Here is a 42,290-nt window from a genome sequence, read left to right as displayed (position 1 = left end):
ACCCGGAAGCTAAGACCCACAGCGCCGATGGTACTGCACCCGGGAGGGTGTGGGAGAGTAGGACACCGCCGGACAACCATTAACGGTCCAGGCCCCGACACCACATGTCGGGGCCTGACCCATTTAACACCCCAACCCAAACAGACCCCCGCCCACCCATGACCCGGAAAACCCCAACCCCGGCTCACCTATCAACCGTTGCGGGCGGACGCCGGCTCACCTATGAACGGTTGCGGGCCAACGCCGGCTCACATATCAACGGTCGCGGGCCAACGCCGGCTCACCTATGAGCCGGGCCGGCCCCTGCCCCACCCGCCGTCAGCAGAAGTGAGCGGGCGTCCCGCCATGACCGCCCATACGTGAGCGGGCGTCCCGCCATGACCGCCCATACGTGAGCGGGCGTCCCGCCATGACCCGGTATATGTGAGCGGGCGTTGTTTGAGGCGTCAGACGATTTGGGAGCCCAAAGGGCCGACACTCCGCCCGTGGACTTGGATCTGCCGGCCAGGTGAAGGGCTCAGTCATGCCTGGGATTGTGATGATTCCCACGGGAAGCTGAATAGGCGGCCCTCGAATGCGTTCGCGGATGGCTGTTCACCTAGAATTACATAAGAGATACGAGCCGGATCCCGGCGGCGTGAGAACAAAATACGGATAAGAGCGGCTGCGCATGCGCCAGTGGTCAGCTCACAACAGGAGGAATCCATCATGGCTGAGCACAACGGCGGCAACCGCGGCAACTTCGGCGGTGGCCGTGGCGACCGCGGTCCGTTCCGCGCGAATAACAATTCCGGGGGCGAGCCGCGAGGATTCCGTTCGAGGGACAACCGTGACAGCGCTGCTGGCGGTGATCGGGATCGTAAGCCKTTTGGTGATCGGGATCGTAAGCCAGCTGGCGACGGTGAGCGCCGTAGTTTTGGTGATCGTCCTCGTCGTGATGGGGATGCGCGCCCGAGTTTTGGCGATCGTAAGCCTTTTGGTGATCGTCCGGGCCGTGAGGGTGATCGTGACCGTAAGCCGTTTGGTGATCGGGATCGTAAGCCAGCTGGCGACGGTGAGCGCCGTAGTTTTGGTGATCGTCCTCGTCGTGATGGGGATGCGCGCCCGAGTTTTGGTGATCGCGATCGTAAGCCGTTTGGTGATCGTCCGAGCCGTGAGGGTGATCGCGACCGCAAGCCCTTTGGCGACCGTGACCGCAAGCCCTTTGGTGACCGTGACCGCAAGCCGTTCGGCGACCGTCCGCGCCGCGAGGGCGACGGAGAGCGCCGTAGCTTCGGCGACCGCCCCGAGCGCGGTCCCCGCAAGTTTGATGGCCCACGCACCGAGGGACGTAGCTTCGGCGGCGGATCCTGGGAAGATCGTCCCGCGCGGGTTCCGAACGCGGCGGATCTGCGCAGCGCCAACCGCCCGGACCGCGAGCGTTCCCCGGAGATCGACGACGACGTTACGGGCCAGGAGCTCGACCGGGTCACGAAGCACCAGATCAAGACCCTTGAAGGGACCAATGCAGATTGGGTCGCCAAGCACCTGGTGATGGCGGGCCGCCTCATCGATATCGACCCTGAGCTGTCCTTCCAGCACGCCTTGGCTGCCAGCCGCCGTGGCGGACGTTTGGCAGCAGTCCGCGAAGCCGTGGGCTTGACCGCCTACGCTGCAGGCCACTATGGCGAGGCGCTTCGCGAATTCCGCACCTACCGCCGGATCAGCGGCTCCAACGTCCATTTGCCCCTCATGGCCGACTGCGAACGCGGTCTGGGCCGGCCGGACCGTGCACTTGACGTCGTCCGTTCTCCCGAAGCCCAGGACCTCGACGCGCCCGGCAAGGTTGAGCTGGCAATCGTGGCCTCGGGAGCGAGGACCGACCTTGGTCAGTTGGACGCCGCAGTGGCCGAGCTGGAGATCATCCAGCTCGACATCAACCGCGCCTTCTCCTACAGCCCGCGCCTGTTCCGTGCCTACGCAGACGCCCTGACGGCAGTGGGTCGCACGGAAGAAGCCGGCAAGTGGCAGCGCCAGGCAGTCGTGGCGGAAAATGCCCTTGGCGTTGGAGACTTCGAGGACCCGGACATCATCGACCTCGGCGAGGACGATGAAAACGAAGCTCGCAAGCCTCGATTCCGGAACATCGAGGAGAACGCGGAGCGGACCGAAGCGGAAATGTCACAAACTGCGCCCGCAAGCGCGGAGACGGTCATCGGCTCTGAAGCCACCGAACAGGACGACGTGGAACTTGACGACGTCGAGTCTGACTACTTTGAGTCCGACGACGCTGAGTCGGACCGCGATTCCGTCGAGGACACCGAAGAAGACGAGGAAGACGGAGAAGAGGCTTCCGAGGGCGGCGAAGAGACCAAGAATGACTGAGGCCTCGCTGGTTTCGCAATTCGACGCCGTTCTATCCGATCTGGACGGAGTCGTCTACGCAGGTCCGCACGCCATTCCCGGCGCTGTGGAGTCCCTGCAGCGGCTTGAATCGGTCGGGGTGCGGCTGGGCTATGTAACCAACAACGCCTCGCGTACCCCGGCACAGGTGGCGGCGCATCTTCGTGAACTGGGCGCGCCGGCTGAGGACAACCAAGTGGTCAGTTCTTCGCAGGCCGCAGGTGATCTTCTGGCCGGACTCCTGGCTCCGGGTTCGCGGGTAATGATTACCGGCAGTCCGGCGCTGGCCCACGAAATCGAACTCGTGGGCCTCACGCCTGTCCACAGCGCGAAAGAGAAACCTGTGGCTGTGGTCCAGGGCTTCAACCCGGAAATCGCGTGGAAGGATCTGGCCGAGGCGTCCTACGTTGTTGCCGCAGGTGCCCTCTGGGTGGCTACAAATACGGACATGTCCATTCCCCAGGCACGCGGGATTGCTCCCGGAAACGGCACCCTCGTGGCCGCCGTTGCGTCTGCCACAGGCAAACAGCCGCGGGTCGCTGGCAAGCCGGAGGCCCCGCTCTTCCACTCGGCGGCACGGAGGCTGAAATCAGAGCGCCCGATCGTTGTCGGAGACCGCCTGGACACCGACATCCTTGGCGGTAACCGTGCGGGCTTCGCGACGGCGGCCGTGCTCACCGGCGTCGACACGCCCGAGTCCATCCTTGCGGCGCGCAGCTCGGAACGCCCCGGCTACTTGCTGGCTGATCTCACGGAACTGTACGATCCGTACCCCGAGATCATCGAAGAGGACAGCACGTTCCGCTGCGGAAAGGCAACCGCCGAAGTCCAGGATGGCCTTATCACCGTCTCCGGGTCCGAGAAGGATCTGGACGCCTGGCGTGCTGCGTGCGCAGCCTGGTGGGCCGCCAATCCCGACGCGGCAGAGGCTACATCGCCGCGGCTCGAATGGCTGGAAAACTAGACTGGACCAATGAGCGAGTTGAACGATCACCCGGAGAGTGCCGTCTACCTGAACGGCGTCGAACCGCACGATGCCCCATGGCCGGACAACTCGGCCCCTACAGGTGACGCCGCCGTGGATTCCGCCTTGGAGCCACTGTCTGGCATCTCTTCCCTGCCGGTGGCCGAGCACAGCGGTATCTACGTCGAGATCCATGACTCCCTGATGGCGTCCCTCGACGACGAAGAACGCTGAGCATGGCAAGACTCGACCAGGAACTCGTCAGCCGTGGATTGGCGAGATCGCGGACCCATGCCGCGAAACTCATTGCGGACGGAAAAGTCAGTTCCCGGGGAAGCGTTCTCGCCAAGGCAGCGCAACAAGTCTCCGAAGAGACGGAAATTGATGTTCAAGCCCACGCTGAGGACGTTTACGCCAGCCGCGCCGGACACAAACTTGCCGGGGCGCTGGCGGCGTTCCCTTCCGTTGTCGTGGACGGGAAGCGGTGCCTCGACGCCGGAGCCTCCACCGGTGGCTTTACTGACGTGCTGCTCCGGCAAGGTGCCGCGCACGTGGTGGCGGTCGACGTCGGGCATGACCAGTTGGTGCCGTCCCTGCGGAACGATCCGCGCGTCGCAGTCCATGAGGGACTCAACGTCCGCTACATGACGCCCGAGCAAATCGGCGGGCCGGCCGCGCTCACTGTGGCAGACCTGTCCTTCATTTCCCTCACCTTGGTTCTGCTTCCGCTCGCGGCGTGCACCGAACCCGGGGGAGACCTGGTGCTCATGGTGAAGCCGCAGTTCGAGGTCGGCAAGGAACGGCTGAGCCGCACCGGCGTGGTCACCGCCGATCATGAACGGCGGCGCGCGGTGGCCCAAGTCGCCAAAGCGGCAGTGGATGCAGGGCTTGAACTCTGTGGCCTGGCACCCAGTCCCTTGCCGGGCCAGGACGGAAATGTGGAGTACTTCCTGTGGATAAAACGCAGGATGCAGTCGGACTTGCCTAAGATCGAAGAGCGGGACGAGGAAGTTGCTGCACTGATGGAACGAATCTGGACCACCCACTAGAAAGCAGAACACCATGAGCAGGCGCGTTTTGGTCCTTGCCCACACAGGGCGTGAGGACTCCCTTCGCGCGGCCTGGGATGCCTGCGGGCAGCTCCACTCCTCCGGCCTGATCCCCGTGATGCAGAAGTCTGAACTGGACGACATCGAACGGTTCTTTGGCGTGGTGGATAAGCCGATCGAGATACTGCATGAGGATGTGCGGTTGGAGGACGTCGAACTCGTCATGGTTCTTGGCGGGGATGGCACTATCCTGCGCGCGGCCGAGCTGGTCCGCAACGTCGATGTTCCCTTGCTGGGCGTCAACCTCGGGCATGTCGGTTTCCTTGCCGAGAGCGAGCGGGCCGATCTTGCCCAGACCGTTGAGTGGATTGCCAGCCGCGAATACACGGTGGAAGAGCGCATGACCATCGATGTCCAGGTGTGGGTCCGTGGGCAGAAGATCTGGCATACCTGGGCCCTCAACGAAGCCGCGATTGAAAAGGCTGACCGGGAGCGCATGATCGAAGTGGTGACGGAAGTGGATGAACGTCCGCTGACGTCGTTCGGCTGTGATGGAGTGGTGCTTGCTACCCCTACGGGCTCCACGGCCTATGCCTTCTCGTCCGGCGGGCCGGTGGTGTGGCCCGAGGTGGAGGCCCTGGTGATTGTCCCCATCAGCGCCCATGCCCTCTTCGCCAAACCACTCGTGGTTTCGCCGCGGTCCAGGCTCGCCGTGGAGATCCTCAGCCGGACCGACGCCCAAGGCGTGCTTTGGTGCGATGGCCGCCGTTCCGTGGACCTGCCGCCCGGCGCCCGGATCGAAGTAACCCGGTCCACCCGGCCTGTGCGGCTTGCCCGTACCCACCAGACGCCGTTTTCAGCGCGGCTCGTGCGGAAGTTTGAGCTCCCCATCCACGGCTGGCGGGGTCCGGCGCCCCGGTCGGCAGACATCCACACCGGTCCGACCCCCGTGATCAGGACCTTCAAGCCCAGCCCTTTGCCGACGCCCCAGGATGTGCGGACAGGCAGAGCGGCCGACCCCACAAAGGAGATGTAAACCATGATCGAGGAACTCCGGATCCGTGATCTCGGCGTCATCACCGACGCCACGTTGCCGTTGGGGCCCGGCCTGAGCGTCGTTACGGGCGAAACCGGTGCCGGCAAGACCATGGTGGTCACCGCCGTCGGCCTCCTTCTGGGAGCGCGGTCCGACGCCGGTGCGGTTCGCTCCGGCGCCAAGTCGGCCTCTGCTGAGGCTCGCCTCTTGCTTGATCCGGGGCACGCCGCCGTGGAACGGGCTGTGGAGGCCGGCGGCGACGCGGAAGAGTACGACGGCGGCACCCAGCTTCTGCTGGCCCGCACCGTGGGCGCAGACGGCCGCAGCCGTGCTTTCGTGGGCGGCCGGTCAGCGCCGGTGGGCGTGCTGGCAGAACTTGGCGAGGGCCTGGTGGTGGTGCATGGGCAGTCGGACCAGATACGGCTCAAAGGTGCTGTAGCGCAGCGGCACGCACTGGACCGCTTCGCCGGGGCCGGCCTCACCGCGACGCTCACGGAATACCAGGAACTTTACAGCCATTGGAAGTCCAGCCAGTCGGAGCTTGACACCCTCCGCGGAGAGGCCCGGGAAAGGCTGCGCGAGGCGGAATCGCTCGCAGTCGCGCTCAACGAAATCGACGACGTCGATCCGCAGCCGGGCGAGGATGAGTCCCTCAATGCCGAGGCAGTGAAGCTGGCGAACGTGGAAGAGCTCCGCATCGCCGCTGCGGCAGCCCATGAAGCCCTGATCTCGGAGGAATTCGGCGAAACAGCCGATGCCACGACGCTGATTGACTCGGCCAAACGGGCGCTGGACCAGGTTTCCGAACATGACGAAGCGTTGGCGGGAGCCGCCGCACGGCTCGCTGAAATCGGCTTCCTCATCAACGACATCGCGGGGGAGCTGTCCAGCTACCAAGCCTCCCTGGACTCCGAAGGACCCGAACGGCTTTCTGAGATCGAGGAGCGGCGCGCAGCACTGGCGAAACTCATCCGGAAGTACGCTCCGAGCATCGACGAGGTCTTGGAATGGGCAGCAGCGTCGAGGACCCGGCTGGACGAACTGCAGGATGACTCGAGCCGGATCGAAGCCCTTGACGCCGAGGTAACTGCCGCGGAATCAACATTGCGAAAGCAAGCTGCGCGCATCTCGAAGTCGCGATCGAAGGCGGCCAAAGAACTCTCCGCGCGCGTGAGTGCGGAACTCACCGCTCTCGCCATGGCCGATGCAACCCTGGTGATCGAGGTGGACAGCCAAGGGCAGCTGGGACCGCACGGCGTCGACGACATTTCTTTCCTCCTTCAACCGCACTCAGGTGCCCCCGCCCGCCCCCTCGGCAAGGGCGCGTCCGGTGGTGAGTTGTCCCGCGTCATGCTCGCCATCGAAGTGGTCCTCGCCGCCGTTGATCCTGTGCCCACCTTCGTCTTTGACGAAGTGGATGCCGGAGTGGGCGGGCGTGCCGCCGTCGAGATCGGACGCCGGCTTGCGATGCTGGCCCGCCACGTCCAGGTGCTGGTGGTAACCCATCTGCCGCAAGTGGCCGCCTTCGCCGACCAACATATCCGCGTGACCAAGACCTCGGTCAGGGGAAGCGACGGCAAGACCGCCACGGGCTTCACGTCCAGCGACGTCCAGCTCCTCGATGACGAGGAACGCGTGAAGGAGCTTGCCAGGATGCTCGCAGGACAGGAAGACTCGGAGTCTGCGCGGGCTCATGCCCAGGAGTTGCTGGACGACGCGAAGCTCCTGCCCCAGCAGGCGTAGCCACCCGGCTGCGGTTGGGACATCGGTCACATGCGCCCCTTCGCAAGGCCGGGAGGCTCCTTCTGCGGTACCTGGGGCCAATAAGGTGATTCCCGGTCGGTGGAGCTGTTTTCCCCGCTCGGGTGGACTTTACTCTTGATCCTTGCCCCACGGCAGGGGACTATTGAGCATTTGGGAAAACGGCTAGCGGATCCTTTGGAGGCGCAATTGATGATAGGCTCGAATTCCGTGGTGCAGCGATCAAATTCCCGTGTAAATTCCCGGTTCCCGGGCTCGTCCAAGACGACCAAACACATCTTTGTCACTGGCGGTGTGGCGTCCTCGCTCGGTAAGGGACTGACGGCTTCGAGCCTCGGGCACTTGCTGCGGGCACGCGGTTTGTCTGTAACTATGCAAAAGCTCGATCCCTATCTCAACGTGGATCCGGGCACGATGAACCCCTTCCAGCACGGCGAAGTCTTCGTCACTGACGACGGCGCCGAAACCGACCTCGACATCGGACACTACGAGCGCTTCCTCGATGAAAACCTTGAGGGTTCGGCCAACGTCACGACCGGCCAGATCTATTCGACAGTCATCGCCAAGGAACGGCGTGGTGAGTACCTCGGCGACACCGTCCAGGTCATCCCGCACATCACGGATGAGATCAAGCGCCGCATGCGCCTCCCCGCTGAGGGCAAGAACGCTCCTGATGTCATCATCACCGAAATCGGCGGCACCGTTGGCGACATCGAGTCGCAGCCTTTCCTCGAGTCCGCACGCCAGGTGCGCCAGGACATCGGCCGGAATAATGTCTTTTTCCTCCACGTCTCCTTGGTGCCGTACATCGGCCCCTCGCAGGAACTGAAGACCAAACCAACGCAGCACTCCGTTGCCGCCTTGCGCTCCCTCGGCATCCAGCCGGAAGCGATCGTGATCCGCTCGGACCGCGAAGTGCCCGACGCCATGCGTGAAAAGATCGGCCGCATGTGCGACGTCGATATTGACGCCGTGGTCAACGCCGCCGATGCCCCGAGCATCTACGACATCCCCAAGACGCTGCACTCCCAAGGCCTTGACTCCTACGTCGTCCGAGCCCTGGACCTCCCGTTCAAGGACGTCGACTGGACCAGCTGGGACAAGCTCCTCGAAGCAGTCCACAATCCCAAGCACCATGTTGAAGTTGCCTTGGTGGGCAAGTACATCGACCTCCCGGACGCTTACTTGTCCGTGACCGAGGCCTTGCGTGCCGGCGGTTTCGCGAACGAAACCAAGGTCAAGATCCGCTGGGTCCCGTCCGACGAATGCGAAACCCTCGAAGGCGCCACCAAGTCCTTGGCCGGCGTCGACGCCATTTGTGTTCCCGGCGGCTTCGGTATCCGTGGCCTGGAGGGCAAGCTCGGCGCGCTCAAGTTCGCCCGCGAGACGAAGCTTCCGGTGCTGGGCCTTTGCCTTGGCCTTCAGTGCATGGTCATCGAATACGCCCGCAATGTGGTCGGCCTCGAGGGTGCGTCCTCCAGCGAGTTCGAGCCCGACTCCAAGTACCCGGTCATCGCCACCATGGAAGAACAGCTCGACATCGTGGACGGCAAGGGCGATCTTGGCGGCACGATGCGCCTGGGCCTTTACGAAGCCAAGCTCGATGAAGGATCCGTGGTTGCCGAGACCTATGGCGCAACGACTGTTAGCGAGCGTCACCGCCATCGCTACGAGGTCAACAACAAGTACCGCGAGCAGATCGCAGCCGAGGGCCTGGTGTTCTCCGGAACGTCTCCTGATGGCAAGCTGGTTGAGTTCGTGGAACTTCCGCGCGAAGTACACCCCTACTACGTGGCAACACAGGCCCACCCCGAGCTAAGCTCCCGCCCCACGCGCCCCCACCCGCTGTTTGCAGGCCTAGTGAAGGCTGCGCTGGAGCGTCAGTCGGGCGTGGATTCGGCAGCAAAGTCGGCCCGCAAGGTAGCTGCGAAGTAATCGCTCACACAAACGAAGGACGGCGCGATGCCCGGTATTTCTGAAACCCCCAGCACTTTTCGGAAGGTTTCGGACATGCCGAGCCCGCGCCGTCTTTTGTCGTCCAGCAAGGTCTATGAGGGCCGCATTTGGGACGTCGTCAGTGACGCCTTCGAGCTGGGCGAAGACACCGGTACTTTGGTCCGCGATTACATCGACCATCCCGGCGCTGTTGCGGTGCTGCCGATGAATGTCGACGGCGAAATCCTGCTGCTCAAGCAATATCGCCACCCCGTGGGCATGGACCTGTGGGAGATTCCCGCCGGGCTTCTCGATGTGGCCGGCGAGGACTTCGTGGTCGGTGCAGCCCGGGAGCTCGCGGAAGAGGCCGATCTTACGGCGGCCACGTGGAATGTCCTCGCGGACTTCTTCAACTCACCTGGCTCCTCGAGCGAGGCGATTCGCATCTATCTGGCGCGCGGACTGGGAGACGTTCCCGAGGCGGAACGGCACGTTCGCACCGAGGAGGAATCCGAAATCGAGCTGGTGTGGGTACCTCTCGACGAAGCGGTTTCAGCGGTGCTCGAAGGCCGCCTGCACAACCCGTCCGCCGTTGTCGGAATCCTCGCGGCCGCCGCCGCACGCGCCGACGGCTTCCGGAACCTGCGCCCCGCCAACGCTCCCTGGCCCGCCCACCCGAGCCAGCGCTGACCGTGCCGCAGCTCGCGGAGACTAGGGTCCAGACCGCCATTGAGCGGGCCATCACGGACTACCTGCAACACCTCGGCGTGGAACGAGGCCTCGCAAGCAACACTTTGTCCGCTTACAGCCGGGATCTGTCCCGCTACTCGAACTTCCTGGCCGCGTCCGGTGTCGACAACCCGGGCAATATCTCCCGCCACGATGTCACCGCCTTTGTCCAGGCGCTGGCCGATGGCTCCGACGGCGGCGCCGCACTCGGCGTCCGCTCTGCGGCACGCACTGTGGTTGCCGTCCGGGGGCTCCACAAGTTTTGGGCCCTGGAGGGGACGACGACGGCGGACCCCGCGAGCGATGTCCACCCGCCAATGCCCGGCAAGCGTCTGCCGAAGGCCATTAGCGTCGGCGAAGTGACCCGGATCCTTGAAGCCGCCGGTGCCGATACCGCCACCGGATTGAGGGACCGGGCCCTCTTGGAGTTCCTCTACTCCACAGGTGCCCGCATCAGCGAAGCGGTGGGCCTCGACGTCGACGATGTCTCCCTCGAAGCGGAAGCCGATGGTCCCGCGATCGTGCGGCTCTTCGGAAAAGGTTCCAAGGAGCGCTTGGTGCCGCTGGGGTCCTACGGTGCCCGCGCCGTCGGGTCCTATGTGGTTCGTGGAAGGCCCGCATTGGCCGCCAAGGGAAAAGGCACGCCGGCACTGTTCCTGAATGCCCGCGGAGGCCGGATCAGCCGGCAGAGCGCCTGGACCATTCTCAAGACTGCGGCGGAGAAGGCCAACATCACGAAGGACGTCTCCCCGCACACCCTCCGGCATTCTTTCGCCACGCACCTTCTTGAAGGCGGAGCCGATGTCCGTGTGGTGCAGGAACTCCTGGGCCACGCCTCGGTGACCACCACACAGGTGTACACCTTGGTCACTGCCGACACCTTGCGCGAGGTGTATGCGGCTGCGCATCCGCGGGCGCTCGGCTGACACCCTGCACTGAACGCGGTCCGGTGCCGGTGCCGGCCGGTCACGCCAAGACCCTGAAGGTCAGCTCCACCGCGTTCAGGAACAGCGCCAGAATAGACATGCCGAGGCCGGCCACGAGCAGGAGGCCAGGGTGCGCCAGGCCGACAACGACCTGCCTCAGCTTCGGGCGGGAGCGCAGGAATTTCCTCGGCACCCGCGAGCTGGCGGGACTTTGGCTCCAGCCACGCAAACGGCGCAGGAACCAGGCGCAGCGGACGATGAATGCCATCCACAGCACCGAGATGACAAGCGGGACGGCTGCCACGAGCAAGTTGAAGCCCAAGGACGTGACTTCGCGCTCGGAATTTCCGACGGCGGCCTGGACGGTGGTGGAGATCGAGGCGCTCATGACGACTGAAATGCCCCACACGAGGAAAGCAGTCACCAAGGCAAGGAATCGCACGAAGAAGTGGCCCAGCACCGATTCGTTCTGTGGTTTCAAATGCCTGCGGGGAGTAGCGTTGAGCACCGCGAGAGTGGACAGAAGGGTCGGCAGCGCGGCCATGCCGACCAGCAGGTACCAGCTCCAGCCGGCCAGGTCCAGGAATTCATCGAGGACGATCAACAACGCCCAGAATCCGGTCCATACCCACCCGGCGTAGAGCGGATGCCGGACCAGCCAGCCAGGCAGCCAGGCCTCGGCTGCCGGGTCGGCCGCTTCTTCGCTCATGGCCACACCTTAGCAAGCGTCAGTTGCTGCCGATGCAGTTGGTGCCGCAGGCTGTAACCTTTGGGTTCGTGGCGGAAACTATATCGGTAGCCAGGTTTTGCTTTGGTGTTTCGGATTGAGAGTGGGGGATTGTGCTTTCCGAGGGGGAATCGGCGTTCGTTGCCTTGCATAGGGATACGTACCCGCGCATATTCCGTTTTGTGCGGCGACGAGTGGAGGATCCGCAGGTGGCTGAAGAGTTGGCCGCGGACGTGTTTCGGGTCGCTTGGCAGAAATGGGATGAAGCGTCATCGGTGGATGTGGCCTGGTTGTTCACGGTGGCGAGAAATCTTCTAGGAAACGCATATCGGAGTCATCGGCGCCAGGCAGCGCTGCATGAGCGCCTCCGTGAGTCCGTGGTTTCCGGCGACGGCGCCGGGAACGGATATTCGCTGGTGGATGAGGTCTTGGATTCCCTTCGGGAGAAAGATCGGGACATTCTGCAGTTGGCATATTGGGATCAATTGACGATGGTGGAGATCGCGGCGGTCCTGCAGTGCGGTGAGTCGGCTGCGAAGGTGCGGTTGCACCGGGCGCGGGAGGCATTCCGCAAATTGCTGCCAGCCGATAACGGTGCAATGGCACAGAAGTTGGGGGCATAGGGATGGATCCGATTAGAGAACTGATTGAGGGTGCTGATCCGTTACGCAGTGGTGTCGAGTCAGTGCCGGATGCAGAGGTGGCATTGGCACGGGTGTTGGCCACCGCGGGCAATGGTGTTGATAAGTTGCCGCCGAATGTCCGGTCGTTGGAGGCTGCACGGCGATTGCGGAGGGCGAGGATTGCGGGGTTGCTCACGATGGCAGCCGCCGCGGTGACCGCAGGCGTGCTCGTGGCGACGCACTTGGGTTCAATTAACACTGTCCCGGTTACCGCCGGCACGTCCACGATCATGCCTAGCGCGTCACTGATGGCCACATCCGCCGGCACAGCAAGTCCGACGGCATCCGCGACTGCAGGCCCTACGGAAACTCCCACGGCCCTTGCCGCCGTCGGCCACGGTGAATGCACGAAGGAGAACGTGGTGGGTACCGCGGTTTTCCTCTCCGAACTTTTGCCAAAGCTGGAGGTTGCCGGATGCTCAGGCGAGTGGATGGCGCTCAGCCAAACCGTTGCCGGGATGCCGGACTCGAGCTCATTTTTGATGGCGAGGCTACGGGGCGGCGAATTCATCGTGGACACCAGCCAGCCGTATGCCCAGGTCGCCGGGTGGGGGACGGCCAGTCAAAACAACGAGCGGCTGTCAGCCGTGCAGTATATGGACAAGGAGTTCACCACTAAGGGAATTCCTGTCGAACTCAGGAAAAGCCTGGTGGGTGAACCCGCGCCGGATAGCTTGGCGGCGCTCGGGATCAAGACGTACGAGGACCGCTCAACGGGCTACAAAGTGAGTTTTAACTACCCGGCTTCATGGCAAATAGGCGACCCGTCAGGCAGCCTTTCCTTGACTGGCGGTCCGGGAACTGCCCTCACGAACTCAAGCGGCCAGTCCATGGCACAGCTCGCTTTGGGAGAAACGAATGACTGGAGCACCAGCGGCTGCCTCAACAAGGCGCCCTACAAGATCCTCGACAGCCAGCCCATGCCTGGGCTGCCGGTCGACCCTTCATCGGCGGCACAAGGAACGCCCAGGTTCGTCTACGTCGCAATGACGTCAGCCGCGAATGATGGAGGGCCTGTTCAGGCGGGGATAGGAATCACCAACCGCATTGCTGGTCAGGACGGGATAGGTTGCGTTCTTGATCTCGCAGTGGCAGGACCCGGTGCTTTGAAGTTCTTCAGCTTCACCGATCGCCGTCCGTTGGGCGGACCCACCTGGGGCCTTTATAAATTCAACACAATGGAAGAGGCTGCGGCCTTCACCCAGACACAGGGCTATAAAGACCTCAAGACTGTGATCACTTCGCTCACGATCACCAAGGTGGACTAGCCAGGAGCCGTGACGCCGAGTGGGCCCACTCAGCTGACCGGCCCGGCGTCGTTCCTCAGGGGCGAGGCAGCCGTAGGCTTGATGCCATGACAGCCGCCCACGTGACCCTCTGTTTTCTCCTCCGCGAGGTCGATGCCGGTCGGGAGGTCCTTCTGGGACGCAAGCGCACCGGATTCGGCAAGGGCAAGATAGTGGGCGTCGGTGGCCACGTCGAGGCGGGGGAGACTGCAGTCGAAGCAGTCTGCCGGGAAGTCCGCGAAGAAGTCTACGTCGATGTTGATCCGGACGACCTGGTGGCGGCAGGAACTGTGGACTTTGTGTTTCCCGCCAGGCCCGAATGGAACATGTTTACTACCGTGTTCCTCGCGGAATCGTGGGTGGGGGAGCCTTCGGAGAGCGACGAGATCACGCCGAAATGGTACCCGGCGGAGGATCTGCCGGTCGCCCATATGTGGGCCGACGCCGAGCACTGGCTTCCGGCGATGATGAATGGCCGGCGCATGGATGTACGCGTGGTACTCGCCGACGACAACGAGAACGTGGCCGAAGTCTTCCATTCAGACTGGATCGACGGCAGAGCAGCCGCCGGCGTCGCCACGCAAAATTGGGTGCGTGGACTGTAACCTCTGTGCGTGTGCCGGAAACTTACACGATAGACGCCCGGTTCGGGGCGCTCACTAAGAAGGGGGAATGGTGGATTTCAACCGCCACGAGGGCCACGGATTGTCGACGCACGACGAAAGCATGGAACGTTCATATCGTTCGGAGATAGATGGCAACGTTGGGAGCGCGGACTCAAGCGACGCCGCACGCGACAAGAAAATGCGCCGGCTGAGAATCGTGGTCCTGGTGGCTCTTGCCGCCACGGTCGTTGCTGCGGGCGTCGTGATTGCCAGCAATCTTGGGTCTCACAACCAAGCGCAGACTGAAAGTTCGCCGGTGGTGCCGGCCGCCACGACGGCTCCCGTGACGCCATCACCCACGCCCACAGCATCGGCTACTGCGTCTGCTACAGCAGCGGCAACAGCAAGACCATCGACGCCGGACCTGGGCTGGACGAGCTTCGTCAGCACCATCGCCCACGCGCAGTTCGATCTCCCAGCAGGCTGGACGGCTACGGATGCTCCGATAGGCACGGCCAGCAATCCCCCCTACGGGATCCAAGTGACCGATGAGCACGGGATCGTGATGGCTAAGTTCTACCATTTGGCGGTAGGCGGGGTTGGCGGGGCCTGTGGACCCGGAATATACAAGCAAACGGAGCTCGACAGTGCCGCCACCTCACTGCAGGGGCAATGGGTCACCGACTCGCAGGTCCGGTTCTCCTACCGCGTGCTAGACCAAACGGCCCAAGGCAAGGGCATCAGTTACCAGATCGGCCTGGTGGACAAGTCCAGCGGCGAAGTGCAGGACAGCTGCCTGATGTACACGTTTGTGCAGGGTGCCCCCAAGGGCACGCTATCTTTCGCCACGAGTGACTCCCAGGTCCTTGGCCCCTTGACTTTCAGCACTATGGACGAAGCAAGACAGTATATGCAAACAGCGGAATACCAGAAGCTCAAGCGGATGATCACCAGCCTGCAGCTCACTCAATAGCTTGTCGAACGACGTCGGGCCTGTCCCCACGAGCCCCCTGACCTCGCAAGCTCGGCCAGGGAACCCTCCCCACGAGCCCCCTAACCTCGCAAGCTCGGCCAGGGAACCCTCCCCACGAGTGGGCCCACGCGAGGGCCCATAGGGGTGACAGGTCCGACGTCGTTCATCGTGAAATTACGGCAGGTGCCGTTCGTCCACGCCGTTGTATTCGCTGAGCGGTCGGATCAGGGAGTTTGATCCGAGCTGCTCCATGACGTGTGCGGTCCAGCCGGTGATGCGGCTGGCGACGAACAGCGGGGTGAAGGTGGGGGTGTCGAAGCCCATGAGGTGGTACGTGGGTCCGGCGGGGTAGTCGAGGTTGGGCTTGATGGCCTTGGCCTCGTCCATGGCCTGCTCCAGCCCGTTGTACAGGCCCAGGATTTCCGGCCGGCCGTAGTGGGCGATCATCTTGTCCAGTGCGGCCTTCATGGTGGGTACCCTGGAGTCGCCGTGCTTGTAGACGCGGTGACCGAATCCCATGACCTTTTTCTTCTGTGCCAGGGCCTGTTCCATCCAGGTCTTCGCCCGGCTGGCGGCCTCATCGAGGGACTCCTCGGTGCGGATGCCGATTTCCTCGAAGGTATGCATGACCGCCTCGTTCGCGCCGCCGTGCAGCGGGCCCTTGAGGGCCCCGATAGCTGCGGTGACCGCGGAATGCAGATCCGAAAGCGTGGAGGTGACAACACGGGCCGTGAAGGTGGACGCGTTGAAGGAATGCTCGGCGTAAAGGATCATCGAGACGTTGAACGCCTTCACGACCTCCTCCACCGGGTCCTCACCGAAGGTCATCCACAGGAAATTCGCGGAGTACCCCAGGTCCTCGCGGGGTTCCACGACTCCCTGGCCGCGACGGCGGCGCTGGTCGTAGGCGACCACCGCCGGCATGGCCGCGAACAAGTCAATTGCCTTGGCCATGTTGGCTTCCGTCGTGGAATCCTCGGCCAGCGGGTGCCGTGCTCCCAGCACCGAAGCGGCCGTCCGGCAGACATCCATGGGGTGGGCCGTCGTCGGCAGCGTATCGATGACCTGCTTCACTACGGGGTCAAGGGCGCGGCCCGCGCGCTCGCGGGCCGTGAACTCTGCCAGTTCCTCCGGCGTGGGCAATTCACCGTTCCACAGCAGGAAGGCGACTTCTTCGAAGCTGCACTTGGCGGCGAGTTCCTGCACGGGGTAGCCGCGGTACAGCAGCGAGTTGGTGTCCGGATTGACCTTTGAGATCGCGGTGTAGTCAACCACGACGCCGGCCAGGCCCTTCTTGATCTCAACAGCTACCATGCTGTCCTCCTTCGTTCATCGGCAAGCACTCCGGAATAGCCGGAGCGCCTGCATCCCTTGGTTGATCCAGTTACCGGCTGAGCCCAGGAATCTGGAAGTTGAAAACGCTCGTGTCGAAGTGGTTGTAAGCCTCGTAGTCCACGAGGTCATAGAGCCGCGCACGGGTGAGCATGTTCTCCACCTGCGCCTCCTGTGTTCCTGTGGCCTTGATCGTTTCCAGCGTACGCTCTGCAGCCCCCATGGCAATGCGGAGCAGGGTGACCGGGTAGATCACCATGTTCACGCCGACGCCCTGGAGCTGTCCCACGGTGAAGAGATCGCTCTTGCCGAACTCGGTCATGTTGGCCAGGATCGGCACGTCCACCGCATCACGGATGGCTTGGAACTCGCTGAGATCCTTCATGGCTTCCGGGAAGATCGCGTCGGCGCCGGCCTCGACGAGTGCCCGGGCACGTTCCTGCGCGGCCGCTATGCCGTCGACGGCGCGGATGTCGGTCCGGGCCATGATGAGGAAGTTCGGGTCGCGCCGGGCGTCGGCAGCGGCACGGATGCGCTTGGCTGCGGTGTCGACGTCGACCACGTTCTTGCCGTCCAGGTGCCCACAGCGCTTCGGGTTGAACTGGTCCTCGATGTGGCAACCGGCCAGCCCGGCGTTTTCCAATTCCTGGATTGTGCGGGCCACGTTCATCGGCTCGCCGAATCCGGTGTCCGCGTCCACCAGACAGGGCAGTTCGGTCATCCGGGCGATCTGCCCCGCCCGGGTGGCCACCTCGGTGAGCGTCGTGAGCCCGATGTCCGGCAGGCCGAGGTCGTTGGCGAGGACGGCCCCCGAAATGTAGACGCCGGGAAAGCCTTTCTCCTCGATCAGGCGTGCCGAGAGCGGGTTGAACGCGCCGGGGAACTGCTGGATGGTCCCGGAAGCGAGCATCTCGCGCAGGGTGAGGCGCTTCTGTTCAGGCGTGGTCTTGGAGTAGAGCATCTAGAACAGTCCCTTCGGTGCTGCGGCGAGGTCGATGACGCCCGGCGCGGCAGCGATGTTCAGCTGGTCCAGCTCACCCGGTCCCAGTTCCGGGAGGCGCTCGACGGCGGCGAGGAACCGTTCGATCTCGGCTTCCTCGACCAAACCGGCAGCAAGCGTGCGGAACTTGTTCACGTATTGTTCGCGGGCGAAGGGCCGGGCGCCGAGGGGGTGGGCGTCGGCGACGGCGATCTGATCCGTGATGACGGTGCCGTCGTTAAGTGTGATTTCCACGGTGCCGCCGAAGGCCTTTTCCGCGATGTTCAGGGAGTGGTAGCGGCGGGTCCATTCGGGGTCTTCGACGGTGGTGACCTTGTGCCAGAGGTCCACGGTGTCGGGGCGGCCGGCCCGTTCCGGGCTGTAGGAGTCGACGTGGTGCCAGGAGCCGTCCTGCAGGGCGACGGTGAAGATGTACGGGATGGAGTGGTCCAGGGTTTCCCGGGACGCGGTGGGCGAGTATTTTTGGGGGTCGTTGGCGCCGGAGCCGATCACGTAGTGGGTGTGGTGGCTGGTCTTGATGAGGACGGAGGCCACGTTGGCCGGGTCCGTGGCCTCGGGGTGTTCTTTGTGGAGTTTGCGGGCGAGGTCGATCCAGGCCTGGGCCTGGTATTCGGCGGAGTGTTCTTTGGTGTAGGTGTCCAGGATGGCCCGCTTGGCTTCCCCGGCTTCGGGCAGAGGCACCGTGTAGGACGCGTCCGGGCCGTCGAGCAGCCAGGCGATGACCCCGTCTTCGCCCTCATAAATCGGCACGGGAGAGGTCTGCCCCCGCATGGACCGGTCCGCCGCTTCGACGGCCATCTTCCCCGCAAAGGCCGGGGCGTGGGCCTTCCAGGTGGAGATCTCTCCTTTGCGGGACTGCCGCGTGGCGGTGGTGGTGTGCAGGGCCTGGCCCACGGACTGGAAGATCGTTTCGACGTCCAGGCCCAGGAGGGTGCCGATGCCGGCGGCGGCGGAGGGGCCGAGGTGGGCTACGTGGTCGATCTTGTGCTTGTGCAGGCAGATGGCCTTGACGAGGTTCACCTGGATTTCGTAGCCGGTGGCGATGCCGCGGATCAGGTCGCGGCCGCCGGCACCGACGTGCTGGGCCACGGCCAGGATCGGCGGAATGTTGTCCCCGGGGTGCGAATAGTCGGCCGCGAGGAAGGTGTCGTGATAATCGAGTTCGCGCACCGCCACGCCGTTGGCCCACGCAGCCCACTCAGGCGACACCCGTTCGCCGATGCCGAAGACCTTAGCGCCCTTGCCCCCGGTGCTCGGGCCATGCGTAAGGGCCTGGGCCCGGGCTGCGACGATCGGGGCCCGGTTCAGGGAGGCGATGGCGACGGAGGCGTTGTCGATGACGCGGTTGATGATCATGTCGGTGACCTCGGGGGTCACTTCGACGGGGTCGGCGGCGACCGTGGCGATCTTGTGCGCCAGCTGCTCCTCGCGGGGAAGGTTCTCTTCGCTCTTGTAGACGCGGACGTGGTTGTTCTTCACCATGGTGCTCCTTTAGTGAGGGGTGTGGGTGGCTTTGACGTGGGAAAGACTGCGGTGCAGATGAAGGGTGGTGGCGGCTTCGGCGAGCCTGGGGTTGCCTGCCGCAATGGCTTCGGCGATCGCGGCGTGCTCGGCCGCGGCGGCGTGGAGGCGTTCGGCGTCGTCGGCCGCGAGGCGACGGACCCGAACCAGGTGGACGCGCAGGCTGCGCATGGCCTGGGCGAGGTAGGAATTGGAGATGGCCTCGTCGATCGCCTCGTCGAGCCTTCCCACCAAGGCGTAATAGTCGTGCCGCGCGGGATCGCTGTCGTTGAGCATCTCAGGGGCCCGGAGGAGCTCTGCGTGGAGTTGCTCGAACACCGGGCGTTCACCGCGTTCCGCGGCGAGGGCGGCGGCTTTGCCTTCCAGGGTTTCGCGCAACTCGAACAGTTCGTCGATGTCCTCCAGCGAGATATCGGTGACGACGACGCCGCGGCCGCCTGCCGCCGTCGTCAGCCCTTCCGCGCTGAGCCTGCTCAGCGCCTCCCGGACGGGTGTGCGGGACACGCCCAAGCGTTCGGATTGTTCCACTTCCGCGAGGACCGTTCCGGGTGCCAGGCGCCACTCAATGATGTCTTCGCGCAGGGCCGCATAGGCTTTGTCGCTGGCACGCATGGACCCTCCTTCACTGGGTGGACGTCCTTAGTGTATACACAAACAGCGATCAAGCCTAGCTTTTGTGGGCAAAATTAGGACTGTGATCGAACTGTGTATACATCCGCGCGTGAATCGTGGGCTAACTCCGGTTCCAGCGGTACTCGTTCTCCGGCCGTCCAGGAGTGCCGTATCGCGGATTCCTCGTGACCATCCCGGCGTCGGCCAGGTACTCGAGATAGCGGCGCACGGTGACCCTGGACATCCCCAGGGCGACAGTTGCCTCGCTCGCGGACACGGCCCGGCCAAGGCTCGCCAGGAGGTCTTTGACGGACTCCAGGCTATGGGCGGAAAGGCCCTTGGGCAGCGGGACTTCGGTGGGTGCGCGGAGACTGGCAAACGCCTGGTCCACATCGCTTTGCGAGGCTCCACTCGCCCGCGCGCCCGACGCCGGGGCGGCGAGTTGCTCACGGAAGGTGCGGTAGCTGGCGAGTTTGTCCGCGAACGTTGCGAACGTGAACGGCTTGATGAGGTACTGCACGACGCCGATCGACACCGCGCTTCGGACAATGTTCACTTCCCTGACGGCGGTGATGGCGATGATGTCGGCGAGCAGTCCCGAAGCGCGCATTCGGCGGGCAACATCCAGCCCATGAAGATCCGGCAGGTTCATATCCAGCAGGACGAGGTCCACTGGCTGCCCGGCAACTGCGAATTCATTGAGTAGCCGCAGGGCCGACTGTCCGTCCGGGGCGGTTCCCGCAACAGTGAAGCCGTCGATTCGGCCGACGTAGACGCCATGGGCATCGGCGGCGATGGGTTCGTCCTCGACAACGAGAACGCGGATTTCGGTCATTCGGCTTCTTTCCTGGAGTCCGGCGCGGGGAGCGCCACGCGGAAGAACGCACCGCCCAAGGCGCTCGTGGATTCGCTGATGGACAGCGTACCGCCAAGCCGCTGCACCGCTTGCCGCACCAGGGCCAGGCCCACGCCGCGGGAAGGAGCCCCGGGTTGGCCGGCCTGTCCGATGCCGGCGGCCTTCGTGCTGAATCCGTATTGCCAGACGTCGTCCATGATGCCGGGATCGATTCCGTTGCCGGAATCTACAACCGTGAATGTCGTTCCTTCAGGTCCGGATTCGATGCCCAGTTCCACTTTCCGCGGCGAGGGAGCGGCAGCGGCGGCGTCGAGTGCATTGTCCAGCAGGTTTCCCAAAATGGTCACGAGGTCCTGGACGGCCAGGCCTTGGAGGCCGTCCCCGCCGGTCACTGTGACAGTCAGCTCCGCCCCGCGTTCGTGCGCCTCGGCGGACTTCCCCATGATGAGCGCACTCAGGACAGGCTCGTCCACCGACGCCACGAGATGGTCGGTCAACTGTTGGCTCAGTTCAAGGTCCTTGGTAGCAAAGTCCAAGGCGTCGGTGGTTCGCCCGAGCTCCATGAGGGACACGATGGTGTGCAGCCGGTTGGCGTGTTCGTGGGTCTGGGCCCGCAGGGCGTCGGACAGGGTCTTCATGGTTTCGAGTTCACTGCCCAGGGACTCGATTTCCGTCCTGTCGCGGAGCGTGGCAACGGTGCCGAACACGGCAGGTCGCTGCCGGCCCCTCATCCCGGGCGGGCCCACGGCGGGCGCCTGGTTCACCACCAGGATCCGGGATCCTGTGAGATGGATTTCGTCGTGTGCCGTCCGGCCGGACGAGAAGAGCCCGTGGAGGCTGGGCTCCAGGGGAAGGTCCGAAAGGCGCGGTGCGGCTCCTGCGGCGGGATCGACGTCGGACCGTTCCAGTCCCAGCAGATCCGCGGCCTGGTCGTTGTACATGACCACACGGCCGCCTGTGTCGATCAGGACCACGCCTTCGCGGACCGAGTGCAGGACCGACTCGTAGTACGCGAACAATTGCGCCAATTGCTCCGGTCCCCAGCCCCGGGTGACCGAACGCAGGTACCGGCCCAGCAACCATGAGGCCAGGGAGCCTCCGGCGAGCATGGCCAGGGAGAAGGCGATGATCGTCGTGAGCCGGGCTGATACCGCGACGTCCACCGTCCGCACCGTGACGCCTGCGGCCACCAGGGCCCGGACTTTACCGGATGAATCCTCCACGGGAACGATGGTGCGGACGGACGGGCCGAGCGTACCGGCGGTGACCTCAGTGAACGTCTGCCCGTGGAGGGCAGGGTCGATGGTGCCGATATAGGGTTTGCCGATTTCGTCGGGGCTCGGATGGGTCCAGCGCGTCCGGTCGGGCGCCATGATGGTGATGAAATCAGCGTGGGCATTGGCCGTCACCACCTGCGCATATGGCTGCAGGATGGCGGATGGATTCGACGTACCGGCTGCTTGAAGCACGAGGGGATTGGCTGCGATCGCGGCGGCCACCGCCTGCATGCGCTGGCCGGCGTCGTTGTAGGCCCGGTCCCTGGCGTCCACAAAGGCCACCGTTCCCACGATCGCGGTGAGCGCCAGGATGAACAGCAGATTTGCCACAAAGAGTCTCCGGGCAATGCTCCAGCGTCGGATCACGTGCTCCTTTCTGCGGGCAATCCTGTGACCAATATGAACGCAACAGTGATACATGTCACGCCGCGCCCAATGATGGATATCACAGCAGAGCGGCGCAGGGACATTTTGCAGGAACCACGGCGCTTTCCAGAGTATCTATAAGGAGCAAAGCCATGACCTCTCAAAGAGGAGAGATTGCACCCGCGAAGGCCGGGCGCAAGGGGCTGGACAAGTCGCATTACCTCTACATCGCCGTGATCGCCGCAGTTGTGCTGGGCGCCGTCGTCGGCCTGCTATTCCCCGAGGTGGGTAAATCCCTCAAGCCTTTGGGTGACGGCTTCATCAAGCTCATCAAGATGATGATCGCCCCGGTCATCTTCTGCACCATCGTCCTCGGCATCGGGTCGATCGCCAAAGCTGCCACCGTTGGCAAGGTCGGCGGGCTCGCTCTCGTCTACTTCCTGGTGATGTCCACCTTCGCGCTCGCCATCGGCTTGGTCGTCGGCAACATCATCCACCCGGGCGAGGGCCTGAAGCTGATCCCGTACGACCCCAATGCGAAGGCTGCCACGAACAGCACCGCCGATTTCCTGCTGGGCATCATCCCCGGAGACATTCCCGTCCTGCCGACGCTCCTGGCCGCCATTCTGGTGGGCTTCGCCCTGCAGCGCATGGGCTCGCAGGGCCAGCCGGTCCTCAAGGCCATCCAGCACGGGCAGGCACTCGTCTTCCGCATCCTCATCATGATCATGTGGCTGGCTCCCGTCGGTGCCTTCGGCGCGATCGCCGCAGTGGTCGGCGCCACCGGCGTGAAGGCCATCTTCGGAATGGTCACCCTGATGGTCGCTTTCTACATCACCTGCGCGCTGTTCATCGTCGTGGTGCTCGGCACCTTGCTGCGGGTTGTGGCCGGCGTCAGCATCTTCCAACTGATGAAGTACCTGGCCCGCGAGTACCTGCTCATTTTCTCCACCTCGTCTTCCGAAGCGGCGCTGCCCAGGCTCATCGCCAAGATGGAGCACCTCGGCGTTTCCAAGCCGGTTGTCGGTGTCACGGTGCCTACCGGCTACTCCTTCAACCTGGATGGAACTGCCATCTACCTGACCATGGCCTCGCTGTTCGTCGCCAACGCCATGGGTATTCCGCTGGACCTGGGCGCCCAGGTGTCGCTGCTGGTCTTCATGATCATCGCTTCCAAGGGCGCGGCCGGCGTTTCCGGTGCCGGCCTGGCCACCCTCGCGGCAGGACTGCAGGCACACCGGCCCGAACTGCTGGGCGGCGTCGGCATGATCGTCGGCATCGACCGCTTCATGTCGGAAGCCCGCGCCCTGACCAACTTCACGGGCAACGCCGTCGCCACCGTGTTGATCGGTACCTGGGTCAAGGAAATCGACCGCAACCAGGTCACTAACGTCCTGTCCGGTGCCACGCCGTTCGACGAGCTGACCATGATCAGCCACCACGCTGAACCCGAAGTGAAAGAGGCGGTGGCCGCTTAGTCCGGCACACTGTTTGGAAGCATCCACGCAGGCAAGGCAGGAACCCGTCATGGGGACCTGCCTTGCCTGCGTTTTAGTGCACGTTTTATCGGCACCGTGGCCCAACCTTCTACCTCAGCTAGAAGGTAAAGGCTCAAACTGCGGGCAATGTCAAGTTCCGCAGAATGCCGTGTCGGGCGCTGTAGCCTAGGTGGGGAGCAGTGCTGGTGCTGGAGACAGCCGCAGGAAATGACCGTCGTGGAGAGAGTGGATAGATACGTGAGCAGCGAACGGGGAACGACTACGCTGGAGGGCACGGATTTCGATCTGGAAGACGCCGTCATGGGGCCCACGGGCCGCCCGCACCGCGACTTCCCCGAGCCCGCGCCACTGGCCTCCCATGGCCCGGCCCGCGTCATCGCCATGGTCAACCAGAAGGGTGGTGTGGGCAAGACCACGTCAACCATCAACCTGGCCGCTGCGCTCGCAGAATTCGGCCGGCGCGTCCTGCTCGTTGACTTCGACCCGCAGGGAGCTCTTTCCGCGGGCCTGGGCGCGAACCCGCACGAGCTCGACCTCACTGTCTACAACGTCCTGATGGACCGCAAAGTGGACATCCGCGATGCCATCCAGAAGACCGGCGTCGAAGGTATCGACCTCCTGCCGGCGAACATCGACCTCTCCGCCGCAGAGGTCCAGCTGGTCAACGAAGTAGCCCGTGAGCAAGTGCTGGACCGCGCGCTCAAGAGCGTCGAGGACGACTACGACGTCGTGCTCATCGACTGCCAGCCGTCCCTCGGCCTCCTCACGGTCAACGCCTTGACGGCTGCGCACGGCGTCATCATCCCGCTGATCTGCGAATTCTTCGCCCTTCGCGCGGTGGCACTGCTCGTCGAAACGATCGAAAAGGTCCAGGACCGGTTGAACCCGCGCCTGCAGGTGGACGGCGTGCTCGCCACGATGTACGACGCCCGCACCCTGCACAGCCGCGAAGTCATTTCGAGGCTCGTGGAGGCGTTCGGGGACAAGGTCTTCGAGACCGTCATCAAGCGTTCCATCAAGTTCGCCGACGCCACGGTTGCCGCTGAGCCCATCACCAGCTACGCCGGAAACCACATCGGTGCCGACGCATACCGCCGCCTGGCCAAGGAACTGATTTCGCGCGGCGGCGCACCCTAGCCCGCGTGGCAGAGCCACTCACCGCTGAAGGCGCGCCCGCCCTGATGGGCGAGGCGCCGCCGTCGTACTCGTCTGCAAACAACGCGGACGACGCCGGAGCGTCGCCTTCCGGACGGAAGGCCGGCTTTGAGGTCAGGCTGGCGAACTTCACCGGCCCGTTCGATCTCCTGCTCGGTCTGATCTCCAAACACAAACTGGACATCACGGAAGTTGCGCTGGCCACCGTCACGGATGAGTTCATCAAGTACATCCGGCGTCTTCAGGAACTGGGCGAGGACTGGGCTCTCGACGAAGCCAGCGAATTCCTGGTCATCGCCGCGACGCTCCTGGACCTGAAAGCCGCAAGGCTCCTGCCGGCCGGCGAAGTCGAAGATGCCGAGGACATTGCCTTGCTGGAAGCCCGGGATCTTCTCTTCGCCCGGCTCCTGCAGTACAAGGCTTTCAAACAGGTGGCCGCTATCATGTCCGGAACCTTGGAGTCCGAAGCCCGGCGCTTCCCGCGGCAAGTTGCGTTGGAAGGGCATTTCGCGGCAATGCTGCCCGAACTGATTTGGCGCCACACTCCTGAGCAATTCGCCGCGCTTGCGGCCAAGACCCTGGCGCCGAAGGACAACACGCCCGAGCAAGTCGGGCTCGAGCACCTTCACGGAACACCTGTCAGCGTCAAGGAACAAGCCGAGATCATCGGGTACCGCCTGCAGCGCGGCCAGCCGCAATCCTTCAGGGCGCTGATTGCCGACGCCGAGTCCACGCTTGTTGTCGTCGCCCGGTTCCTGGCACTCCTCGAGCTGTTCCGGGACCGTGTGGTGGCGTTTGACCAGCCGGGTCCGCTCGCCGAGCTGACCGTCCGCTGGACAGGGCGTCCCGAAGGATGGAGCAGCGACAACTTGAGTGACGAATACGAGCAGATCGACAAAGGAGAGGAGCCGCTGTGAGCGAGAATGAAACGGGCGGGGACGGCCTCGCCGAGCTTGAGGCCCTACCCGGCGGCGCCCGCGCGGCTCTCGAAGCCGTCCTGATGGTGATCGACCAACCGGCCACCGCGGAAGAGCTCGCTGCCGGGCTCAACGTGACGGTCGCCGTTGTCGAGGATTTGCTGGAGGGACTGCGGCAGGAGTATAGCGGCTATACTGTTAAAGCCCCGGGCAGGGACGCTGATGACTTGCACACAGATGCAAGTGCCAGCGCTGCACCCCGGGGTTTTGAGTTGCGGAACGTTGCCGGAGGGTGGCGGATCTATTCACGCGCGGATTTTGCCGACGTCGTGGGCAGGTTCGTTCTCGAAGGCCAGACCGCGCGGCTGACGCAGGCAGCCCTTGAAACCATGGCGGTCATCGCGTACCGGCAGCCGGTTTCCAGGGCCAGGGTGTCGGCCATCCGCGGCGTCAATGTCGATTCAGTCGTCCGGACCCTTGTCCAACGCGGGCTGATCGAGGACTCGGGCACCGATCCTGAATCGGGGGCGATCCTTTACCGGACCACCTCGTACTTCCTCGAGCGCATGGGCATTGGCTCGGTGGCGGAACTGCCTCAATTGTCCCCCCACCTTCCGGGGCTGGAGGGCATCGAGGAGTTCTTCGACGCCGAACGCATGTAGTCGCGGGAACGCGGCGGCCGCAGGCAAGGCGAAACAACTCAATATTGCATGGATCTACAAACGCCCGGCTAGTAGCGGGCAGACACACAGGGCAGATATCCTCTGTCCGGCTGGCTTATGTTGAGAAAGAACAAGCCGGCCACCATAACAAAAGGACGGGTCATGACACAGGCGGGACGCCAGGGTTCACCACGTAATAGTTCGGGACGAAACAATTCCGGACGCAATGAGTCGCAAGACTCAGGCCGCAGCAGTGCCGGCCGCGCAGGAGGCAGCAGTTTTGGTGCCGGCCGGGGTGGCCCAAGCCGTGCCGGCGGCGCCTCCGGAGGCAGCAAGCGCAGCTTCTCCCCGGGCGGAGAACGCCCCTTCAAGCCCACTCGTCCGCGTGAAGAACGCCCCTTCGATCCGGACAACCCCACCTCGGCCAGAGGCTACGAGCGTCGCGAAGACGCCGGACGCCAAGATCCCAGGCCGGCCAAGGCCCCCCGCAAGCCAGGCTCCAACAAGCCCGGCTTCGGCAAGGCTCCGGGCACGCCTGGCGCATTGAAGCCTAAGACCAGCAACAAGAAACAGTACGCTTCGCGCGCCTTTGGAAGTGAGCGCTTCGGCCAGAACCTTGGCCCGATCCGCAAGCCCCGCGGCCGCCGCGGCGAGGTAGCCCAGTCCGAGCAGCACGACGCCGATGGCGTGCGCCTGCAGAAGGTCATGGCCCAGGCCGGTGTGGCTTCCCGCCGCGTGTGCGAGGAAATGATCGAGGAGGGCCGCGTCGAGGTCAACGGCCAGCTCACCACCGAGCTTGGCATGCGCGTCGACCCCGCGACCGCCGTGATCCACGTCGACGGCATTCGCATCCAGCTCGATGACACCATGCTCTACATGGTGTTCAACAAGCCCAAGGGTGTCGTTTCCACCATGGAAGACCCGGAGGGCCGTCCCTGCATCAGCGATTTCCTCAAGTCCGCCAAGAACAAGGGCGAGCGTCTCTTCCACGTCGGCCGTCTTGACGTCGCCACCGAGGGCCTGCTGCTCCTGACCAACGACGGCGAACTCGCCAACCGCTTGACGCACCCTTCCTACGAGGTGCCTAAGACGTACCTGGTACAGGTCCGTGGCCCGTTCCCGCAGGGCGTCGGTGCACAGCTGAAGGCCGGCATCGAGCTCGAAGACGGCATTGCTTCCGTCGACTCCTTCAAGCTCGTGGATTCCACTCCGGGCCACGTGCTGATCGAGGTTGTGCTGCACTCCGGCAAGAACCGTATTGTTCGCCGCTTGTTCGAAGCCGTGGGTTTCCCCGTGCTGCGTCTCGTGCGCGTCAAGATCGGTCCCATCGGCCTGGGCGACCAGCGCCAGGGCAGCATCCGGAACCTCGGCAAGCAGGAAGTCGGACACCTCCTGGCCTCCGTAGGACTGTAAGGCATGTCGGCATTCCACTCGCACGGCCGGGGCCACCTTGACGGCCCGGTGGTCGTTTTCGGCACCGGCCTGCTCGGAGCCAGCATCGGTCTCGGCCTGCGTGGCCGGGGTGTCTCCGTGTTCCTTTCGGACCCGTCGCCAACCAACCAGGCCGTGGCCGTGGATATCGGTGCGGGCAGGCCTCTGTCCGAGCTTGAGAACCCACCCCAGCTGGTTGTTGTCGCGGCGCCACCGGATGTGACGGCCGACGTCGTCGAGCGTGCCCTGGGTGAATACCCGGAGGCCGTTGTGGCGGACATTGCCAGCGTCAAGCAGGCAATCCAGGCCGAGCTCCGCGGCCGTGGAGTGGACATGTCCCGTTACGTCGGGACGCACCCCATGGCGGGGCGCGAGAAGTCTGGGCCCGTCGCTGCCCGCGGCGAGCTCTTCACGTCCATGCCTTGGGTCCTTTGCCCGTCCGATGAGACCAGCGCCGACGCGCTTCAGACTGCACGTTCCCTTGCCGGTGACCTGGGGGCAATAGTCTCCCAGTTCACGGCGGAGGAACATGATGAAGCCGTTGCTTTGGTATCGCATTTGCCGCAGGTGATGTCTTCCCTTCTCGCCAGTCGCTTGCAGGGAACACCGCTTCACGCGCTGTCCCTGGCCGGCAACGGGCTGCGGGACACCACCCGGATTGCTGCCAGCGATCCCACCCTTTGGGTGCAGATCCTTGGCAACAACGCGGCCAAGATGGTGGATATCCTTCATGGTGTCCGTGAAGACCTCAACCGCTTGATCGGTACCCTGGAGGATCCCACGGCCCCCGGGGCCCGCCTGGATCTTGCCCAGCTCATCAGTGAGGGCAACGCCGGGCAGGCCAGGATCCCGGGAAAGCACGGCGGACCCCCGCAGGCATATTCATGGCTTACAGTTCTGGTAGACGACCGGCCCGGGCAGATCGCCAGGCTGTTGACGGAGATCGGTGAGATCGGCGTCAACGTTGAAGACCTCCGCCTTGATCACTCGTCCGGGCAGAACGTTGGCATGGTGGAACTTTCCGTCATGCCCAACAAGCATGACCTCCTTGTTGAAGCCTTGACCGACCGTGGATGGCGGGTACTCCAGTAATGAAACGTGAACTTTTCGGCCCGGAGACCGTAGTACGTCCGGGAAAGCCTCTCGTTGTCGCCATCGACGGTCCGTCCGGCTCCGGCAAGTCCAGCGTCAGCAAGGAAGTTGCCCGGCGCCTGAAGCTCGCCTATCTCGACACCGGTGCCATGTACCGTGCGTTGACCTGGTACTGCCTCAAGACCGGGATCGACCTCGCGGACGGTGCCGCCGTCGAGCAGGCCTCAAAGGATCTGCCGCTGGAACTTAGCACCAGCGCCAACGCCGAATACGTCAGTGTGGCCGGAGTTGATATCACGGAGGAAATCCGTGAGCCGAGGATCTCCTCGGCCGTCAGCGCCGTTGCAACCACCCTGGGTGCCCGCAACGAATTGATTCGCCGCCAGCGCCAGCTGATCGAACAGCACCACCGCCGCATGGTGGTGGAAGGACGGGACATCACCACCGTCGTCGCGCCCTATGCAGAGGTCCGCATGCTGCTGACCGCGAGCGAGGAAGCACGGCTGCGGCGCCGCGGCCTCCAGTTGGGCGGAACGCAGAGCCAAGAGCAGCTCGCCGCCCAAGTGATCCACCGCGATGCCAAAGACTCCACTGTGGTGAACTTCACCCAGGCGGCCGACGGCGTCGTGACCCTGGATTCCTCGGACCTGGACTTCGAAGAAACGGTCGAAACGGCACTGAGCATTGTGGGCAAGGTCATCTACGGTGACTGAAGCCCGGCTCCCGGCGCGCTGGACGATGATGTGGAGCCGGCCCGTTGGCTGGCTGTTGGATCATGTCCTGTACCGGACCGCGATAACGGGACGCTCCAATGTTCCCAAATCCGGCCCGGTCATTTTCGCGGGCAACCACATCAGCTTCCTGGACGGGCCGGTGATGTTCGGCGCGGCTCCACGACCCATGCACATCCTGGTCAAGAAGGAGATGTTCAAGGGTTTCCTGGGAAAGGTTCTTCGTGCCTCGGGGCAGATTTCCATCGACCGCTCCGGCGATCGCGCGGCGCTCCAGCTCGGAAGGCAAGCGCTCGACGCCGGCCGTTGCGTGGGGATTCTCCCTGAAGGAACGCGGGGGAGGGGCACCGGCGGCAACATCAGCAACGGCGTCGCATGGCTCGCCCTGATGTCCGGTGCCACAGTAATTCCCGTGGCCATCCTCGGAACGCGGATCGGTGACGAACACCGTGACTCCATTCCGAGGCTGCGCCGCCGCCTGCACATCAGTTTCGGGGCTCCCCTGAATGTGACCCGCAGAAATGGCGAGCCAGGGCGTGTTTCAATGGACAGGGCGGCTGCGGAGATCCGCGCTGCGCTGGCTGGACACGTCCAGGATGCCGTCAAGACCACCGGTCAGTCCCTTCCGGGGGACTAAATGAACCGGCCCACAGCCAATGCAGCACCGCCAAGAAGAAGTAGCCGGGACGCCGGCAGATCACCACTAAGGAAAGTGCAATGAGCGATACGACTCACAAATCCGGCAACATCGGAGCCGGCGACGACGAATACACGCCCACCGGCACCGACCAGGTGGCTGAAAACCTCGCCGCCCTGGACGACGACGAAGCCGAACTCCGCGCAGCCTCCCTCCGGGCAGGCCTGGAAGACTATGACCTCGACGAGGACGACGCCGCGCTGCTGAGCGGGCTCTACGACGACGAAGGCGAAGACGGCCCCCTCAAGCTGGACCCGGTCCTGGCCATCATTGGCCGCCCCAACGTCGGCAAGTCCACGCTGGTGAACCGCATCCTCGGCCGCCGCGAGGCCGTCGTCGAGGACACCCCGGGCGTTACCCGTGACCGTGTCATGTACTCGGCACACTGGAACGGCCGCAACTTCACGCTGGTGGACACCGGTGGCTGGGAGCACGACGCCAGGGGCATTCACGCCCGCGTCGCCGAGCAAGCCGAAATGGCCGTGGAACTGGCCGACGCCGTGCTCTTCGTGGTGGACTCCGCCGTTGGCGCCACTGCCACGGACGAAGGCGTCATGAAGATGCTGCGCAAGTCCAAGAAGCCGGTCATCATGGTGGCCAACAAGGTTGACGACTTTGCCCAGGAAGCCGACTCGGCTGCGCTTTGGGGCCTTGGCTTCGGCGAGCCGTACCCGGTGTCCGCCCTCCATGGCCGCGGCGTTGCCGACCTCCTGGACCACGTCATGGACACCCTGCCCGAGTTCTCCACGGTGGAAGGCGTCGAGCGCTCCGGCGGTCCCCGCCGCATTGCCCTCATCGGCCGCCCGAACGTGGGCAAGTCCTCCTTGCTGAACAAGCTGGCCGGCACGGAGCGCGTCGTCGTTGATACCCTCGCCGGGACCACCCGCGACCCCGTGGATGAATTCATCGAACTCGGCGACCGCACTTGGCGCTTCGTGGACACCGCAGGTATCCGCCGCCGCCAGCACATGGCCCAAGGCGCGGACTTCTACGCTTCCCTGCGTACGCAGGCCGCGCTCGAAAAGGCGGAGGTCGCCGTCGTGCTCCTGGCCGTTGACGAGGTGCTCAGCGAGCAGGACGTCCGCATCCTGCAGCTCGCCATCGAGTCGGGCCGCGCGCTCGTCCTCGCGTTCAACAAGTGGGACCTGCTCGACGACGAACGTCGCCGCTACCTTGAGCGTGAAATCGAGCAGGACCTGGCACACGTTGAATGGGCCCCGCGCGTCAACATCTCCGCCAAGACCGGCTGGCACAAGGACCGCCTGGTGCCCGCACTGGACCTCGCTTTGGAGAGCTGGGACAAGCGCATCCCCACGGGACGCCTCAACGCGTTCCTGGGCGAGCTCGTGGCTGCCCACCCGCACCCGGTCCGCGGCGGCAAGCAGCCCCGCATCCTTTTCGGCACCCAGGCATCCAGCCGTCCGCCGAAGTTCGTGCTGTTCACCACGGGCTTCCTGGACCCCGGATACCGCCGATTCATCACTCGTCGGCTGCGCGAAACCTTCGGCTTTGACGGCACGCCGATCGAGGTCAACATGCGCGTCCGTGAAAAGCGCGGCAAGAAGCGCTAATTGAGACGCGCATCACAGATGACACCCGCCAAGGTGTCATTGAGAACCTCGAACATCGTGTAAGCTTTTTGAGGTGGTTCGGCCGGACTGCTTAGGTGAAAACCTAGGCGGAGAACGGCAGGACTGACGGGCTGTAGCGCAGCTTGGTAGCGCACTTGACTGGGGGTCAAGGGGTCGCAGGTTCAAATCCTGTCAGCCCGACCGCAAGGTATCGACCGCAAAGTATCGATAGCAGAAGTCCCGGGAACCGTATGGTTCCCGGGATTTTGCGTTTAAGCGTTGGTTTGGCAGCTGATAGTCGTCGGATTCTGCTCAATCACTCGAATGGATAGAATCCGGATCCGCGACTCTCTCCAGACCCGGGCTCGCCGTCTTGACCTTGTTTGAAGGGCCAGAGCCGTGAAACGACATGACTCGCCGTGTCGTAAGCGATTTCCCAAACCAAAGAAGGTCAGGATGGCGCCCGCACGCCTTGAGTCTTTCAATCTCAGAGGTGGGGCCGGCAGCCTCAGCCTGGCCCTGTCATGCGCCGAATACCTACGAAAAGGATCAGCGTCAGGTAGATCCAGATGGAAGAGAAGACGCTCAACCCGGCCTGCTGGCTTGCCGTCAAATGCAAGGGTTCCGCAAACAGCGTCGACATCGCGCGTGCTGCCAGCCCAGGTAGAGCACACACTGTCATCAGTGCGAAGAGCCTGGGCGAGCGAAGATATATGCCGACGACCAGCCATCCAAGGGCGAGGCCCCACAGCGGCAATTGCACGGTTCATGCACCAACTTTCGATTTCTTGGGCATTGGCAATATATGGCCGACAAGTGGCGTCTCAGTGGTCAAATCCAAGAATTAAGTGGTCTGCAGTTCCCATCTACGTGTTCAATTCCGCGAGATCTCGGGGTTCTTGCCAAGCGTCTACGTGTGCCCAGGTCGCTGTCTACGTGTTTGACCGTCCCCGTCTATCATTGGACGGTGAGCGAAACACTTCCCCCTTGCCCCGAATGCGCCAGCGAATACACCTACGAGATGGGTGCATTGCTGGTCTGCCCCGAGTGTGCGCACGAATGGTCGGCGGCGGCGTCTGAAGAAGCAGAAGCCGAGTCAACGGAGATCAAGGACGCTGTGGGCAACGTGCTCGCAGACGGGGACACTGTCACGGTGATCAAGGACCTCAAGGTCAAGGGGAGCGCCACCGCCATCAAGGTTGGAACCAAGGTGCGCAACATCCGCCTCGTGAACGGCGTGGGGGATCACGACATCGACTGCAAGGTGGACGGCTTCGGCCCCATGCAGCTCAAGTCAAGCGTGGTCAAGAAGGTCTAACGCGCCGACGCGCGCCGCCCGACGGCACGCCCAGCAACGCCGGGTGCGGCAGCACGGCCCGCGCCGCCGCGCCCCGCAAAACAAGGGGCCTCAGGCCCCCTGCAGTGCTCCCAACGCCTTGACCAGCGGCTCAAGCTCCGGCACCGATTCTGCGGCCGTCAGGGACTCCGCGAGGGTTTCGTCGTGCACCGGCCGGGCCGCCAGCAACAGCTTCTGGCCGGCCGCGGTTAGCTCCGTGTAAATCCCGCGCCTATCGTCGGCGCACAGGATCCTGGTCAGCAGCCCACGGTCCTCGAGCCGGTTCACCAAACGCGTCGTGGCGCTGCTGGAAAGTGCTGTGGCCCTGGCGAGCTGTTGCATCCGCATGTGCCAGCCGTCCTGCCGGCTCAGCGCGTCCAGCACGGTGTACTCGACTACTGAAAGATCTGCGGTCGACTGCAACGCCTTTTCCAGTGCTGCCTCGATGTTGCCGTGCAGCGCCGCGAGAGTCCGCCACCCCTGCGCCCGCACCTCAACGGCGTCGTCCTTGATGCCCATGTCTCCCGTAACTCCTGCCGATCGATGTAGAAACCAGACGCACGCAAGGTAGTTGCTTGCGCAATTACATGGCGCGTGCAACTATATAGGCAGCGTCTGCAACTATTATTCTACGGTTCTCGGCGGCGCACTTCCACTCTCACGGGAATCCATCCCCACAAAGGAGCACAACATGCCCGCAGGGTTGATCGCCCTTGCCCTCGGCGGATTCGGCATTGGTTTGACCGAGTTCGTCATCATGGGCCTCTTGCCGGAGATTGCCACCGACTTCGGAGTCAGCGAAGCAGCCGCCGGCTGGTTCATCACCGGCTATGCGCTGAGCGTCGTAGTCGGCGCCCTCCTGGTTACGGCGGCCGTCACCCGCTTGCCCCGCAAGCCGGTGCTGATCGGGCTCCTCGTCCTGTTCATCGCGGGCAACTTCCTCAGCGCCATCGCGGATAGCTACCAGGCAATGCTGATCGGGCGCATTGTGGCCGCACTCTGTCACGGGGCCTTCTTCGGTATCGGCTCAGTGGTCGCAGCCGGCCTTGTCCCGGCCCACAAAAAGGCCGGAGCCATTGCCATCATGTTCACGGGCCTCACCGCCGCCAACGTGCTGGGTGTTCCCTTCGGAACTTTCCTCGGCCAGAACCTCGGCTGGCGGTCCACCTTCTGGGCCATCACCATCATCGGTGTTGCCGCCCTCATCGGCATTGCCCTCATGGTCCCGCGCACCAAGGAAGGGGCAGTCGCCAGCAGCCTCCGCAGCGAGCTTGGTGCGTTCAAGTCCAGTCAGGTGTGGCTGTCGATCATCGTCACAATTCTCGGGTTTGGCGGCATGTTTGGAGCCTTCACCTACATCGCCTTCACCCTGACCGACGTCTCCGGGTTCGATCACCACGCAGTCCCTTGGCTCCTCGTCCTGTTTGGCGCGGGACTGTTCGTCGGCAATATCGCCGGCGGCAAAGCGGCCGACAAATCCATCGACAAGACCCTCGTGGCCATCCTCGCGGGTCTGGTGCTGGTGCTCGTGTTCTTCGCCCTCACCGCCGCGAGCCCTGTGGCCACCCTGTTCTCACTCGCACTCATGGGCGGCTTCGGCTTCGCTACCGTGCCGGGCCTGCAGATGCGCGTCATGCACTTTGCCGCCACGGCGCCCACCCTCGCATCCGGCGCGAATATCGGTGCCTTCAACCTGGGCAACGCCCTCGGCGCCTGGCTGGGCGGTGTCACTATTACCATGGGCCTGGGTTACACATCGCCGATCTGGGCCGGGGCCGCCATCACTGTAGCGGCCCTGCTCGTCATGATCGCCGCCGCGGCAGCGGCCCGGCGCGGAGGAGCGGCGCGGTCTGCTTCCGCGGCGCAAGCAGCCCCCGACGTCGTACGCGAACCGGAGGAGGCGCCGGTCGCCTAGGCGGCACCTGCCAAAGCCCGCCACCGGACTGCGGCTACGAGAACAGCCGCTCGGGAATCAGTCGTCGCTCGAGCCGCGTTTGGCCAGGATCTCGCCGTTGGTCTGGCATGTGGGGCAGTACTGCAGTGAGGTCCCCACGAAGGCAACCTCCCGCACGGTGTCCCCGCAGACCGGGCAGGGCTCGCCGGTCTTGCCGTGCACGCGCATCGAGGCTTTCTTGGCCGGCTTCAGTTCGTCCGGTTTCTTGCCCGAGAACTCCTTGATGGCACCACTGAGAATGTCCTGCATTGTGGTGAAGAGACGCTCCACCGCGTCCGGGCCCAACGAAGAAGCGGGGGCGACCGGAGACAGCTTCGCTGCGTGGAGGATTTCGTCGCTGTAAGCGTTCCCGATACCCGCCAAGAGCTTCTGGTTCTTCAGGATTCCCTTGATCTGCTGCCTGTGCGTGAAAAGCCGGCCGAACTCGTCCAGGCCGAAGCCGGGGTCAAGGGGATCCGGCCCCAGCTCCGCAATGCCATGGACTTCCTCCGGCTGGCGGACGATGAAGATGGCCAATCCCTTCCACGTTCCGGTGTCGGTCAGGGTGATGCCGAAATCGCTGCCATTGTTCGAAAAGGCCAATTGCGCTGCGAAGTATCCGCCCTCGGCAGGTGCCTCATTGCCGGGCTGTTTGTCCGAGAACGCGAGCCAGCCGGACTTGGCGAAATTGACGATCAAGTAAAGGGGTTCTGCTGGGTCTCCGCCGTCCGGAGCCTCGGGGGCGATCTCGAAAACGAGGAACTTTCCCCGCCGGCCGACGGATTCGACGGTCCGCCTGATTAGCGATTCATGAGGAACATCCGCTACTTTCAGGGCGAACGCCGATGGCAGCAATAACTGGGTAAGCTGCGCCCCGGATAGCCGCTCGTCCAGAAAGTCGGCCAAGGCGGTGATTTCGGGCAGTTCCGGCATGATCGCGCTCCTTCGACGGCGTTGCGGGACTATGCGGCTCGAGTCTGCTTCCAATCATTCCAGACACCTGTGGGGAGGAGGCATGGATGTGCTTATACTTTCAGCGGTGGCCGGATGACCGGGCCGCCGTCGTGGTCCGAAATGTCCCGATGAAAGGCGACTCATGAGCAACATTCCTGCCGATCTTTCCTACACCGCCGAACATGAATGGGTCAGTGCCCCGAATGCAGACGGCGTCGTGCGCGTCGGCATCACGGACTTCGCCCAGGATGCACTCGGCGATGTCGTCTACGCCCAGCTGCCGGAGCCCGGCACTACGGTGAAGGGCAACGACGTCGTGGGTGAAGTCGAGTCCACGAAGAGCGTGAGCGACATATACGCCCCGGTCAGCGGCGAAATTGTCTCCCGCAACGAAGCTCTCGACACCGACTCCGCCCTGATCAACTCGGATCCTTACGGTGACGGCTGGCTGTTCGAAGTAAAGCTTTCGGAAGCTGACGCCATCGAAACCCTTCTCAGTGCATCGGAGTACGAACAACAGGTAGGCTGAATGGTATCTGGCCCGCCAAGTCGGTTCTCCCCGGAACGGGGGAGCGGCGGCGGCGGGCCAGCGACCTGTTTGGCCCGGGGGAACCGGGCAGTTGCGTAACCGGCAGTTTTGACAACTGCCGGCGGATGAGGAGGATTTCCATGGTTGGCGGCAAGCGGAACCACGCCCGGGACGAGCACGGTGCTGTAGAACAGCCAACCTCGGAGACCACCTCAATCCAGCTCACTCCTGTTCGCCACCACGAGCCTGATGCCCGCCCGCCGCTGGCAGCCGAAGAGCGCGCTGCGGTCCAGGCATTGCCTCCTGGATCGGCCTTGCTGATTGCCCACACCGGCCCCAATGCAGGTGCACGGTTCCTCCTGGACTCGGACACCACCACCGCCGGCCGCCACCCGGATGCGGACATCTTCCTCGATGATGTGACGGTTTCGCGCAAGCACGTTGAATTCGTGCGCACCCCCGAGGGCTTTGAAGTGGTGGACACCGGAAGCCTCAATGGTACCTACGTCAACCAAGACCGGGTGGATAACGTCCTGCTCAAGAACGGCAGCGAGGTCCAGATCGGGAAGTTCCGCCTCACCTACTACCTGAGCCCTGCCCGCGCAGCAGGCCAAGACTGATTCCGGGTACGCCTGTGGCAATGCCCCAGCCGGAACGGCGAGGACCGCAGGTCCTCAACATCGGGGAGGTCCTCGCCCAACTCAGCGACGACTTTCCCACCATGACGGCGTCCAAGATCCGTTTTCTTGAGGAAAAGGGACTGATCAATCCGAAGCGCACGCCTGCCGGGTACCGGCAATACGCCGAAAGCGACGTCGAGCGCCTGCGCTTCGTGCTGGCCCTCCAGCGCGACCAGTACCTGCCCCTCAAAGTCATCAAGGATTACCTCGATGCGATCGACCGTGGCGAGCGTCCCGAAAACCTTCCTCCGGGGGTGTCGGTTTCCCCTCGGATTGTCTCGGACGAACTTGCGGCTGAGCTGCAGGGCCGCGCACGCGCCTTGAGCGAGGAGCAGCTGCGGACGGAATCCGGGGCCAGCGTCCCGTTGTTGCAGTCCCTCCTCAGTTTCGGACTCATCAGCCATGTCAACGGCAAATTCGACGAACACGCCCTGCAAGTCGCGCGTGCCTGTGTCCAACTTGAAAGCCACGGACTTGAGCCGCGGCACCTCCGTCCGTTCCAAGCTGCGGCCGAGCGCGAATTCGGCTTGGTGGAGCGGGTCGTCGCTCCCCTGACGTCCCGCAAGGATGCGGCATCGCAATCCCGGGCTGCGGAAGCGGCCCGGGAAATCAGCGAACTCTGCCTCAGCCTGCATCGAGCCTTGGTGCAGGACCGTATCTCCCGTATGGACGCATGATGATTGAGGTCGAGATCGTTGGAGTGCGGATTGAACTGCCTTCAAACCAGCCTCTGGTCCTCCTGCGGGAGATGCACGGGGAACGCCATGTCCCCATCTGGATCGGCACGCCCGAAGCCAGTGCCATCGCCCTGGCCCAGCAAGGAGTGGTGCCGCCCCGGCCCATGACCCACGATCTGATGATCGACGTTGTTGAGGCACTCGGCCACACCATCATCAGCGTGAACATTGTGGCGGTCGAGGACAACATCTTCTACGGTCAGCTCCAGTTCGACGACGGAACTGTAGTGAGTTCCCGCGCTTCCGACGCGCTGGCGCTGGCGTTGCGGGCGAAATGCCGCATCTGGTGTGCCGACGCAGTGATGGATGAAGCCGGCGTCCGGATCACTGAACACGACGAGGGCGAAGACACCGAGCCGGGTCCCGAAGTTGACGAAGAACGGGAATTGCGCCGATTCCGGGAGTTCCTGGACGACGTGGAGCCAGAGGATTTCGAAGGCTGAAGGCAGCCTAAGGTTAAAGCTGAGGGTGAAAGTTTCGACACGATCTGAAAATGCCCGGACGTCTTTGACCTGAGGCTCCTGCACGCCTAACGTCGAAGATATCAAGTTCCCGTTGCATACAGGACCCGCGCAAGTCACACTGAAAGGTGCGGACGCGTTGAAATTACACGAGCGCATTTTCCCGTTTCGTGTTAGCCGCCGTATGCACCATCCCCAAGGGAACTTCTGACAAGGAGGGTCACGTGAGTCCCAAAGGCGAAGCAGGCGAGCTAAAGCAGGCCTCGACAGGCGTTGCTGTACCCGCAAGCGGTGCCCAGGGTCTGCTTTTCACCGAGGACCTTCCGGTCCTGGATGAAGATGCCGGCTACCGTGGTCCCACCGCGTGCAAGGCGGCAGGGATCACCTACCGCCAGCTGGACTACTGGGCACGTACAGGACTTGTTGAACCCGCTGTGCGAGGCGCCGCCGGTTCCGGATCGCAGCGACTCTATGGCTTCCGGGACATCCTGGTTCTCAAAGTCGTCAAGCGCCTCCTGGACACAGGTGTATCCCTCCAGCAGATCCGCACGGCGGTTGAACATTTGCGTGAACGCGGAGTAGAAGACCTGGCGCAAATCACGCTCATGAGCGATGGCGCGAGTGTCTATGAATGTACTTCAGCGGACGAAGTCATTGACCTGGTGCAGGGTGGCCAGGGCGTTTTCGGCATCGCCGTAGGCCGCGTGTGGCGCGAAGTCGAGGGCAGCCTTGCTGCCCTCCCGAGCGAGCACGCTGTAGAACAGTCCTTTCCGGACGACGAACTCAGTAAGCGCCGTTCCGCGCGCCGCACGGGCTGAACCGCCGTCGGCATCGCCGCGAGCGGCCACTGAAGACCAATGAAGCCGCCTTCCAGCAGGAAGGCGGCTTCATCGCTTTTCTCGAAAGGGTGGCTTCTGCCTCGAAGATTCCCCGGTCTTGTCAGCGCTTGCGGCGTTCCCGCGTGCCGTTGTTTGAGGACAACATGTTCTCCAGAAGCGAGTCAAACAGCTTGGCAGTGTTCTTGGCCGAGTCGCCAGGCCAGTGGTGTACGGCGTGGGCGGCACCCTGGATTTGCTGCCAGTTCGCCTGCTCCGGAATATGCGGTGCCAGCAAAAGCTCACCGAACATCGATTCCATCTCTGTGAGCCGGAACGTGTGCTCGGACGAAGCCGGCCGGACCCGGTTGGCAACAATCCCTGCAGGAGCCAGCTGCGGAGCGAACTCCTGGCGGAACAGCTGGATGGCGCGCATGGTGCGTTCCGTGCCGGCTACCGAGAAGAGCCCGGGTTCGGCGACAAGGACCACGCGGTCGCTCGCGCTCCAGGCCATGCGGGTGAGGCCGTTGAGGGACGGCGGACAGTCGACGAGTACCAGCTCGTACTTTTCGGCCGCGGCAAGGACCGCAGTCAGGCGGCGGAGATCCCGGCGCCCAAGATCCGGCCGATCGTAGATACCGGTGTAGGCGGATCCGACGGCGACATCAAGGGCCGTCCCTCCGCCGTTACCGCGGGGGTGGTCAACCCAGCCGCTGCTGACCACGTTGTCCAAGAGCCTCGCCTTGCGGGGGTTCTTCAGCATGCGGCCAATGTCGAGCTGGTCCCCGGCCTGGACGCCGAGGGCCGTGGTGGCGTCGGCGTGGGGATCCAGGTCCACAACAAGGGTGGGGATCCCTGCGGCCAGTGCGGCCGAGGCCAACCCAGTGGTTACGGATGTCTTGCCCACGCCGCCTTTGAGGCTGCTGATGCTGACTACTTGCACTTGAAAACCCAAAACCTAACGCCGGTTGCCGTGTCGCGGTGCTTGTGTTCCGGCCTTGCCGGAACCGGGGCTCTGCCGCTGCCCTTCAACATCATATGTTGAGTGGCCACGGATTCCTGCCTTATCAGCCTGGAACGGTTCGGGCCGCTTGTTACTCGATCGTCTTTTAGCATGTGAAACTGCACCGTGCGCGAAGGTACACTGCTCGTGACGAATCTCCATGTGACTGTCACCACAAAGATTTGTGTTTGGGTATGGAGGTCTTACACACTGTGACCACCGACCGTTACACCCGCAATGATGCAGGAGAAGCATGTTTTCCAAGATTCTGGTGGCTAATCGCGGCGAAATCGCGATCAGGGCCTTCCGCGCTAGCTATGAACTGGGCGCCAAGACCGTAGCGGTCTTCCCGTATGAGGATCGCAACTCGATCCACCGGCAGAAGGCTGACGAGGCCTACCTGATCGGACAGGAAGGTCATCCGGTCCGTGCCTACCTGGACGTAGACGAAATCGTCCGTGTCGCCAAAGAAGCGGGTGCTGACGCAATCTACCCGGGCTACGGATTCCTGTCCGAGAACCCGGACCTCGCCCGGGCGGCCAAAGAGGCAGGCATCACGTTTATCGGCCCGCCGGCGGAGGTGCTGGAGCTCGCCGGCAATAAGGTCGCCGCACTCGAAGCCGCCCGCAAGGCCGGCGTACCGGTTCTTAAGTCCAGCGCGCCTTCCCGCGACCTCGACGAACTCATCGCCGCAGCCGACGAGGTCGGATTCCCGATCTTCGCCAAGGCCGTCGCCGGTGGCGGCGGCCGCGGCATGCGCCGGGTGGAGACCCGCGAGGACCTTCCGGAAGCCCTCCGGGCGGCCATGCGCGAAGCGGACGCTGCGTTCGGCGATCCCACCATGTTCCTGGAGCAGGCTGTCTTGCGTCCCCGCCACATCGAGGTCCAGATCCTGGCCGATGGCGAGGGCAATGTCATGCACCTCTTCGAGCGCGACTGCTCCTTGCAGCGCCGCCACCAGAAGGTCGTGGAAATCGCTCCGGCCCCCAACCTGGACGAGTCCATCCGCCAGGCCCTTTACCGGGATGCCGTGGCTTTCGCGAAGGCCCTGAACTACGTCAACGCCGGAACGGTCGAGTTCCTTGTGGACACCGAGGGTGAGCGGGCCGGCCAGCACGTCTTCATCGAGATGAACCCACGCATCCAGGTTGAGCACACGGTCACCGAGGAAATCACGGACGTGGACCTCGTCCAGGCACAGATGCGCATCGCATCGGGGGAGACCCTTGCAGACCTTGGCTTGAGCCAGGAATCGGTATCCATCAAGGGTGCCGCCCTGCAGTGCCGCATCACTACGGAAGATCCCGCCAACGGCTTCCGGCCCGACGTCGGAAAGATCACCGGCTACCGTTCCGCGGGTGGCGCGGGTGTACGTCTCGACGGCGGCACGGTCTACTCGGGTGCCGAGATCAGCCCCCACTTTGACTCCATGCTGGTCAAACTGACCTGCCGCGGACGCGACTACCCGGCTGCGGTGGCCCGTGCCCGGCGCGGCCTGGCCGAGTTCCGGATCCGTGGCGTGTCCACCAACATCCCCTTCCTCCAAGCCGTCCTTGCCGACCCGGACTTCATTGCGGGCAACGTTGCGACCGACTTCATCGACAAGCGCCCCGAACTCCTGAAGTCCCACGTCTCCGCTGACCGTGGAACCAAACTTCTGACCTGGTTGGCCGATGTGACGGTCAACCAGCCCAACGGCGAACTCAAAGTCCACACGGACCCCGCAGCCAAGCTCCCGTCGATTGCAGGGATCGTTGCACGGGCAGGCTCGCGCCAGAAGCTGCAGGAGTTGGGACCCGAAGGCTTTGCGAAGGCGCTGCGCGAGCAGCAGGCCGTGGCCGTCACGGACACCACCTTCCGCGATGCCCACCAGTCGCTGCTCGCCACGCGTGTCCGTACCCGCGACCTCGTCGCGGCCGGCCCGGCGGTCTCCGCGCTGTTGCCCGAACTGCTCTCGGTCGAAGCCTGGGGCGGTGCCACCTACGACGTCGCCCTGCGCTTCCTCGGCGAGGATCCTTGGGACCGGCTGGCCGCCCTGCGCAAGGCCCTGCCCAATGTCTGTCTGCA

39 protein-coding genes, 1 tRNA gene, 1 rRNA gene and 2 pseudogenes (1 of these 43 only partly in view) are annotated in these 42,290 nt (G+C 63.8%); 32 read left to right on the top strand and 11 right to left on the bottom strand.

The window, feature by feature from the left end:
* Positions 1-74 (top strand): 5S ribosomal RNA (rrf, locus tag AB4Z38_RS19250); the annotation flags it as partial.
* Positions 75-687: 613 nt separating this feature from the next.
* Here the strand turns inward: rrf and AB4Z38_RS19245 are convergent.
* A complete protein-coding gene (locus AB4Z38_RS19245) occupies positions 688-1,479 on the bottom strand; it encodes a hypothetical protein (RefSeq protein ID WP_441431181.1) in 792 nt (263 codons plus the stop codon).
* A 54-nt stretch (positions 1,480-1,533) separates the two neighbouring features.
* Here AB4Z38_RS19245 and AB4Z38_RS19240 point away from each other — a divergent pair, with 54 nt between their 5' ends.
* From AB4Z38_RS19240 to xerD, 9 genes are all read left to right on the top strand, one after another.
* Positions 1,534-2,364 (top strand): hypothetical protein, encoded by an 831-nt coding sequence (locus tag AB4Z38_RS19240; RefSeq protein WP_441431180.1) that lies wholly within the window; start codon positions 1,534-1,536, stop codon positions 2,362-2,364.
* On the top strand, positions 2,357-3,346 hold the full coding sequence (locus AB4Z38_RS19235) for an HAD-IIA family hydrolase (protein WP_441431179.1): 990 nt from the start codon (positions 2,357-2,359) through the stop codon (positions 3,344-3,346). The genes AB4Z38_RS19240 and AB4Z38_RS19235 overlap by 8 nt, the downstream gene beginning before the upstream one ends.
* A 9-nt stretch (positions 3,347-3,355) precedes the next feature.
* Positions 3,356-3,580, top strand: coding sequence for a hypothetical protein (locus AB4Z38_RS19230; protein WP_441431178.1), 225 nt, complete (start codon positions 3,356-3,358; stop codon positions 3,578-3,580).
* A gap of 2 nt (positions 3,581-3,582) precedes the next feature.
* Positions 3,583-4,395: a TlyA family RNA methyltransferase gene (locus tag AB4Z38_RS19225; protein ID WP_441431177.1), complete on the top strand. Its 813-nt coding sequence runs from the start codon at positions 3,583-3,585 to the stop codon at positions 4,393-4,395.
* A 13-nt stretch (positions 4,396-4,408) separates the two neighbouring features.
* Positions 4,409-5,431: an NAD kinase gene (locus AB4Z38_RS19220; RefSeq protein WP_441431176.1), complete on the top strand. Its 1,023-nt coding sequence runs from the start codon at positions 4,409-4,411 to the stop codon at positions 5,429-5,431.
* A 3-nt stretch (positions 5,432-5,434) separates the two neighbouring features.
* Positions 5,435-7,174, top strand: coding sequence for a DNA repair protein RecN (gene recN / locus AB4Z38_RS19215; RefSeq protein WP_441431175.1), 1,740 nt, complete (start codon positions 5,435-5,437; stop codon positions 7,172-7,174).
* 210 nt (positions 7,175-7,384) lie between these two features.
* Entirely contained in the window at positions 7,385-9,127 is a 1,743-nt protein-coding gene (locus AB4Z38_RS19210) for a CTP synthase (protein ID WP_234753744.1), read from the top strand.
* Between the two features lie 27 nt (positions 9,128-9,154).
* On the top strand, positions 9,155-9,817 hold the full coding sequence (locus tag AB4Z38_RS19205) for an NUDIX domain-containing protein (protein ID WP_441431174.1): 663 nt from the start codon (positions 9,155-9,157) through the stop codon (positions 9,815-9,817).
* Positions 9,790-10,782 (top strand): site-specific tyrosine recombinase XerD, encoded by a 993-nt coding sequence (xerD, locus tag AB4Z38_RS19200; protein ID WP_441431186.1) that lies wholly within the window; start codon positions 9,790-9,792, stop codon positions 10,780-10,782. Before AB4Z38_RS19205 ends, xerD begins: the two co-directional genes overlap by 28 nt.
* A 40-nt stretch (positions 10,783-10,822) precedes the next feature.
* Here the strand turns inward: xerD and AB4Z38_RS19195 are convergent, their stop codons facing one another.
* Positions 10,823-11,491, bottom strand: coding sequence for a hypothetical protein (locus tag AB4Z38_RS19195; RefSeq protein ID WP_441431173.1), 669 nt, complete (start codon positions 11,489-11,491; stop codon positions 10,823-10,825).
* A 131-nt stretch (positions 11,492-11,622) separates the two neighbouring features.
* Here AB4Z38_RS19195 and AB4Z38_RS19190 point away from each other — a divergent pair, with 131 nt between their 5' ends.
* The 4 genes from AB4Z38_RS19190 (at position 11,623) to AB4Z38_RS19175 (ending at position 15,056) form a co-directional block, all read left to right on the top strand.
* On the top strand, positions 11,623-12,132 hold the full coding sequence (locus AB4Z38_RS19190; protein WP_441431172.1) for an RNA polymerase sigma factor: 510 nt from the start codon (positions 11,623-11,625) through the stop codon (positions 12,130-12,132).
* A 188-nt stretch (positions 12,133-12,320) separates the two neighbouring features.
* Positions 12,321-13,460 (top strand): hypothetical protein, encoded by a 1,140-nt coding sequence (locus tag AB4Z38_RS19185; RefSeq protein ID WP_441431171.1) that lies wholly within the window; start codon positions 12,321-12,323, stop codon positions 13,458-13,460.
* Between the two features lie 86 nt (positions 13,461-13,546).
* Entirely contained in the window at positions 13,547-14,083 is a 537-nt protein-coding gene (locus AB4Z38_RS19180) for an 8-oxo-dGTP diphosphatase (RefSeq protein WP_441431170.1), read from the top strand.
* 67 nt (positions 14,084-14,150) lie between these two features.
* On the top strand, positions 14,151-15,056 hold the full coding sequence (locus tag AB4Z38_RS19175) for a hypothetical protein (RefSeq protein WP_441431169.1): 906 nt from the start codon (positions 14,151-14,153) through the stop codon (positions 15,054-15,056).
* A 174-nt stretch (positions 15,057-15,230) separates the two neighbouring features.
* On the opposite strand, the gene AB4Z38_RS19170 is transcribed toward AB4Z38_RS19175, so the two are convergent.
* From AB4Z38_RS19170 to AB4Z38_RS19145, 6 genes and pseudogenes are all read right to left on the bottom strand, one after another.
* The gene (locus AB4Z38_RS19170; RefSeq protein WP_441431168.1) at positions 15,231-16,370 is read right to left on the bottom strand and encodes a bifunctional 2-methylcitrate synthase/citrate synthase; all 1,140 of its coding nucleotides are present in this window, start codon (positions 16,368-16,370) and stop codon (positions 15,231-15,233) included.
* A 70-nt stretch (positions 16,371-16,440) separates the two neighbouring features.
* Positions 16,441-17,349 carry a methylisocitrate lyase gene (gene prpB / locus AB4Z38_RS19165; RefSeq protein WP_441431167.1) on the bottom strand — a complete coding sequence of 303 codons (909 nt, stop codon included), beginning with the start codon at positions 17,347-17,349 and terminating at the stop codon, positions 16,441-16,443.
* A complete protein-coding gene (locus AB4Z38_RS19160; RefSeq protein WP_441431166.1) occupies positions 17,350-18,870 on the bottom strand; it encodes an MmgE/PrpD family protein in 1,521 nt (506 codons plus the stop codon). It abuts the gene before it with no gap.
* A pseudogene (locus tag AB4Z38_RS19155) lies at positions 18,866-19,521 on the bottom strand (GntR family transcriptional regulator); the annotation flags it as partial. The gene AB4Z38_RS19160 and the pseudogene AB4Z38_RS19155, both read right to left, overlap by 5 nt.
* A 121-nt stretch (positions 19,522-19,642) precedes the next feature.
* Positions 19,643-20,356 carry a response regulator gene (locus AB4Z38_RS19150; RefSeq protein ID WP_441431165.1) on the bottom strand — a complete coding sequence of 238 codons (714 nt, stop codon included), beginning with the start codon at positions 20,354-20,356 and terminating at the stop codon, positions 19,643-19,645.
* The gene (locus AB4Z38_RS19145) at positions 20,353-22,020 is read right to left on the bottom strand and encodes an ATP-binding protein (RefSeq protein WP_441431164.1); all 1,668 of its coding nucleotides are present in this window, start codon (positions 22,018-22,020) and stop codon (positions 20,353-20,355) included. Before AB4Z38_RS19145 ends, AB4Z38_RS19150 begins: the two co-directional genes overlap by 4 nt.
* 152 nt (positions 22,021-22,172) lie before the next feature.
* Between AB4Z38_RS19145 and AB4Z38_RS19140 the strand changes: the two genes are divergently transcribed.
* The 11 genes and pseudogenes from AB4Z38_RS19140 (at position 22,173) to AB4Z38_RS19090 (ending at position 33,093) form a co-directional block, all read left to right on the top strand.
* The gene (locus AB4Z38_RS19140) at positions 22,173-23,498 is read left to right on the top strand and encodes a cation:dicarboxylate symporter family transporter (RefSeq protein ID WP_441431163.1); all 1,326 of its coding nucleotides are present in this window, start codon (positions 22,173-22,175) and stop codon (positions 23,496-23,498) included.
* Positions 23,499-23,756: 258 nt separating this feature from the next.
* A complete protein-coding gene (locus AB4Z38_RS19135) occupies positions 23,757-24,656 on the top strand; it encodes a ParA family protein (protein WP_078105609.1) in 900 nt (299 codons plus the stop codon).
* 44 nt (positions 24,657-24,700) lie between these two features.
* Positions 24,701-25,591 carry a segregation and condensation protein A gene (locus AB4Z38_RS19130; protein ID WP_441431185.1) on the top strand — a complete coding sequence of 297 codons (891 nt, stop codon included), beginning with the start codon at positions 24,701-24,703 and terminating at the stop codon, positions 25,589-25,591.
* Positions 25,588-26,253 (top strand): SMC-Scp complex subunit ScpB, encoded by a 666-nt coding sequence (gene scpB, locus AB4Z38_RS19125; protein WP_441431162.1) that lies wholly within the window; start codon positions 25,588-25,590, stop codon positions 26,251-26,253. Before AB4Z38_RS19130 ends, scpB begins: the two co-directional genes overlap by 4 nt.
* 162 nt (positions 26,254-26,415) lie before the next feature.
* On the top strand, positions 26,416-27,666 hold the full coding sequence (locus tag AB4Z38_RS19120) for a pseudouridine synthase (RefSeq protein WP_441431161.1): 1,251 nt from the start codon (positions 26,416-26,418) through the stop codon (positions 27,664-27,666).
* 3 nt (positions 27,667-27,669) lie between these two features.
* Positions 27,670-28,776: a prephenate dehydrogenase gene (locus AB4Z38_RS19115; RefSeq protein ID WP_441431160.1), complete on the top strand. Its 1,107-nt coding sequence runs from the start codon at positions 27,670-27,672 to the stop codon at positions 28,774-28,776.
* Positions 28,776-29,489, top strand: coding sequence for a (d)CMP kinase (gene cmk / locus AB4Z38_RS19110; protein ID WP_441431159.1), 714 nt, complete (start codon positions 28,776-28,778; stop codon positions 29,487-29,489). The genes AB4Z38_RS19115 and cmk overlap by 1 nt, the downstream gene beginning before the upstream one ends.
* A gap of 28 nt (positions 29,490-29,517) precedes the next feature.
* Positions 29,518-30,214: pseudogene (locus AB4Z38_RS19105) on the top strand (lysophospholipid acyltransferase family protein).
* Positions 30,215-30,224: 10 nt separating this feature from the next.
* The gene (der, locus tag AB4Z38_RS19100) at positions 30,225-31,775 is read left to right on the top strand and encodes a ribosome biogenesis GTPase Der (RefSeq protein ID WP_441431158.1); all 1,551 of its coding nucleotides are present in this window, start codon (positions 30,225-30,227) and stop codon (positions 31,773-31,775) included.
* Positions 31,776-31,902: 127 nt separating this feature from the next.
* Positions 31,903-31,976, top strand: a tRNA-Pro gene (locus AB4Z38_RS19095).
* 766 nt (positions 31,977-32,742) lie between these two features.
* Positions 32,743-33,093, top strand: a complete 351-nt coding sequence (locus tag AB4Z38_RS19090) for a zinc ribbon domain-containing protein YjdM (RefSeq protein WP_441431157.1) — start codon at positions 32,743-32,745, stop codon at positions 33,091-33,093.
* Between the two features lie 90 nt (positions 33,094-33,183).
* Here AB4Z38_RS19090 and AB4Z38_RS19085 read toward each other — a convergent pair whose 3' ends face one another.
* Positions 33,184-33,630 carry a MarR family winged helix-turn-helix transcriptional regulator gene (locus AB4Z38_RS19085; RefSeq protein WP_441431156.1) on the bottom strand — a complete coding sequence of 149 codons (447 nt, stop codon included), beginning with the start codon at positions 33,628-33,630 and terminating at the stop codon, positions 33,184-33,186.
* 172 nt (positions 33,631-33,802) lie between these two features.
* On the opposite strand from AB4Z38_RS19085, the gene AB4Z38_RS19080 reads away from it, so the two are divergent.
* Positions 33,803-35,026, top strand: a complete 1,224-nt coding sequence (locus AB4Z38_RS19080; protein ID WP_441431155.1) for an MFS transporter — start codon at positions 33,803-33,805, stop codon at positions 35,024-35,026.
* Positions 35,027-35,083: 57 nt separating this feature from the next.
* Here AB4Z38_RS19080 and AB4Z38_RS19075 read toward each other — a convergent pair whose 3' ends face one another.
* The gene (locus AB4Z38_RS19075) at positions 35,084-35,977 is read right to left on the bottom strand and encodes a DNA-formamidopyrimidine glycosylase family protein (protein WP_441431154.1); all 894 of its coding nucleotides are present in this window, start codon (positions 35,975-35,977) and stop codon (positions 35,084-35,086) included.
* Positions 35,978-36,140: 163 nt separating this feature from the next.
* Here AB4Z38_RS19075 and gcvH point away from each other — a divergent pair, with 163 nt between their 5' ends.
* From gcvH to AB4Z38_RS19050, 5 genes are all read left to right on the top strand, one after another.
* Positions 36,141-36,527, top strand: a complete 387-nt coding sequence (gcvH, locus tag AB4Z38_RS19070) for a glycine cleavage system protein GcvH (RefSeq protein WP_078105597.1) — start codon at positions 36,141-36,143, stop codon at positions 36,525-36,527.
* Positions 36,528-36,667: 140 nt separating this feature from the next.
* Entirely contained in the window at positions 36,668-37,147 is a 480-nt protein-coding gene (locus tag AB4Z38_RS19065) for an FHA domain-containing protein (protein WP_234753790.1), read from the top strand.
* Positions 37,148-37,167: 20 nt separating this feature from the next.
* On the top strand, positions 37,168-37,884 hold the full coding sequence (gene ftsR, locus AB4Z38_RS19060; protein ID WP_234753791.1) for a transcriptional regulator FtsR: 717 nt from the start codon (positions 37,168-37,170) through the stop codon (positions 37,882-37,884).
* Positions 37,884-38,387, top strand: coding sequence for a bifunctional nuclease family protein (locus AB4Z38_RS19055; RefSeq protein ID WP_234753890.1), 504 nt, complete (start codon positions 37,884-37,886; stop codon positions 38,385-38,387). The genes ftsR and AB4Z38_RS19055 overlap by 1 nt, the downstream gene beginning before the upstream one ends.
* Positions 38,388-38,629: 242 nt before the next feature.
* The gene (locus tag AB4Z38_RS19050) at positions 38,630-39,223 is read left to right on the top strand and encodes a MerR family transcriptional regulator (protein WP_284983831.1); all 594 of its coding nucleotides are present in this window, start codon (positions 38,630-38,632) and stop codon (positions 39,221-39,223) included.
* 121 nt (positions 39,224-39,344) lie between these two features.
* Here the strand turns inward: AB4Z38_RS19050 and AB4Z38_RS19045 are convergent, their stop codons facing one another.
* On the bottom strand, positions 39,345-40,163 hold the full coding sequence (locus AB4Z38_RS19045; RefSeq protein WP_441431153.1) for a ParA family protein: 819 nt from the start codon (positions 40,161-40,163) through the stop codon (positions 39,345-39,347).
* Between the two features lie 313 nt (positions 40,164-40,476).
* On the opposite strand from AB4Z38_RS19045, the gene AB4Z38_RS19040 reads away from it, so the two are divergent.
* Positions 40,477-42,290, top strand: the 5' portion of a protein-coding gene (locus tag AB4Z38_RS19040; protein WP_441431152.1) for a pyruvate carboxylase. The gene runs 1,582 nt beyond the window's last position; only the first 1,814 of its 3,396 coding nucleotides appear in the window; it begins with the start codon at positions 40,477-40,479; its stop codon lies beyond the right edge, outside the window.

Origin of the sequence: Arthrobacter sp. 2RAF6, from assembly GCF_052115205.1 — a bacterium.
In the GTDB taxonomy this organism is placed as follows: domain Bacteria; phylum Actinomycetota; class Actinomycetes; order Actinomycetales; family Micrococcaceae; genus Arthrobacter.
Note: the sequence above shows the minus strand (reverse complement) of the source record. Positions and strands in the feature narration are given on the sequence as shown.

Excerpts from the sequence above, each read along its gene's own strand:
- AB4Z38_RS19240 (WP_441431180.1), top strand. The coding sequence starts at position 1,534 with ATGGCGGGCCGCCTCATCGATATCGACCCTGAGCTGTCCTTCCAGCAC.
- AB4Z38_RS19235 (WP_441431179.1), top strand. The coding sequence starts at position 2,357 with ATGACTGAGGCCTCGCTGGTTTCGCAATTCGACGCCGTTCTATCCGAT.
- AB4Z38_RS19230 (WP_441431178.1), top strand. The coding sequence starts at position 3,356 with ATGAGCGAGTTGAACGATCACCCGGAGAGTGCCGTCTACCTGAACGGC.
- AB4Z38_RS19225 (WP_441431177.1), top strand. The coding sequence starts at position 3,583 with ATGGCAAGACTCGACCAGGAACTCGTCAGCCGTGGATTGGCGAGATCG.
- AB4Z38_RS19220 (WP_441431176.1), top strand. The coding sequence starts at position 4,409 with ATGAGCAGGCGCGTTTTGGTCCTTGCCCACACAGGGCGTGAGGACTCC.
- recN (WP_441431175.1), top strand. The coding sequence starts at position 5,435 with ATGATCGAGGAACTCCGGATCCGTGATCTCGGCGTCATCACCGACGCC.
- AB4Z38_RS19210 (WP_234753744.1), top strand. The coding sequence starts at position 7,385 with ATGATAGGCTCGAATTCCGTGGTGCAGCGATCAAATTCCCGTGTAAAT.
- AB4Z38_RS19205 (WP_441431174.1), top strand. The coding sequence starts at position 9,155 with ATGCCCGGTATTTCTGAAACCCCCAGCACTTTTCGGAAGGTTTCGGAC.
- AB4Z38_RS19195 (WP_441431173.1), bottom strand. The coding sequence starts at position 11,491 with ATGAGCGAAGAAGCGGCCGACCCGGCAGCCGAGGCCTGGCTGCCTGGC.
- AB4Z38_RS19180 (WP_441431170.1), top strand. The coding sequence starts at position 13,547 with ATGACAGCCGCCCACGTGACCCTCTGTTTTCTCCTCCGCGAGGTCGAT.
- AB4Z38_RS19175 (WP_441431169.1), top strand. The coding sequence starts at position 14,151 with ATGGTGGATTTCAACCGCCACGAGGGCCACGGATTGTCGACGCACGAC.
- AB4Z38_RS19170 (WP_441431168.1), bottom strand. The coding sequence starts at position 16,370 with ATGGTAGCTGTTGAGATCAAGAAGGGCCTGGCCGGCGTCGTGGTTGAC.
- prpB (WP_441431167.1), bottom strand. The coding sequence starts at position 17,349 with ATGCTCTACTCCAAGACCACGCCTGAACAGAAGCGCCTCACCCTGCGC.
- AB4Z38_RS19160 (WP_441431166.1), bottom strand. The coding sequence starts at position 18,870 with ATGGTGAAGAACAACCACGTCCGCGTCTACAAGAGCGAAGAGAACCTT.
- AB4Z38_RS19150 (WP_441431165.1), bottom strand. The coding sequence starts at position 20,356 with ATGACCGAAATCCGCGTTCTCGTTGTCGAGGACGAACCCATCGCCGCC.
- AB4Z38_RS19140 (WP_441431163.1), top strand. The coding sequence starts at position 22,173 with ATGACCTCTCAAAGAGGAGAGATTGCACCCGCGAAGGCCGGGCGCAAG.
- AB4Z38_RS19130 (WP_441431185.1), top strand. The coding sequence starts at position 24,701 with ATGGGCGAGGCGCCGCCGTCGTACTCGTCTGCAAACAACGCGGACGAC.
- AB4Z38_RS19120 (WP_441431161.1), top strand. The coding sequence starts at position 26,416 with ATGACACAGGCGGGACGCCAGGGTTCACCACGTAATAGTTCGGGACGA.
- AB4Z38_RS19115 (WP_441431160.1), top strand. The coding sequence starts at position 27,670 with ATGTCGGCATTCCACTCGCACGGCCGGGGCCACCTTGACGGCCCGGTG.
- cmk (WP_441431159.1), top strand. The coding sequence starts at position 28,776 with ATGAAACGTGAACTTTTCGGCCCGGAGACCGTAGTACGTCCGGGAAAG.
- der (WP_441431158.1), top strand. The coding sequence starts at position 30,225 with ATGAGCGATACGACTCACAAATCCGGCAACATCGGAGCCGGCGACGAC.
- AB4Z38_RS19085 (WP_441431156.1), bottom strand. The coding sequence starts at position 33,630 with ATGGGCATCAAGGACGACGCCGTTGAGGTGCGGGCGCAGGGGTGGCGG.
- AB4Z38_RS19080 (WP_441431155.1), top strand. The coding sequence starts at position 33,803 with ATGCCCGCAGGGTTGATCGCCCTTGCCCTCGGCGGATTCGGCATTGGT.
- AB4Z38_RS19075 (WP_441431154.1), bottom strand. The coding sequence starts at position 35,977 with ATGCCGGAACTGCCCGAAATCACCGCCTTGGCCGACTTTCTGGACGAG.
- gcvH (WP_078105597.1), top strand. The coding sequence starts at position 36,141 with ATGAGCAACATTCCTGCCGATCTTTCCTACACCGCCGAACATGAATGG.
- AB4Z38_RS19065 (WP_234753790.1), top strand. The coding sequence starts at position 36,668 with ATGGTTGGCGGCAAGCGGAACCACGCCCGGGACGAGCACGGTGCTGTA.
- ftsR (WP_234753791.1), top strand. The coding sequence starts at position 37,168 with ATGCCCCAGCCGGAACGGCGAGGACCGCAGGTCCTCAACATCGGGGAG.
- AB4Z38_RS19055 (WP_234753890.1), top strand. The coding sequence starts at position 37,884 with ATGATTGAGGTCGAGATCGTTGGAGTGCGGATTGAACTGCCTTCAAAC.